The organism is Paraplanobispora takensis, from assembly GCF_016863195.1.
Classification (GTDB): domain Bacteria; phylum Actinomycetota; class Actinomycetes; order Streptosporangiales; family Streptosporangiaceae; genus Planobispora; species Planobispora takensis.
Map to the genome: position 1 here is coordinate 1 of NZ_BOOK01000047.1, position 57,671 is coordinate 57,671.

A 57,671-nucleotide genomic window follows, 5' to 3' on the forward strand; every position below is an offset into this window, starting at 1 on the left:
GCGCACCGGCCTTCACACGCGTGCCCGCACCGGCCTTCACACGCGTGCCCGCACCGGCCTTCGCATGTACGCGTACCGTCTCCGTGCCCTTCATCGGGCCTGCCTCAGCAGTAGGTTTATCCGCCCGGTGCCCCCGCATGACGAGCACTGCCTCTCGTCGGCGGTGACGCCCTCGCCCCAGCACGGGACGCACTCCTGCAGGGCGTCGAACCGGGGATCCCGGTAGATCCTCCGCGTCCCCTTGCGGATGATCTGCCACCCCTGCCTTCTCGCGCGGGCGTCGTCCTCGGCGAAAGCCCGGTCCAGGAGGCCCCCGATGCACTCCTGGACGAGTTCGCGCAGGTGGGAGTAGCTCTTGCTTTGATTCGTGATGTTGTTACCATGCCGCATGAGGGGTTGCTCCTTTCGCCTGTGACCAGCAGCTGGTGATCCCTCTTCAGCTGGACCGATGCCGCGAACATCGGTCCAGCTCGCGTTCGCGCCCCCTCCGCTTCCTTATCGTCACCTCGACGACAGCCCCCTTATCGTCAGTCCGACGCTAGACTGCCTCTAGATGTAGAGTGCGCCTGGAAAGCGCCATTGGCAAGTGCCAATCGAACATGCTCTTGGCGATTGCCGGTAAGGGACACCCAATCCGATAGGTAACCGCCCATCCGCTTTGGGTTCGTGTGTCGAATGACGTAGACAAGCGATGGTTACGTGTTTGCATAGAAGGTGGACCTTCCCTGCCCTCCCGGGGATAAGGTGTGCGGCAGCGGCTGGCAACTGCCAATCGAACCTGCCGTTCGAACATGCCGTCTACGCGCAGCTAGGCCGTACTCGAAGGCAAGGTGAACGATCATGGCTGGGTCCAGCCCCACCCTTCGTCGCCGTCAGCTCGCCGCCCGCCTGCGCGAACTGCGCCTCCAATCGGGGATGAACATCGAGGACGTGGCCAACCGGCTGCTCTGCTCGACCACCAAGATCAGCCGTCTGGAAACGGCACAGCGGGGAGTGAGCCTCCGGGACGTTCGCGACCTGTGCCAGATCTACGGGGTCACCCAGCAGGCCGAGATCGACGAACTGATGCAGATGGCGCGCGAGGCCAAACAGCCCGGACTACTCGAGAACTCCGGCCTTACCGCTGTCGAAAGTACGTTCCGTACCTATATCGACCTGGAGTCGGCAGCCGCCTCGATCACCGAGTTCCAGACCTCATACCTGCCCGGACTTCTGCAGACCCGCGACTACGCTCATGCGCTTATACGCGGAATGCTTCCGAGAATGGCGCAGGAAGTTCTCGAGAGCAGGCTGGAGTTTCGAATGAAGCGCCAGGAACTTCTCCTGAGAAACGACGCCCCCCAATATTGGGCAGTGACCGACGAGGCTGCACTCCGCCGAAGAGTGGGCGACGATCAGATAATGCGCCGGCAGCTCGAGCGTATCATCGAAATCGGCGACCTACCCAATGTCACGATCCAGGTAATACCATTCACGGCGGGTTCGTACATGGGACTGGACAACTCTTTTGTGCTTTTCAAGTTCCCCAACCAGTCAATTCTTGACACGGTGTACATCGAGGGACTTGTCAACAACAGCTACCTTGAAAAGGATTCCGACACGCAGCCCTACAGGGAAGCAATAGAGCATCTGCGCGCCACAGCCCTGAACCCCAGGGGATCGATCGCGCTTATTTCAGAGATCTGCGCATCATACTCCGGGTGACACAGTGACATTGTGCGGGGATTATGGGCGACACCACAGAGAGGACAATGAGCATGACAATGAAGTCTGCCGAATATTCCGATCAGCCGGAGATCGAGTGGCGCATCTCGAGCAAGTGCAACGGCGGTCAATGCATAGAAGTCGCCAAACTTCCCGGAGGGCTGGTCGGAATGCGCGACAACAAGGAACCGAACGGTCCAGTCCTTCAGTTCACACGCGAACAGTGGCAAGACTTCATCAACGACGTCAAGCAAGGATATTGACAGTCTTTTTTGAGACTTCAATCAGCACATCAGCCACCTGACTCACACCAGCCGCTTGCATACCGCCATGACTGCGCGGTGCGTTAATCTTCTGTTGGCGTGCCTTCGATGAGGCTGTCGACCCTGCGGGAGGAAGCGCATCATGCAACGCCCCACCTTTCAGGGATCCTTTTGGCACACCCTCTGCAACAATGGCCAGTGCCCTCAAGTAGCCCGAGAAGGCGAGTGGATCGCGCTGCGTAACAGCGCCGACGGGGAGAACGGGCCCGTGGTCGTCTTCCGTGTCGACGAGTGGGATGAACTCGTGGCGAACATAGGTGACTTCACCAGCGAGAAGCTGGGAGGTTCTTCCAACGCGTGAGGTCCGGGCCGATCATGATGATCGGCCCGGACCTTTTCATATGGCGACCGGCCCGTGACGCCGGTCCGCCGGGGGTCAGTTGCGGCCGGGGGGCGGGGGGTTCCAGCCGGACTGGGGCGGGACGGGGGTTCCGTAGTTGTTCGGCGGGGGGACCGGCGTGCCGTACGGGGACGGCGGCGGGGGCGTGGCCGACGGGGAGCCGGCGTACGGGGCCGAGGGGGTGCCGGGGTACGGCGCCACAGGAGCGGCAGGACCCTGCGGGGCACCGGGGCCGAACGGGACGGCAGGCGTTCCGAAACCCTGAGCGGCGGACGGGAAGGGCGCGGCGAGGGCGGCCTGGCGGCGGCGGAAGCGGCGGTTTCGGGCCATCAGCAGGCCGCCGGACAGGAAGAGCGCAAGCAGGGCGGCGCCGAAGATGCCGAGCGTCATCGGGTTCTTCAGCAGGCTCTTCTCGGTGGAGACCGGCTCGGCCTCGATCGAGGGCTCGGTGGCGGGGGCCGACGACTCGGTTCCGGCATCGACGGCCGGGTTGGCGGAGGCGCTCGCGTCCGGGACCGCCGAGGCCGAAGCAGAAGGGGTGGCGTCGCCGGTGCCGGCGGTCGGGGTGGCCCCCGGGGCGGTGTCGCGGCCGGCGGCGATGGCCTCCTGGGCCTCGGCGATGTATCCGGCGGCGTACGGGTGCAGCGGATACAGGCGCAGCGTCTCCTTGAAGCCCGCCAGCGCGGCGCTGTGGCGGTCGGCGAAGAAGTCGTTCAGCGCGGCGTTGTAGATCCGGGTGGTCTGCGACTCCTGGGGGGTGACCCCCTGGGCCGTCAGGAAGTCGTTGATCTGGCCGACGGGGAAGAACACGCTCTGGTTCTCCTGCCGGTCGGTGCCGCTCTCGTTGAGGTAGGTGGCCGAGACGAGCGCGATGACCTTGCCCTCGGCGTTGAAGACCGGGCCACCGGAGTTGCCGCCGTAGATGGGCGTCTGCGCCTGGATGTAGGGGACGTTCCGGGTGGTCTCGCGCCGCGCGCTGTAGACGCCCTCGGTGATCGCCGGGTACAGCCGGGACTTCTCGGTCAGGCCCGTGTCACGGTTGATCGTGCCGGGGAAGCCGACCGCGTAGAGGCTGTTGCCGACCCGCACGTCGCCGTCGACGCCGAGGGGCACGGTGGGCAGGTTGCGGGCGTCGGCGAGCTTGAGCAGGGCGACGTCCTTGCCCGGGCCGCCGGTGCCGTCCGCCGCGACGAGCTCGATCGGCAGGCGGGTGGAGGTCGCGTTCATGCCCCCGCCCGGCAGGGGCAGGACCACGCTGTAGCCGACCTTCACATCCGTGACCTCGAGGTTCCGGGTGTTGAAGGTGTCGTAGATCTTGGTGACCAGCTCCGTGAGCTCCTTGTCCGGCTCGACCGCGCCCATCAGGGCCTTCAGCTCGGCCTTGACGTCCTTCTCCGTGACGTCGGCCAGGCCGTACGTCGCGAAGCCGGCCTGCACGTCGGCCGGCGCGCTCTGGACGCAGTGCCCGGCGGTGATCATGTGGCCGTCCGGGGTGATCCACCAGCCGGTGCAGGTCCCGGTGAACGTGACGTCGTCGGTGCGCTGCGGCTCGGCGGCGCCGATGTACTTGCCGGGGTCGGCGGCGACCTTGCCGAAGGCCCACTTGGCGATGCTGAGCTGGTCGGAGGGGATCCGTCCCTTGCGGGCCTGTTCCTGCGCCTGCTTGTGCAGGGCCGTGAACGCCTTCTTGGGGGCGGCGCTGGGCACCGTGATCCGGCCCGAGTAGGTCGTCTCGATCAGCTGCACGGCGGGGTTCGCCTGAGCGGCGATTCGCGTCGCCGCCGGGGCCGGATCGGTCTCGGCCACGGCCGCGCCGAGTGATCCCAGCGCCCCCGTCATGGCCAGCGCCGCCACCACGGCCATCCGCCGCGTCGAATTTCCGCTCACTTCTGCCACCCCGTCGTTGCCCGCCCCTTTCCTTGCACCGGGACGGCTGATGGCGGAAGTCTGCCGAGCCGCGCTTAACCCCCACTTGTAACTCGGTGAAGTCCCAGCTCAGGGCCGGTTTCCCGAGTCGTTTTCCGGTGCCGGCGCACCCTGTAGGACGATGGACGGGTGAGTTTCGAACTGGCCGTATGGCACGAGCCCAAGCCGATCACCAAGGAGTACGCCGAGAACGTCTTCCGGGCGCTGCGCCGGGGGGAGCCCGCATCCGCCGGGGCGCATCCCGGGGTGGCGGCGTTCGCCGGTCAGCTGGCCGAGGCCGAGCAGATCTCCCCCGAGTACGCTCTCGTCACCGTCGAACTGGAGCGCTCGGACGAGGTGGCGGGCGCGGCCTTCCGCCTGGCCCGCGCGTGCGGGCTGGTCTGCTACGACCCGCAGCGCCGCCTGGTGCACAACCTCGAGCCCGTCGGCGCCTACCCGGGCATGCAGATGCACACCGGCGACGGCATGATCCTGGTCGACCCCGACCTCCAGCTCGTCGACGACGCGCTCGCCACGATGTCCCCGCAGAACCCCTTCACCGCGCTGGTCGTCTTCGGCCGGCACTTCATCCAGTCGTCCCCGGAGACGGGCGGCTACGAGCTGGAGTACAAGGACAGCGTCCGGAATGAGATGTTCCGCACCCACGTCCCGGATCTGGAGGCCGTGCAGGACGCCTTCACCGAGTACGCCACCGGCGAGTGCGACTTCCTCGACCGCCACGACTGGCAGCGCGTCTGACCCGGCCCGCCGACTAGGCTCCCCGCCATGCCCTCCCGCCCCTCCGGAACCGGCTCCTCCGGAACCCGCTCCGCCCGGTCGAAAGCCCCGGCAGCCCCGAAGGACCCGGTCGCTCCGAAGGTCCCCGCCGCCCTCACCCCCGCGGAGGTCCCCCGGCACGATCTCGACGACGACACCGCGTACCGGTCCGCCGAGTTCAGGAGCGCCGACCTGTCGGACCGCCACGCGGACGGGCTCGACATCAAGGGCTGCCGCCTGCTCGACACGGGGTTCTCCGGTGCGGCGATGCGCCGGGCGAGCCTGTCCGACGTCGAGCTGGAACGCTGCGACCTGTCGAACATGACGGTCAGGGCTTCGACGATGCACCGCGCCCGGGTCTCCGCCAGCCGGCTGACCGGCATGAGCTGGTCCGAGTGCTCGTTCAGGGACGTGGTCTTCGACGGCTGCCGGGCCGACCTGGCGGGCTTCCGGTTCTCGACCTTCAAGAACGCCGTCTTCCGCGACTGCGCGATGCCGGAGGCCAACTTCCAGAACGCCGACCTGCGCGGGGTCCGCTTCGAGCACTGCGACCTGACCGGCGCCCAGTTCTCCGGTGCCCGGATGGAGGGAGCCCGGTTCGCCGACTGCACGCTGTTGCGCATCAACGGGGTGACCAGCCTCAGGGGTGTCATCATCAAGAGCCGCGACGCCCAGGGGCTGGTCTACAGCCTCGCCGGAGCCATGGGCATCACCATCGAGGACTGAGTCACCAGAGCATGATCGCGGTGTTCCCTGAGCTCCAGGCCGAGTAGAGCCTGATCCTGGCCACGTAGCGGTGGCCCTTGCGGAGGTTGAACTCCAGGGTGCTGTTGCGGTCCTGACCGCTGTCGTCGTCGCCCGCGAGATAGCGCAGCTCACCGTCGACGTCCTCGAAGACCACCAGCACGGTGTCGCTGTCCCCGAACGCGCCCAGCCGGTATCTCCGGGTCTCCTCCGGCCTGATCTCGAAGTTCTCCTGCTCTCCGGACCTCAGGCTCAGCGGAGCGGACTGGAACGGGCTCAGCTGCCGGGCCTTGTCGTCCTCCAGCGGCGGATACCACCGCAGGACGTACTCCCTGTCGAGCGCGGACAGCCGCAGCGACGGCCTGATCCCCGCCCGGTACTCCTCCGGCTGGAGGATCAGGTCCGCGGGGAAGCCGTACTCCATGATCGAGTCGGGGTCCCAGGTGGATCCGGAGACCTCCTGCGGCGACAGCTTGCGCAGCACGTTGTGGAACGTGGTCTGCCGGGGCCAGTTGTTGGGCGGCCCCCCGAGATAGCGGTACACCGCCTCCTCGTCCCAGACGATGCCCGCGAACGGGTTCTGGTGCTCGTGGGCGAAGCCGAGGGTGTGGCCGATCTCGTGGAGCGCGGTGGCCATGCCGTACTCGTCGGTCAGGTCCCAGCCGAAGTTCATGGTCCGCTCCTGGATCCCGATGTCCAGCACGTCCCGGCCGACATAGGACCACGAGCCGTCGTCCTGGGCGAACCCGATCCTGATCTCGGCCTCGGACGCGGAGTCGACCTCCTTGAACTCCAGCCCGATCCCGAGTTCCTTCCACGTCCCGAACGCCTGGCGGACCCGGTCGCTCTGCCGCCGGTCGGCGCTCCAGTCCCCGTCGGCGAAGAAGAAGTAGTGCAGGACGGTGCCGTTCACCCACTTGGTGCGGTTCAGCAGGATCGCCCTCTGCCGCTCGAAGCTGAGGTCCGGACTCAGCGGGATCTCCGGCCGCACGGGCTGGGAGCAGTACGGCAGAGCGGTCCGAGGTGTCGTGTCTCCGGTGCCGGTCATGGTCACTCCTCTGCGTTTCCCCGCGGCCGATCCGCTCCCATTCCCCTCCGGACGACCGGGCGCCGCCTCATCCCCGGCGGGTGATCCCCGCGGGATCGGAACCCTCGGCCTTCTACTTTCCCATGAGGAAAGAAGGTGCTACTTTCCTCATAGGAAAGTAGAAGACAGGGAGGGCACATGAACTCTCGCGACGCCCAGCTCGCGCTCGACACCATCCGCAGCTTCCAGGACATCACCCGTGAGGAGATCGTCCGTCAGCTCTTCCCGCTGCCCCACGTGCTCCTCTCGGCGCTCGGGCTCTTCGCCACGCTCATGTCGACCGATCTCCCCCACCCGTGGGACACCGTCACGCTCCTGGCCGGGCTCGGCCTGTACATGGGCGTCTGGATCAGGTGTTCGTACGGGAACTCCGTCTACAGGAGGCCCACCCTCTGGGAGGCGGGGGTCTGGGTGGCGCTGTGCGTCGCCCTCCTGGTCGTCTTCTTCGTCGTCCGGGCCGCGGCCTTCTCCCTGTTCGACGTACCGGCGCACGGGCTGCTGTCCCCGGGCACGGTCGCCGGCGCCGCGGCGACCGTGACCTATGTCGCGCTCACCCCCCTGGCCCGCCGAGCCCTGAGGAAGCTGATCCACCAGAGTGGCGGGCGCGCCTGATGGATCCACTTTTCAATGAGTTCCTGCACGTTCCCGCCCGGCTGTCGATCGTCGCGCTCCTGGCACCTGCCGACTGGGTCGACTTCGCCTTCCTCAGGGACTCGATCGGCACCAGCGACTCGGCCCTGTCCAAACAGGTCTCGGCGCTGGCCGCCGCCGGATACGTCGAGGTGCGCAAGGGACAGGACAAGCGGGCCCGCCGTACCTCCGTGCAGCTCACCCCCACGGGGCGGGACGCCTTCCAGCAACACGCCGCGGCCCTGGAACGCATCGTCGCACTCGCCAAAACCGCGGCGGAACAACCCGCCCGGGACAGCCAGGACCTGATCCCCAACCCCCGGGCCTGACCCCGCACGCCCCCCAGCACCACCACCTACGGCGCCCAGCCCTGCGCCCCTTCCCGCGCCGTGGGCTTCAGCTACGGCGGCCCGCCCCGAACGGCCCCGCCACCGATTGCTTCAGCCACCCAGCGTGCCCTGGGCGTCCGGGAAAAGCCCGCCACTACGGCGGGTCAGGGGTACGGCGGAGCAGAGACGGGCGCGGAGCGGGCGGGTGTGCAGGCCGGCGTATGAAAGGACCGCACCCCGCGCGCCCGGGCAGGCCGGAGGCCTGAATGCACCAGAGCCCCGCTGAGACGGCCGGCCGGAACACCCGCCCGCACAGCGCCCCGAATGTCCCCGCCCCGGTAGTGAAACACCCCGTCCCCGCCACCCCACCTCACCCGCCACACAAAAGCGCCGAAAACCGCCGCCCACCGTCCCGCCGTACCGGCGCCATGAGGGGTCGCACGCATGCACCAGCGGAAGAGGGCGGCAGCAGCGGGACCGGGGCGAGGTGGCGAAGTCCGGCGCCGGCAGGCCGAAGCCGTACCGGCGCCAACCCGGCGCCGACCCGCCGTACCGGCACTCACTCGCCGGGGAAGCGGACCCCGATCTGGGCGCGGACCTCGTCCATGATGCCCATCACGTCAAGAGTCGACTGCCACGGCACGAGCGGGCTTTCGAGCAGGCCCTCGCGCAGGCAGCGCATCGCCTCGGCCGCCTCGTGGTTCATGCCGTTGCCCTCGTAGGGGACATGGAACCTCTCGGGCTCGGCGTCCGCGAGGTACAGGGTGAAGGTGTCGGGGCGGAAGAACAGGTGCGGGAGTTCGATGCGGCCGAGCGGGCCGGAGATCGACGCGGTGACCGGGCTGTGGGTCGTGATCCCGCAGGAGAGCATCGCGGCCGCGCCCCCTGGATAGCCGAGCAGCATGCCGGTGTTCTCGTCCACACCCTCGGGTGTGATCCGGGCCCACGACTGCACCTTCTCCGGCGCGCCGAGGATCATGTGGGCGAACGACACCGGATAGACGCCCAGGTCGAGCAGGGCGCCGCCGCCCAGCTCCGGGTCGCGCAGCCGGTGGCCGGGGCCGACGGAGACGGAGATCCCGAAGTCGGCGTGCACGGTGTTCACCGGGCCGAGCACGCCCTCGCCGACCAGTGAGACGATCTTGCGGATCGCGGGGTTGCACCGCATCCACATGGCCTCCATCAGGAAGAGCCCGCGCTCCCGGGCGAGGTCCACCAGTTCGGCGGCCTGGGCCCGGTTGAGCGTGAAGGCCTTCTCGCAGAGTACGGCCTTGCCGGCGTCGAGGCAGGTCGTCACCGCGTCGTAGTGGGCGTTCTGGGTGTTGGCGACGTAGACGATGTCCACGTCCGGGTCGGCGGCCAGATCGGCCCAGCTGCCGTGGGCGCGGGGGATGCCGTAGCGGTCGGCGAAGGCCTTGGCCGTCTCGGCCGACCGGGACCCCACGGCGACCACCTCGGCGTCCGGCAGCAGCTTCAGGTCCTCGGTGAAGGTCGCGGCGATGCCGCCGGTCGCCAGGATGCCCCACTTAATCGTGCTCATAAGGACATATCTCACCATGCCCAGCCACTCCATGGGAACGCTCCCACGGCGAATCACCCCACCTCACGAGCACCGGCGGCAGCCGTACGGCCCTGCGGAAAGCCTTCCGGGAAGCGAGCCGTACGGCCGGCGGCGGGGAGCCTCAGGCGCGGGTGTCGGCCAGCAGGGCGTTCAGCGTCAGGTTCGGGTGGTCCCGCAGGACGCCGCGCATCCGCCACTCGTCGGTGAACAGCGCCAGCAGCGCACCGTCGAGCGTCCGGGTGAAGACCTCGACGCCGCGCTGGCGGGCCAGGATCAGCGCGGACTCGGCGTCGGTGAGGCGGGCGATGCCGAAGTCGAGGCGGTCCATGGCGATCTCGGTGTTGAACTCCCCCGCCAGCCGGTGCTTGACCACGTCGAACTGCATCGGGCCGACCGCCGCGAGCACCGGCGACTGGTCACCGCGGATCTCGGAGCGGAGCACCTGGACGACGCCCTCCCCCTCCATCTGCTCGATGCCCTTGCGGAACTGCTTGGACCGGCTGGAGTCGCGGACCCGGGCGGTCCAGAAGTGCTCGGGCGCGAAGCTCGGGATCTTCGGGAACTCGACCGGCCGGCCGTCGTAGAGGGTGTCGCCGGGGCGCAGGGCCGTGGCGTTGACCAGGCCGACCACGTCCCCGGGGAACGCCTCGTCGATCGTGGCGCGTTCCTGGCCGAAGACCGACTGGGCGTACTTGGTCGCGAAGGGGCGTCCGGTCGCGGCGTGCGTCAGCACCATGCCGCGCTCGAACCGGCCGGAGCAGACCCGGACGAAGGCGATGCGGTCGCGGTGCGAGGGGTCCATGTTGGCCTGGACCTTGAAGACCAGGCCGGAGAACGGCTCCTCCAGCGGGCGCGGGTCGTCGTTCACGTCGGGACGGGGCGCGGGCGACGGGGCGATGTCCACCATGGCGTCCAGCAGGCGGCCGACGCCGAAGTTGGACAGGGCGGCGCCGAACAGCACCGGGGTCGACTCGTGGGCCTCGAACGCCTTCTGGTCGTGGTCGGCGCCGATCTCCGTGAGGAGGTCGACCTCCTCGGCGGCCCGCTCCCAGTCCTGGCCGATCTCGGCGAGGGCCTGCTCGGGGGTCAGCGCGGTCTCGATGGCCTTGGTCGCGCCGCCCGGGGTCCGGGTGTAGCGGACGGCCTGGTCGGCGATCCGGTCGATCACGCCGTGGAAGAAGCCGCCGGTGCCGATCGGCCAGGTGATCGGGGTGGGCCGCAGACCGGTCCGCTCCTCGATCTCGTCCAGCAGTTCCAGCGCCTCGCGGCCGGGACGGTCCCACTTGTTGACGAACGTGATGACCGGGATGCGGCGGTGGCGACAGACCTCGAACAGCTTCAGGGTCTGCGGCTCCATGCCCTTGGCGGCGTCCAGCAGCATGACCGCGCAGTCGACGGCGGCCAGCACCCGGTAGGTGTCCTCGGAGAAGTCGGCGTGGCCGGGCGTGTCGACGAGGTTGAACATGTGCCCGCGGTACTCGAAGCGCAGGGCGGCGGAGGTGATGGAGATGCCGCGGGCCTTCTCCATGTCCATCCAGTCGGAGGTCACGCCGCGCCGGCCGGCCTTGCCGTGCACGGCGCCGGCCTCGGTGATCGCGGAGGCGTGCAACGCCAGCGCCTCGGTCATCGTGGACTTGCCCGCGTCGGGATGGCTGATCACCGCGAACGTGCGGCGCCGCGCCGCCTCCTGCGCGATCGCGGTCATTCTCGTTCTCCTCGCGTGTCACGGAGCGTGTCCGAGTAGTGTCATGGGTGCCGCAACAGCTTACGCGGCACCACGACCGTCAATTGATGTGGCAACACTTTCTCAGGCCGCTTGCGCCACCACGGCGCACAGTGGATCGTTGGAAGATCTCGGTTCGACCGTGTCCGTATCGACTGTCCGAAAGCGACTCGCTCGTGCAACTCGATGTTCCAGTGGTGTGGGTTACAGTGGAGTGCAGATGATCACACTCCGCTACGCGGCGGGTTCCGACGTGGGCAAAGTCCGCCAGGGCAACGAGGACGCGGCGTATGCCGGCGCCCGGCTACTCGCCATCGCCGACGGGATGGGCGGGCACGTCGGCGGCGAGGTCGCCAGCTCGGCGGCGGTCGCCGCGATCGCACCGCTGGACCACGAGTGCCCCGCCGACCTGGTCGCCGCCGCCGAGGGCGCGGTCCGCCGCGCCAACCAGCGCCTGCGCGAGCTGATCGAGCAGGACCCGAGCCTCACCGGCATGGGCACCACCCTGACGCTGATGCTCTGGGACGGCCCCCGGGTGGCCCTGGCCCACATCGGCGACTCGCGCGCCTATCTGCTCCGCAACGGTGATCTCTACCAGATCACCTACGACCACACGCTGGTGCAGACCCTGATGGACGACGGCCGGATCACCGCCGAGGAGGCCGCCCGGCATCCGCACCGCTCGATCCTGCTCCAGGTCCTGGACGGCAGCGACAACATCGAGATCGACCTGTCGCTGCGGGACGCCGAGGTGGGCGACCGCTACCTGCTGTGCTCGGACGGCCTGTCCGGCGTGGTCGAGGCCGACCAGCTCCGCCACGTGCTCGCCACGGTCGACGACCTCGGCGACGTGGCCGGCAGGCTCATCGAGCTCGCCTGCGAGGGCGGCGGCCCGGACAACATCACCTGCGTCGTGGCCGACGTGGTCGACACCCCCGGCCCCGCCCAGGACACCCCCGTGGTCGTCGGCTCGGCCGACCCCTCCTGAGCGGCTGCCGCTCAATCCTGGCCGGAGCGCTGGTCAGCCGCTATCGTCGGTGATCCGTGCCCCTTGTCGATCACCGCTCCGGAAGGACGCCGTCATGTACAAGGAATTCGCCATCGAGGCGATCGTGTGGCTCATCCCCGTCGTCATCCTGGTGGGTCTCGCCTACATGATCACTGCCACCTGACCTCCCCGGAACCCCCCGCCGGAAGCACGTCCCCGCGATCCCGGCGGAAGTCCTCCCGGCCCCCGACGCCCCCGGCCTCCCCCTGCTCGGCAATCACGCTTTTTTCGAATTTCGGGAACTATCCGCTTTACTCCCGCTTTATCTCTATATAGTCAGGCACACGCTTCGGGGGAAGCGCTCTTCGTCACTTCACAGGGGGATCCCGCACGCCGATGACCCGGTTCGTCGACGCCGCACTGGCCTTTCCCACCGTCCTGTTCAGCTTTCTCCTCGTCGTGGTCGTCGCCTACTGGGTGCTCGTCCTCATCGGGGTGGCCGGGCTCGACGGTGACGAGGCGGTCGACGCCACCGAGGTGACGGGGTTCGCCGGAGTCCTGGCCGGGCTCGGGCTCGGCGGGGTTCCGGTCAGCGTGACCGTCTCGCTGCTGATCGTCATCGCGTGGTTCGTCAGCCTCGCGGGTTCCACCCTGGTCAGCGGTACCCCCGCCCTGACCGCCGTGCTGGCCGCAGCGCTCGCCTGCGCCTGGCTCGGCACCCGTCTCGTGGTGCTGCCGCTGCGGCGCACCGTCCCGAAGGAGCGCGTCCCCTCCCGCGCCGACTTCGTGGGCCGTACGTGCGTCATCCGGACCGGCCGGGTCTCGCGGGACTTCGGCCAGGCCGAGGCCACCGCCGCCGACGGCTCGTCCGCTCTCATCCAAGTCCGGCAGACCGGCGACGAGACCTTCCTCGCCGGCGGCACCGCCCTGATCTTCGCCTACGACGACGCCGGCGAATTCTTCTGGGTGATGCCCTACGACGCGGAACTCGATCCTGATCGTCCTATTTAACGAGGGGCTCCATGGACGTCATCTCCACCGGCCTCGGCGTGCTGCTCGCCGTGGTCCTGCTCGTCGCGATCGGGCTGATATTCATGATCAGCCGGCTGTTCCACAAGGTGGAGCAGGGCAAGGCGCTCATCGTCTCGAAGGTCAACAAGGTGGACGTCACCTTCACCGGGGCGATCGTGCTGCCCGTGCTCCACAAGGCCGAGGTCATGGACATCTCGGTGAAGACCATCGAGATCGAGCGCTCCGGCCGCGAGGGCCTGATCTGCCGGGACAACATCCGCGCGGACATCAAGATCACCTTTTTCGTCCGGGTCAACAAGACCGTCGAGGACGTGGTGAAGGTCGCCCAGGCCATCGGCACCGCCCGGGCCAGCGACCAGGACACGCTGCAGGAGCTGTTCAACGCCAAGTTCTCCGAGGCGCTCAAGACCGTCGGCAAGCAGCTCGACTTCGTCGACCTCTACACCCAGCGCGACCACTTCCGCGACCAGATCATCCAGGTCATCGGCACCGACCTGAACGGCTACAGCCTGGAGGACGCGGCGATCGACTATCTGGAGCAGACCTCGCTGCTCTCCCTGGACAAGAACAACATCCTCGACGCCCAGGGCATCCGCAAGATCACCGAGCTGACCGCGATCGAGCACGTGCGGACCAACGAGTTCCAGCGCCAGGAGGAGAAGGAGATCACCCGCCAGAACGTGGACGCCCGCGAGGCGATCCTCGAACTGGAGCGCCGCCAGGCCGACGCGGAGATCAAGCAGAAGCGCGAGGTCGAGACCATGCGGGCCCGCGAGGAGGCGGAGATCGCCCGGGTCCAGGCCGAGGAGCGGCTCAAGGCTCACGCCGCCGACCTGCGCACCCAGGAGCAGCTCGGCATCCAGCATGAGAACCAGGCTCGCGAGATCGCCGTGGCGGCCAAGAACCGCGAGCGGGTCATCGCCATCGAGACCGAGCGCATCGAGAAGGACCGGATGCTGGAGGTCATCGCCCGCGAGCGCGAGACCGAGCTGTCGCGCATCTCCAAGGACAAGGAGGTCGAGGGCGAGAAGCGCTCGATCGCCGAGGTGGTCCGCGAGCGGATCGCGGTCGAGAAGACCGTCGCCGAGCAGGAGGAGAGCATCAAGCGCCTGCGGGTGGTCGAGGAGGCCGAGCGGACCCGCCAGGCCGTGATCATCCAGGCCGAGGCCGAGGCCCAGGAGAACCTGGTCAAGGACATCAAGGCCGCCGAGGCCGCCGAGGCCGCGTCCAAGTACAGGGCGCGCGAGGCGCTGGTGCTGGCCGAGTCGCGCCAGCAGGCCGCCGAGCTCGACGCCCGCGCCAAGATCCGGCTGGCCGAGGGCGTGCAGGCCGAGGCCGCCGCGACCGGCCTGGCCGAGGTGCAGGTGGCCGAGCGCAACGCCGCCGCGATCGAGAAGGTGGGCCGGGCCGAGGCCGCCGTCGAGCGCGAGAAGGCGCTGGCCGCCGCCGAGGGCGAGCAGGCCCGGGCGCACGCCGTCGCCACCGCGGTGCGCGAGAAGCTCAAGGCCGAGGCCGAGGGCGAGCGGGAGAAGGCGCTGGCCGCGGCCGCGATGGTCGGCGAGAAGCTCAAGGCCGAGGCCGAGGGTCTGACCGAGAAGGCGGCGGCGATGGCGGCCCTGGACGACGCGAGCCGCGTCCACGAGGAGTACCGCCTGCGGCTGGAGGCGGAGAAGGAGATCCGGCTCGCCGGCGTCACCTCCCAGGTCAAGGTGGCCGAGGCGCAGGCCATGGTGCTCGCGGCCGGCCTGGAGAAGGCCAACATCGACATCGTCGGCGGCGACAGCGTGTTCCTCGACAAGCTGGTCGGCTCCGTCACGCTGGGCAAGAGCGTGGACGGCTTCGTCGACAGCTCCGACGTCGCCCGCACGCTCGCCGGGCCGTACCTGGACGGGTCGCAGAGCCTGCCCGCCGACCTGACGCGGGCCCTGGGCTCGCTGGGCGCCGGTGACGTGCGGGACCTGTCGCTGTCGGCGCTGCTGGTCAAGCTGATGGGCGAGAACGGTGCCGACGGGCAGCGGCTGCGCGAGCTGCTGGGCACCGGGGCGTCCGCGGGGACCGCGCCGAAGGCCACCGTGACGACCACGGTGCCCCCGGCCGTGGCGGCCGTGACCGCCACGACCGTCACCGGCCCCGCCGGTAACGGCGGCCCCGTCATCGACACGGTCCAGGAGTGACCGCGGACGTGACCGTCACCGAAGGCACGACCCCGGGGGTCCCGGGGACCGCTGAGACCACGGCGCTGGACGCGGGCACCTACGAGGTGCTCCGCGCCCGGCTCGCCGAGCAGGCGGCGGAGCTGGCCCGGCGGGCCGAGGCGCTCAACGCCCGCCGCCTGGAGGTCTTCGGCGGGACCGAGCTGCGCCTGGTCGGCACCGAGCGGATCCGCACCGAGAACAACTGCGTGCCGCGCGACATCGTCTCCATCGGCGGGCTCATGTTGTTCGGCTACAACGTGTTCATCGGCCTGAAGCCGGAGACGACGATCGACGACGTCTTCTCCGCGCACCGCTTCACCCGGGACGGCGAAGCCTTCCGGTTCGACCCCGGACCGGTGCCGAAGGACCCGCGCTTCGAGCGGGACTTCGCCGAGCTCTACCGCTACTACCGCGAGACCCGGCTGACGCAGCTGCGCCGGGTCGAGGGCAAGATGCTGGCCGTCTTCCGGACCGGCCCGAGCGACATCCGGGTGCTGCGCTGGCAGGTCGGCGCGGACGGCTCGCTGTCCTACGTCGACGACCGGGGCGAGCGCGACCACGTGTTCCCGCCGTCCCACGACTTCGAGTGGACCCCGGCCACCCGCGACGACCACGTGCTCGGCCGCCACCCGCACATCTCGATCCAGGGCGAGGTGTTCGTCGAGACCGTCGGCGGCGACCTCACCATCAAGATCGAGAACAACACCGAGACCGGTGAGGGCGTCTACCGCGAGCCGGTGGACGAGCCGCTGCAGAGCCTGGCCGACGCCGACGTCCTGCACGCCAGGGTCGGCCCGCTGATCCTGCTGCGCATCCGGCCCTACAACGAGACCGAGTGGCGGCACCTGGTCTTCAACACCCGGACCAGGGACGTGGTGCGGCTGGACGGCATCGGCCAGGCCTGCCAGCGGCTCCCCGAGGACCAGGGGATCATCTTCCCCGGCGGCTACCACCTGTCCACCGGCGTGGGCAAGACCTTCGACACCGACGTCACCGACCTGGAGTTCGAGCGGGTCATCCGCTCGGCCAACGGTGAGGACGTGCTCTACGTCTTCCACGCCCGCGCCGAGGGCCGCTCGCTGCTGCTGCCGTACAACGTGATCCGCAAGCAGGTGGCCACGCCGATCCCCTGCCACGGGTACTCGCTGTTCGACGACGGGACGATGGTGGTCTTCCGGGCCGTCTCGGAGGAGCCCACCCGGGTCCACCCGATGCAGGTGTGGCAGACGCCGTTCACCTCCGACCTGTACGCCGCCGCCCAGCCGGTCGGGACCGGCCCGCTGGAGCGGATCGGCAACGCCGAGCTGGTGCGCGGGATCTCCGACTGCCTGTCGGTGGCCCGCATGATCGAGGAGATGGCGCCGTCGGCGGGCGTCTTCGAGGCGCTGATCGCGGCCTGCACCCGCGTGTTCGACCACTACCACTGGCTCGGCGACCACGAGCTGCGCGGGCCGGTGGCCGACGTCCGGGCCACGGCCGAGCAGGTGCTCGACGAGTTCGAGAACGTCCGCTCGCTCACCGCCCAGGCCGAGGCCGCCCTGGAGGAGGCCGCGGGGGACGTGGCAGCCCTCGTACGGCGGGCGCGGGCCGAGGCGCCCCGCTCCGCCCGGGAGTGGGTGACCCTGCTCGCCGATCTCCGCCGGGCGCGGGGGCACCTGGTGACCCTGCGCGAGCTGCGTTACGCCGACCCCGGCCGCATCGGCCGGCTCGACGCCGAGCTGGAGGCCGAGCTCGCGGGGGTCGCGCAGCGGGCGGTGGCCTTCCTCAGCGGGGACGGGGCCTTCGCCGCCTACCACGAGGAGGTGGAGCGGCTGGCCGCCGGGGCGGAGGCGATCGCGACCACGGCCGAGGCGGGCCCGGTCGGCGAGCGGCTGGCCGGCCAGGCTCAGGGCCTGGAGGTGGTGATCGAGGTGGTCGGCACGCTCGACATCGCCGACGCGACCGTGCGCACCGCGATCCTGGAGCGGATCGGCGAGGTGCTCGGCGGGGTCAACCGGGCCCGCGCCGCCCTGGAGGCGCGGCGGCGCGAGCTGCTGGGCTCGGAGGGACGGGCCGCCTTCGCCGCCGAGTTCGCCCTGCTGGGACAGGCGATCACCGGGGCCCTGGCGATGGCCGACACCCCCGAGCGGTGCGAGGAGCAGCTCGGCCGGCTGATGCTCCAGCTGGAGACGCTGGAGTCGCGCTTCTCCGAGTTCGACGACTTCCTCGCCCGGCTCGGCTCCAAGCGGGAGGACGTCTACGAGGCGTTCTCCTCGCGCCGGCAGGCCCTGATGGACGAGCGGGCCCGCCGGGCCGACCGGCTGGCCGGATCGGCCGACCGCATCCTGTCGAGCGTGCGCAGGAGGCTGGCCTCGTTCGGCTCGCTCGACGAGGTCAACACCTACTTCGCCGCGGACCCGATGGTGGCCAAGCTGCACGCCGTGGCCGGGGAACTGCGCGACCTGGGCGACCAGGTCCGCGCCGAGGAACTGGAGGGCCGGGTCAAGTCGGCCCGCCAGGAGGCCGGGCGGGCTCTTCGCGACCGGCTCGACCTGTACGCCGACGGCGGCGAGACGATCCGGCTGGGCCGGCACCGGTTCGCGGTCACCACCCAGTCCGCCGACCTGACGCTGGTCCCGCACGGCGACGGGATGGCCTTCGCCGTCACCGGCACCGACTACCGCTCCCCCGTCCGGGACCCGGCCTTCGCCGAGACCCGGCCCCTGTGGAACCAGCTGCTGGCCTCGGAGTCGCCCGAGGTCTACCGCGCCGAGCACCTGGCCGCGCTGATCCTGTCGGCCGCCGAGGCCGGGACCCCGGTCCTGGGCGAGCAGGTGATCTCGCTGGACGCGCTCCACGAGGCCGCGGTGGCCGAGGGGGAGCTGGCGGCGATCGTCCGCCGGGTGGCGGAGAGCCGCTACGACGAGGGGTACGAGCGCGGCGTGCACGACCACGACGCCACGCTGGTCCTCGACGTCCTGCTGCGCCTGCACACGGGGGCGGGCCTGCTGCGCTATCCCCCCTCGGCCCGCGCGGCCGCCCAGCTGTTCTGGGCGCACGGGACCGACGAGGCCGCCCGCGCCGCATGGAGCACGAAGGCGGCGTCGCTGGCCCGGGCGCGCGCCCTGTTCGGGCACGTGGAGGCGGTGGAGGAGATCTGCCGCACCCTGTCCGGCGCCGTCGGGTCCTTCGTGTCCTCGCTCGCCGTACCCGTCGATCCTGACGGCGGGGACGACGTCGCCCTCGCCGGGGAGTACCTGTTCGAGGAGTTGGCCGGCGGGCCGCCCGGGTTCGTGACGAGCGCCGGGGCCAGGAACCTGCTCGACCGGTTCGAGCGGGCGCTGGGCACCTCGCGCAAGGAGTTCGAGGACGACCTGCGGGCCCTGGAGGACGACCTGCCGGGCCGGTACCGGCTGGCCTGGGCGTGGCTGGAGGCCTTCGAGCGCTCCGCCGAGCTGCCGGAGGCGGTGGCCGTACTGCTGTGCGCGCTGCCCCGTCACGACTCCTCGGCGGCGCTGACCGCGACCGTCGAGGGCCTGCTCGGCACGCACCCGCGCCTGACCGGGCGCGCCCTCGCGCTGCGGCTGGAGGAGTTCCTCGCCAGGACCCGGGACTTCAGGACCCGCCGCGTCCCGGCCTACCGGGCCTACCTGCGGCGGCGCGACGCCCTGGTCGCCGCCGAGCGTGAGCGCCTGCGCCTGGAGGAGTACCGGCCGAAGGTGATGAGCGCCTTCGTCCGCAACCAGCTGCTGGACGAGGTCTACCTCCCGCTCATCGGCGACAACCTGGCCAAGCAGCTCGGCGCGGCCGGTGACGCCAAGCGGACCGACCAGATGGGCATGCTGCTGCTCATCTCGCCGCCGGGGTACGGCAAGACGACGCTGATGGAGTACGTCGCCGACCGCCTGGGCCTGGTCTTCGTCAAGGTGAACGGCCCCGCGCTCGGCCACGTCACCTCGGTGGACCCGGCCGACGCCCCGGACGCGACCGCGCGCCAGGAGGTCGAGAAGATCAACTTCGCGCTGGAGATGGGCTCCAACGTCCTGCTGTACCTCGACGACATCCAGCACACCTCACCGGAGCTGCTGCAGAAGTTCATCTCGCTGTGCGACGCCCAGCGCCGCATGGAGGGCGTCTGGGAGGGCCGCAGCCGCACCTACGACCTGCGCGGCAAGCGCTTCGCGGTCTGCATGGCGGGCAACCCGTACACCGAGTCCGGCGGGCGTTTCCGCATCCCGGACATGCTGGCCAACCGGGCCGACGTCTGGAACCTCGGTGACGTCCTGTCGGGCAGGGACGAGCTGTTCGCGCTGAGCTACGTGGACAACGCGCTCACCTCCAACCCTGTCCTCGCCCCGCTGGCCTCCCGCGACCGCGGCGACGTCCGCCTGCTGGTACGGCTGGCGCAGAACGACCCCGCCGTCCGCGCCGACCGGCTCTCCCACCCCTACTCCCCGGTCGAGCTGGAGCAGGTCCTGGCGGTCCTGCGCAAGCTGCTGCACGTCCAGAAGGTGGTGCTGGAGGTCAACAGGGCCTACATCGCCTCGGCCGCCCAGGCCGACGCCTCCAGGACCGAACCGCCGTTCCAGCTGCAGGGTTCCTACCGGAACATGAACAAGCTCGCGGCCAGGATCGTCCCGGTGATGAACGACGGGGAGCTGGAGGCCGTCATCGACGACCACTATCTCGGCGAGGCCCAGACCCTCACCTCCGGCGCCGAGGCCAACCTGCTCAAGCTGGCCGAGCTGCGCGGCAGGCTCACCCCCGGGCAGGCCGGGCGGTGGGCCGAGGTGAAGGCCGCCTACATGCGGTCCCAGAGCCTCGGCGGCGCCGACGACGATCCGATGACCCGGGCCGTCGGCGCGGTCGGCCTGCTCGCCGACCGCGTCAGCACCGCCATCGGGCAGGCCGCCGACCGCCTGTCGGCCGAGCGGTGAGCCCGGCGGCTCCCCGGGTGCCCCGGGCGCCCGGGGAGCCTCAGGTGGTGAGCTTGCGCTCGGTCGCGGCGCCCACGACGAGCCGCTCTCCGGAGCCGGGGTGGGCGCCGAAGTCGGCCACGACGCAGGTGATGTTGTCGGGCCCGCCGCCCCGGTTGGCCAGGTCGATGAGCCAGCGCACGGCCTCGTCGGGGTCCTCGATCTCGCTCAGGGTGTTGAAGAGGGTCTCCGGGCCGACCACGGCGGTCAGGCCGTCGGAGCAGATGAGATAGCGGTCTCCGGCCTGGGCCTCGCGCAGGGTCAGGTCGAGCTCGCCGTCCCCGGTGCCCTCCAGCACCCGCAGGACCATCGACCGGCGCGGGTGCTCGGCCGCCTGCTCGGGGGTGATGCGCCCGTCGTCGACGAGCGACTGCACCAGGGTGTGGTCATGGGTGATCTGGTACAGCGCGCCGTCGCGCAGCATGTAGGCACGGGAGTCGCCGACGTGCGCCAGGGCGAACATGTCGCCGTCCCACAACATCGCGGTGAGCGTGGTGCCCATGCCGCGCAGCGCGGGCTCCTGCTCGCTCATCTCGCGGATCATGTGGTTGACGTCCTTGGCGACGGACTTGAGCGCCGCCTTCAGATCGTCGACGTCGGACGGCAGAGTGTCGTCCAGCGCCGCTATGGCGTTCACGGCGATCGAGCTGGCGACCTCGCCGCCGGCGTGGCCTCCCATGCCGTCGGCGATGGCGAGCAGGCGCGTACTCGCATAGCCCGAGTCCTCGTTCGCCTCGCGGCGGACGCCGACGTCGGAGCGGGCGGCGTAGCGCAGTGCCAGTCCTTCGTTTTGTGCCATGAAGGCAGTAAAGCACTGGTTGAAGCACTTCACAAGCAAAGATGCTGTAGACCGTTTCAGCACAGTCAACTACTGTGGCTGAGTATGGAGGAGAGTCAGGAGATCACCGTGAACGCGGGCGACATCGCCCGGTTCGCCGACGTCGGCCGAGCCGCGGTGAGCAACTGGCGCCGTCGTCACGAGGACTTCCCCCAGCCGATCGGAGGAACCGCCTCCAGCCCGCTTTTCTCCCTGTCCGAGGTCACCGCGTGGCTGCGCGGCAACGGCAAGTCCTTCGAGGTCTCCCTGGGCGACCTGGTCTGGCAGCGGATGCGCACCACGGTCGACGACCTGCGCCTGGGCGAGCTGGTCGGCCGGATCGGGGCCTTCCTGCTGTTCCTGCAGCGCGACCCCGCGGGCTGGCGCAGGCACGGCGCGCGCCTGCGCGCCGGCGACTACGACATCACGGCCGTCACGGCCCTGGCCGGGCCGGTGGCGGCCGCCACGGCCGACCTGCCCGGCTCGCCCGGCCTCGCCCCGGACGACGACCCCGCCCTGCTGCGGCTCACCGCCCGGCTGGCCACGGAGAACGGGCCCCTGGCGGCGTTCGAGTTCCTGTGCGCACGCTATGTCGAGGCGCACTCCCGGCAGCTCTCCGTCACCAGGGACGACGTCGCCGCCCTCATGGCGCGGCTGGTCGATCCCGGCGGGGGCACCGTGCTCGACCCGGCCTGCGGGGTCGGCACCCTCCTGCTGCACGCGGCCGGCCCGCTCGGCCAGGAGATCAACGAGACCAACGCCCTGCTGACCGCGGTACGGCTGCTGCTGCGCGGGACGCGGGCCCGGGTGGTGGCCGGCGACTCGCTCCGCGAGGACGGGCTGGCCGGCGAGCTGGCCGACGCGGTGGTCTGCGACCCGCCGTTCAACGAGCGGGCCTGGGGCTACGAGGAGCTGGCCGGCGACCCCCGCTGGGAGTACGGCCTGCCGCCCCGCGGCGAGCCGGAGCTGGCCTGGGTGCAGCACTGCCTGTCCCACGTCAGGCCCGGCGGCCTGGTGGCCGTCCTGATGCCGTCCGCCGCGGCCAGCCGCCGCCCCGGCAAGCGGATCCGCGGCAACCTGCTGCGGGCGGGGGCGCTGCGGGCCGTGATCGCCCTGGCCCCCGGCGGACCGGACCTGTGGGTGCTGCGCCGTCCCAACGGCGAGCGGCCCTCCTCGCGGCTGCTGATCGTGGACGCCGCCGAGGACCTGTCGATCGTGGAGCCCGCCTGGCGCGCCTACACGGCCGACCCCGAGGCCGAGCCGCCGGGGGCCCGCACGGTGCGCATCATCGACCTGCTCGACGACGAGGTGGACCTCGCGCCGGGGCGGCACCGCCCGCCGCAGGGCGGGGTCGACTTCGTCCGCGACTTCAGCGACGCGCTCCACCGCTTCAGGGAGGCCTCGGCCCCACTGCCCGAGGCGCCCCCGGCGCTGGAGATGCTCGCCGAGCGGCAGGAGCTGCCGACCACGACGATCGGCGATCTGGTCAAGGCGGGCCTGGTGACCATCCTGCAGGCCCCCGCCAAGATGACCGCCGACGAGGGCACGGTCCCGGTGCTGACCGCCGACGACGTCGCCGCGGGTACGGCCCCCTCCGGCGGGACCCTGCTCGATCCGGGCCTGGTCATGGTCGAGGCCGGCGACGTGGTGACCACCGCCCTGGGAGCGGTGCGGGTGGTCGAGCTGCCGGGCACGGCGCTCGGGCCGCAGCTCACGCTCTACCGGGTGGACCCGGCCCGGCTCGACCCGTACTTCCTGGCGGGCTTCCTGCGCTCCGCCGACTCCTCCCGCGTGCACCCCAGCTCCAGCCGGCTCGACGTGCGCCGGGCCCGGGTGCCGGTGCTGCCGCTGGCCGAGCAGCGGCGCTACGGCGTCGCCTTCCGCGAACTGGCCGCCCTGGAAGATCGATTGCGTGAGACGGCGGCACTGGGGAAGACGTTGATCCGGCTAGGCTTTGATGGACTGGTCGACGGCCATCTGAGGCCGTGTGGCCAAGGGGTGTAGTGCCCGCAGGTCCATGGGAGGGTCGATGGTCATCGGCGACCGCTACATTCTCGACGACCTCCCTCTGGGACAGGGCGGGATGGGCGCCGTCTACGCCGGTCACGACAAGCACCTCGACCGCAGGGTCGCCGTCAAGTTCCTGCGCCTGCTTCCCGGGCCGGACGCCGAGCTGGAGCGGCGCTTCCTGCGGGAGGCCAGGATCCTGGCCAGGCTGGAGCACCCCGGCGCCCCCGTCCTGTACGACTTCGGCGCCTTCGAGCAGCGGCTGTTCCAGGTGATGCAGTTCATCGAGGGCGTCACCGTGGCCGACCTGGTCAGCGAGCACGGCCCGCTGCCCGTCCCGTGGGCCGCCGCGATCGCCGCCCAGGCCTGCGCGGTGCTGTCGGCCGCCCACGCGCTGTCCATCTATCACCGCGACCTCAAGCCGACCAACCTGATGCTCTGCCCCGACGGCAGCGTCAAGGTCCTGGACTTCGGCCTCGCCATGCTCCGGGAGACCGACTCCACCAGCTTCACCCGGGTCGGCCAGATCCTGGGCACCCCGTCCTACATGGCCCCCGAGCAGATCCAGCGCGGCCTGGCCGGCCCGCGCAGCGACCTGTACGCCCTGGGCTGCGTGATCCACGAGATGCTGACGGGCAGGCAGCTGTTCACCGGCCCCACCGAGTACGCCGTCTTCGAGCGCCAGGTCAAGGAGCGCCCGCCGCCGGTCCCGGGGATCCCCGCGGAGCTGGACCGGCTCCTGGCCGAACTGCTGGAGAAGGACCCCGACAGGAGACCGGCCGACGTCGACGTCCTGTACGACCGCCTCCAGGCCTTCGCCGTCGACCTGCCCATGCTGCCCGGCTTCCTCACCCCGCCGTCGGTGTCCAGCCCCGGCCGGATGTACGCCCGCGTGGTCGGCCGGGTCCTGGCCTGACCCGGCCCGCCGCCCTCCTCCACGCGCCGGTCCCGGCCGGCGCCGTCCTCACGCGCCGGTCCCGCCCGGTGGCGCTCTCACACGCCGGTCCCGGACGGCGTGCGGGAGGTGTGGGCCTCGATCTCCCGGGCGGCCCACTCGGCCCACTCCTGCTGCATGCGGGTGAAGCGCAGCCCCCACTCCAGGGCGATGCGCCCGTAGACCGAAAGATCGTGATCGTCGTCGGCGACTATCGGGCGGATCGTCTCGAGGTGCTCGTGGGAGCGGGTCGCGACGGCACCCTGTTCCTTCAGGTAGGCGCGGGCCTGCTCGGCGCCGACCGCGCCGAGGAAGAACACCCTCAGCAGCATGTCGCTGCGGCGCAACTGCTCCGGCGGGACCTCGACCAGCCAGTGGCGCAGCTCGGCCATGCCCGCCTCGGTCGGCCCGTAGGCCTTGCGCCCCCTGGGCCCCTCGGCGACGACCTCGATCAGCCCGGCGTCCGCGAGGCGGCCGAGCTCGCCGTAGAGCTGGCTCTGGGTGGCGGGCCAGACGTTGGCGAGGGAGATCTCGAAGATCTTCAGCAGGTCGTAGCCGCTGGCGGAACCCTGGGACAACAGGCCGAGCAGTGCGTGGCGGAGGCTCATGGCGGCGATTCTATATTCCAGGATTGACATGTCACAACAGGAGGTTCTAGTTTTGACATGTCACTACAGGAACGTCATGAGGAGCCGATCGTGGTTCAGAGCTTTGCCGGTTTTCTTCCGTGGATCGTGTACGGGATCATCGCCACCGGAGACAACTGGCGCTACGGAGCCCTGGCCGGACTCGTGATCGCCCTGGCAGTGATCGTGATCGACCGCCGGTCGCACAAGGCCTGGGACGAGATGGTGATCGAGACCAGCGGGGCGGTCTTCTTCGCGCTGTCGGCCGTGTTCTCCTACGCCGCTCCCGACTCCCCCCTCACCCCGTACGGCCCGGCCCTCGTCAACGTCTGGCTCGCCGCCACCGCCTGGGGTTCACTGGCCATCGGCCGGCCCTTCACCCTGGGCATCGCCCGCCGGATGGCCGACCCGAAGGTGTGGGAGTCGCCGATGTTCTACCGGGTGAACGCCGTCATCACCGGCGTGTGGGCCGCGAGCTTCACCGTCGCCGCGGCCGGGCTGGCCGTGCTGATCAGCCAGAACCCGCACGCCACGGCCGCCGTCATCACCGTCAAGGTCGTCACCTTCGTGGCCCCCGCCCTGTTCACCGCCCGCTACCCCAAGCTCGTGGCCGCCAGGGCGCAGCGCCTCGCCGCCTGATCCCCGTCCGTCCGTCACACCCGTCGCTCCCGCCGAGGAGGAAACCGTGACCACTCCCGCCGTCTCTCCCACGACCCCCGCCTACCTGCGAGGCCACCTCGCCCCCGTCCCCGACGAGATCAGCGCCGTCGACCTGGCGGTGACCGGCGAGATCCCCGCCGAGCTGGCCGGCCGTTACTTCCGCAACGGCCCCAACCCGCTGCCCGGCCAGGACCCGGGCCACTGGTTCGCCGGGCACGGCATGATCCACGGCATCCGGCTGCGCGAGGGCCGCGCCGAGTGGTACCGCAACCGGTGGACGAAGACCGCCGCCTTCACCGAGGGCGCGCAGTTCGTCAGCGACACCGGCGTCGTCGACCGGGCCGCGGTCACCGCCAACACCCACGTCATCCGGCACTCCGGGCGCATCCTCGCCCTGGTCGAGAGCGGCCTGCCGTACGAGATCAGCCCCGAGCTGGAGACCCTGGGCCCGCGCGACTTCGGCGGCAGGCTGACCACCGCCATGACCGCGCACCCCAAGGAGGACCCGGCGACCGGGGAGCTGCTGTTCTTCGGGTACGGCTTCGCCCCGCCGTACCTCACCTACCACCGCCTGTCGGCGGACGGCGAGCTGGTCGAGAGCCGGGAGATCGAGGTCCCGGGCCCGACGATGATGCACGACTTCGCGATCACCGCCAACCACGTGGTGTGGCTGGACCTGCCGGTGGTCTTCGACATGGAGTGGGTGGGCCGCGGCCTGCCCTACCGGTGGAACGACGCCTACGGCGCGCGGCTCGGCGTCATGCGCAGGGACGGCGGCGACGGCGGGAAGGTGCGCTGGTACGAGATCGACCCGTGCTACGTCTTCCACGTCGGCAACGCCCACGAGGACGCCGAGGGGCGGGTCGTCCTGGACGCGGTCCGCTATGCCCCCGGCTCGTTCCGGCGGATCTGGGGGGAGATCAGCGGGGACTCCGACCCGGCCGCCTCCGCCGCCGTGGTCGGCGAGGCGACGCTGCACCGCTGGACCCTCGGCGCGACCGCCCGGGAGGAGCAGCTCGACGACCGCGGGGTCGAGTTCCCCAGCATCAACGGGGACCGCACCGGGCTGGCCGGCCGCTATCTCTACGCGGTGGCCGGTGACGCGGTCGTCAAGTACGACACGGCCACCGGCTCCAGCCAGGTCGAGGAGACCGGCGGCGCGACCGGGGAGGCCGTGTTCGTGCCCGCCGAGAGCGCGCGGGCCGAGGACGACGGCTGGCTGATGTCGGTCGTCAGCGCCGGGGACGGCTCGGAGCTGCAGGTGCTGGACGCCGGCTCCCTGGAGCGGGTGGCGGCGGTACGGCTGCCGCGCCGGGTGCCCGCCGGCTTCCACGGCAACTGGTTCGGCGACGAGGGCTGAGCGGACCGCCGGGAGTCAGGGGCGGGCCGCCGACAGGCCCGCGATGATGAGGTCCACGGCGACCTCGAAGGTGTCGTCGGCGTCGGCGACACCTCCGGGGCCGTCCTGCTCGGCGAGGATCCCGGTGCACTCGGCGAAGACGAAGCCGGAGACGAAGGTGAACAGCGCCTTGCGGGTCTGCGCCAGCCGCTCCTGCGGGACCCCGGCGGCGACCAGGATCCGGTTGAGCACGTCCCACAGCGGATAGTCGTGCTTGAGCGCCTCCGGGTGCGACTGCACGTACAGCCAGAGCGAGGGGTGCCGCTGCGCGATCGAGCGGTAGGCGTGCCCCAGGGCGCGCAGCTGGTCCTGCCACGGGGTGCCGTCGTCGGCGGGCAGCCTCAGCCGGAGCGTCACCGTGGAGCAGACCTGCTGCAGGAGCGCGGTCTTGTTGTCCACGTGGTGATAGAGCGACATCGGGTTGACGTCGAGCTCGGCCGCGAGCCTGCGCATGGACAGGCTCTCCACCCCGCCCGCGTCGATCATTCGCAGCGCGGTCGTGCAGATCTCTTCGAGCGTCAGGGGCTCCCCCCTGCGCGCACTCACGGCCATACACCGTATGGTAGCTATTGCCATACGGTGTATGGCCGGTGCCGTCAGGGGATCACCGGCCGAGGGAGGAGTTCCCATGTCCGCGACTCGTGCCGTGCCCGCCCCGCGGGGCCTGCCCGTCCTCGGCAACACCCTGCAGATACCGGCCCACTCCCCCAACGCGTTCCTCGACGCCCTCGCCGCCGAGCACGAGGAGGGCATCTACCGGCTGGAGATCCTCGGCCGCCGGGTGCTGTTCGTCTACGATCCCGACCTGGTCGCCGAGGCGTGCGACGAGAGGCGCTTCTACAAGGGCATCGACCCGCCGCTGTCCATCGTCCGCGACTTCGGCGGCGACGGGCTGTTCACCGCCCGCGGCAACGAGCCGGTCTGGGGCCAGGCGCACCGCATCCTGATGCCCGCCTTCAGCCAGCGTTCCATGAAGGCCTACTTCCCGCAGATGCTCCAGGTGGCCCGGCAGCTCGTCGCCTCCTGGGAGCGCAGGCAGGGCGAGGACCTGCCCGTCTCCGACGACATGACCCGGCTCACCCTGGACACGATCTCGCTGACCGGCTTCGACCACCGGTTCGACTCCTTCTCCTCGCCCGAGCTCCACCCGTTCCTGCAGGCGATGGGGCGCGCGCTGACCGAGGCGATGCTCCGCAACCGGCGGCTCCCGCTGGTGACCAGGATGATGAAGAGGCGGGAGGCGGCCTACCGAGCCGACATCCGGGCCATGCAGGACCTGGTGGACGACGTCATCCGGCGGCGGCGCGCGGCGGGCGACACCTCGACCGGGGACCTGCTCGGCCTGATGCTGGGGGCCGCCGACCCGAGGACCGGGCGGCGGCTGCCGGATGAGAACATCCGCAACCAGGTCCTGACCTTCCTGATCGCCGGGCACGAGACCACCAGCGGGCTGCTCTCCTTCGCCCTGTACAACCTGCTGCGCAACCCCCACGTGCTGGCCCGCGCCTACGCCGAGGTGGACCGGCTGCTGCCCGGGGACGCGGCGCCCTCCTACGAGACGATCATGAAGCTGGACGTGATCCCCCGCGTCCTGGAGGAGACGCTGCGGATCTGGTCGCCCATCCCGGCCTTCGCGGTCAAGCCGTTCGCGGCCACCGAGATCGGCGGCTATCCGGTGGCCAAGGGGCAGACGACCGTCGTGCTCCTGCCCCCGCTGCACCGCCACCCCAAGGCGTGGGACCGGCCGGAGGAGTTCGACATCGACCGCTGGCTCCCCGAGCGGAGGAAGGAGCACCACCCGGCGGCCTACAAGCCGTTCGGCAACGGCGAGCGCGCCTGCATCGGGCGGCAGTTCGCGCTGACCGAGGCGCGGCTGGCCCTGGCGCTCGTCCTCCAGAAGTTCGCGATCTCCGACCCGGACGCCTACCGGATCCAGGTCAAGCAGACCCTCACCCTCAAGCCGGAGGGGTTCACGCTCCGGGTCCGGGAGCGCCTGCCGCACGAGAGGAACACCGCCGGAGGGGCCGACGCAGAGCGGGCCTCCGACGAGCGGCCGGTCGAGATGGCCGTCACCGGGACCGGGCTCACCGTCGCCTACGGCTCCAACCTCGGCACCTGCGCCGACATCGCCGAGCGGCTGGCCGGGCGGGCCGGCCGGGCCGGGTTCGCCGTCACCCTGACCACCCTGGACGAGCTGGCCGCCGCCCCGCCCGCGGCCGGAGCCCTGGTCGTCGTCGCCTCCAGCTACAACGGCAGGGCCCCCGACAACGCGCAGGCGTTCGACGCCCTGGAGGGGCTGGCGCCGCTGGAGGGAGTACGGCTGGCGCTGCTGGGCTGCGGCGACACCCAGTGGCCCAGCTACCAGGAGTTCCCCCGGCGGGCCTTCGCCAAGCTCGTCGCGGCGGGGGCCGTACCGCTGGTGGAGCGCGGCGAGGCCGACGCCGACGGGGACTTCGACGGCGACGTCACCGCGTGGACCTCGGCCCTGTGGGCGGCGCTGGCCGCCGAGTACGGCGCGGCCTCCGGAGACGACGGGCCGCGCTACGAGATGGAGGTCCTGACCGAGGCCGAGGTCCGGCCCGCCGTCGTCTCCTCCCGCGCCGTCCCGCTGACCGTCCTCGCCAACGAGGAGCTGACCGGCGACCCGGCCGGACTCTGGGACTTCTCGCTGGAGGCGCCCCGGCCGGGCGTGCGCTCGATCACCGCGAGGCTGCCCGAGGGCGTCTCCTACACCGCGGGCGACCACCTGGCGGTCTTCGCCAAGAACGACCCGGAGCTGGTGGAGTGGGCGCTGCGCTGCCTGCGCGTCCCCCGCGACCGGGTGGTACGGCTGCGCGCCCGGGGCGCCACCCACCTGCCGACGGACACCCCGGTCACGGCCGGGCTGCTGCTGGCCGAGTTCGCCGAGCTGCAGGAGACGGCCGCCCGCGCCGATCTGGACACGCTCGCCGCGCACACCGAGTGCCCGTGGACGCGCGGGCAGCTGGCCGCGCTCGACTACGCCGAGGAGATCCTGGCCAAGCGGGTCTCCGTGCTCGCCCTGCTGGAGCGCTTCCCCGCGATCACACTGCCGCTCCCTGCCTTCCTGGAGATGACGGGGCCGATCCGGCCGCGCTACTACTCGATCTCCTCCTCGCCGCTGGCCGACCCGGGGACGGTGCGGATCACCGTCGGGCTGGTGGAGGGCCCCGCCTGGTCCGGCGCGGGCGAGTACCGCGGCACGTGCTCGGCCTACCTGGCGGGCCTGGCGCCCGGCGAGGTGTTCTACGGCTACGTCCGGGTGCCCGCTCCCCCGTTCCGGCTGCCCGCCGACCCGGCCGTCCCGGTGATCCTCATCGGCCCCGGCACCGGCTTCGCCCCGCTGCGCGGCTTCCTGCAGGAGCGGGCGCTGACGGGGGCGGGCGGCCCGGCCGAGGTCTTCACCGGCTGCCGCCACCCCGGGCACGACTGGCTGTACCGGGCGGAGCTGGAGGGCTGGGAGCGCGACGGGGTCGCCCGGGTGCACACCGCGTTCTCGGCGCTCCCGGGGCACCGGTTCCGGTTCGTGCAGGACGCGCTGGCCGCCGAGGCGGACCGGGTGTGGGAGCTGCTGGAGCGCGGGGCGCACGTGTACGTGTGCGGGGACGGGCTGCGGATGGCGCCGGCCGTACGGCGGGCCCTGGCCGGGATCTACGAGGCCAGGACCGGCGGGGACGGGCAGGAGTGGCTGCGCGGGCTGGAGGCCGCGGGCCGCTATCAGCAGGACGTCTTCGCCTGAACGCCGGAGTGCCCGGGCGTCGGAGTGTCTGAGTGCCCGGGCACCGGAGCGCCGGGAGTCGCGGCCCGCGGGCCGTCATGAAGGCCGTTCTTGGCGCACTTTAAGATGATTCTCACGCTCCCTCCGTAGTTTCCCGCTGTGCGGTCACGTGACCGTACGGGCAGGCGCCGAAGGGACGGATCACATGGCAGACGACCACGAAGGACAGCGGGTCAGCCGCCGCACCGCGCTGGCCGGGATCGGCTCGATCGGGCTGGGCGCGCTCCTTGCGGCGTGCGGCGACGACGCCGGCACCCCCACGGCGGTCACGACCACCTCGGGGTCGACCGCCACCATCACCCCGCAGAGCACGGCCACCTCGGGCCTGGAGGACCTCTTCGCCGGGGCGAACACGTGCACGCTGACCGAGACCACGACGCAGGGACCGTACTACTTCGACGCGGACAAGGTCCGCAGCGACATCCGCGAGGACCGGGAGGGCACCCCGCTGCGGGTCGCCGTCAAGGTCCAGGACAGCGAGACGTGCAAGCCGCTGTCCGGCGCGGTGGTCGAGATCTGGCACTGCGACGCCGGGGGCATCTACTCCGGCGCCGAGGCGCTGTCGTCGGGCCAGGGCGGCCCGGGCGGCGGGGGACCCGGCGGGGGCACCCCGCCCAGCGGCGGCCCGGGCATGGGGACTCCGCCGAGCGGCGGGCCCGGCGGGCCGGGAGGCGGCACCCCGCCCAGCGGCGGGCCGGGTGGCGGGGGCGGTGACATGGGCGACCTCGAACCGGCCGACGACAAGCGCTACCTGCGCGGCGCCCAGGTCACCGGCGCCGATGGGATCGTGCAGTTCGTCACGATCTGGCCGGGGTGGTACCGGGGCCGGACCGTGCACATCCACGCCATGGTGCACGTCGGCGACGCCCGCGTGCTGACCACGCAGATGATGTTCGACGAGGACCTCAACACGACGGTGTTCGAGGGCCGGCCGTACGCCCGGCACACCGGCCGGGACACCTTCAACGACGGCGACAACATCTACGAGCCGAGCATGCTGATGAAGGTCACCCGGCAGGGCGGGGGCTACGTGGGCGCCATCGTCTTCGCGGCCGACTCCGACCAGGACAAGACCTGACCGGCGTGCCGGCCGGGCCGCGGGCTCCGTCCCCCGGCCCGGCCGGCGCGTTCGTCACGGTTGCATAACGGGTGCACTCTCCGAGCGCCTCAGATATCGCCCCGGGCGGCCGATGGAACCCCTGGAAGAAACACGTCCGGCCGCATGGGCCGATCGAGGGGCGACATGAACCAGACCTTCTCTCCGCTGCTTGAGGCGCTGAAGCAGCTGGGCATCGACCCGCAGGCGCTCGATCGGGCGGCCGGGGAGGCCGAGCGCACCGGCCGGTCCCTGCGCGCGGTGCTCATCAACGACAACGTCGTCACCGAGGAGCAGCTCACCCAGGCCTCCGCGGACGCCTTCGGGATCAAGACCGTCGACCTGGTCGGCTACCCGATCGACCCGGTCGCGGTGGCCAAGATCCCGTTCGCCCTCATGCTCCGGCACCGCGTCCTGGGCCTCTCTCTCGACGAGAACGAGATCACCGTCGGCATCACCGACCCGGGCGACGTCCTGGCGCTCGACGACGTGCGCGCGGCGACCGGCCTGACGGTCCGCCCCGTCGTGGTGGCCCGAAGCGAGCTGCGCCGCATCATCGACCGGCTCAAGCGCGAGGAGAACGACCTCGCCGGCATCGCCGAGACGCTGCGCGCCGAGCAGGCCGCCGCCGAGACGGTGTCGAACCTGAACTCCGTCGAGGAGGACGCGCCGATCGTCCGGTACGTCAACTCGCTGCTAGAGCAGGGCATCCAGAACCGCGCCTCGGACCTGCACCTGGAGCCGACCGAGCACGACATGCGGGTGCGCTATCGCATCGACGGCGTGCTGCACGAGGTCGACACCGTGCCCAAGCACGTGCAGTCGGCCCTCATCTCCCGCCTGAAGATCATGTCGAACGTCGACATCACCGAGCGCCGGATCCCGCAGAACGGCCGCATCACCGTCATGGTCAACGGGCGCAAGGTCGACCTGCGTACCGCCACCCTGCCCACGGTGTGGGGCGAGAAGATCGTGCTGCGTGTCCTCGACACCGGCGGCGTCAACTTCGCCATCGGCAACCTCGGCTTCACCGAGCAGAACTACGAGCGCTTCTCCGCCTCCTTCACCAAGCCGCACGGCATGGTGCTGGTCACCGGGCCGACCGGTTCGGGGAAGTCCACCACGCTGTACGGCACGCTCACGGCGGTCAGCAAGCCCACCGTCAACATCATCACCGTCGAGGACCCGGTCGAGTACCGCCTGCCCGGCATCAACCAGGTGCAGGTGGACCACAAGGCCGGGCTGACCTTCGCCGCCGTCCTGCCGGCGATCCTGCGTTCGGACCCCGACGTCGTGCTGATCGGTGAGATCCGCGACCGCGCCACCGCGCAGCTCGCCGTCGAGGCCGCCCTCACCGGTCACCTCGTGCTGTCCACCCTGCACACCAACGACGCGCCCAGCGCGGTCGTGCGACTGACCGAGATGGGCATCGAGCCCTTCCTCGTCGGCTCGTCGGTCGACTGCGTGCTGGCCCAGCGGCTCGCGCGGCGGCTGTGCGACTGGTGCAAGGAGGAGTACGCCCCGACGGAGGCCGAGCTGATCGGCGCCCGGTGGCCCATCAACGACCTGCCGGTGCCCGAGCGGTTCTGGCGGCCGGTCGGCTGCCGCTCCTGCTCCAACACCGGCTACCGCGGCCGGATCGCGCTGCACGAGGTCATGCCGATGACCCCGGAGATCGAGGGCCTGACCATCCAGCGCGCCTCCGCCACCGAGGTGCAGCGGGTCGCCGAGGCCCAGGGCATGCTCTCGCTGCGCACGGACGGCCTGGCCAAGGCCGCCGACGGCCAGACCTCGATCCAGGAGGTCCTGCGCGTCGCGATCTGATCCGGTCTGATCCGGATCATGCGGGGCGTCCCCTCATATGTGGGTTTCGCCGGCCGAAGGGGCCGGCATGAGTGAGAACCGGCCGTGACGACACACGGCCGGCGACCAATGACGGCAAGGAGATCTCCGATGGAGGCAGTGCAGGCCCTCGGCCATCCGAGGGACGACCTCGGCGAGGCCCGCAGGGCCCTCGACGGGATGCTCGTGGCCCTGGTACAGGACGGCGGCTCGGACCTCCACCTGACCGCGGGCGCGCCGCCCACGATCCGGGTGAACGGGCAGATGCGGTCCCTGCCGGGCTACGACCGCCTCGCCCCCGGCGACACGCAGTGGCTGCTGCGCGCCACGGTGAGCGAGCTGCAGTGGGACCACTTCGAGCGGCACCAGGAGTTCGACGTCGGCTACAGCATCGAGGGCGTCTCCCGTTTCCGCGCCAACCTCTACCGGCAGCGCGGTTCCTACGGCGCGGTCTTCCGGGCCGTGCCGCACACGATCAAGCCGCTGGAGGAGCTGGGTCTGCCGGAGGCGGTGAGCCGCTTCTCCCAGCTGCCGCGCGGCCTGGTGCTGGTGACGGGACCGACCGGCTCGGGCAAGACCTCCACGCTCGCCGCGCTGGTCGACCTGGCCAACCGCACCCGCTCGGGGCACATCGTCACCATCGAGGACCCGATCGAGTTCCTCCACCAGCACAAGCGCTGCATCGTCAACCAGCGCGAGGTCGGCGCGGACACCGCGTCGTTCTCCGAGGCCCTCAAGCACGCGCTGCGCCAGGACCCGGACATCATCCTCGTCGGCGAGCTGCGCGACCTGGAGACCACCTCCACCGCGCTGTCCGCGGCCGAGACCGGTCACCTCGTCCTGGCCACCCTGCACACGCAGAGCGCCGCCCAGACGATCGACCGCGTCATCGACATCTTCCCGCCGCACCAGCAGCAGCAGGTCCGCTCGCAGCTGTCCTCGGCGCTGCAGGGCATCGTCACCCAGGCGCTGCTCCCGCGGGCGGACGGCTTCGGCCGTACGGTCGTCGCGGAGATCATGGTGGCCACCCCGGCCATCCGCAACCTCATCCGTGAGGGCAAGAACCACCAGATCCCCTCCTTCATGCAGTCCGGCGGCGGCAACGGGATGCTGGCCTTCGACCAGCACCTGGCCGAACGGGTCCGCGAGGGGATCGTCACCTTCGAGCAGGCGCTCGACATCTGCCACTCGGCCGATGAGCTGCGGCGCCTCGCGGGACGGGCGTGAGCATGCCGGCGACCAAGACCTTCGAGTACCAGACCGTCGACCGCGACGGCAAGCACGCCAAGGGCCTGCTGGAGGCCCCCAACGAGGCGGCGGCGATCCAGCAGCTGCGCCAGCAGGGCCTCGTCCCGGTGTCGATCACCGAGGGCGGCTCGCTGCTGCGGCGCGAGATCACCGTCCCCGGCTTCGGCAGCCGCACCACGCTCAAGGACCTGGCGGTCTTCGCCCGGCAGTTCGCGACCATGACGGCCTCCGGCATGACCCTGCTGCGCTCGCTGTCGGTCCTGGAGGACCAGGCGGCCAAGCCGTCGCTGAAGAAGGCGATCAGCGAGGTGCGGGCCGACATCGAGGGGGGCATGTCGCTGTCGGCGGCCCTGGGCAAGCATCCCAAGGTCTTCCCGACGCTCATGGTCGCGATGGTGCGGGCCGGTGAGACCGGCGGCTTCCTCGACGGCGCCCTGGAGCGCATCGCCATCACCATGGAGAAGGACGCCAACCTCCGCGGCAAGATCAAGGGAGCGATGACCTATCCGGTCATCGTCCTGATCTTCACCGGAGTGCTCGTCGCGGGCGTGCTGGCCTTCATCGTCCCGGTCTTCGAGGGGATGTTCAAACAGTTCGGCGGGGAGCTTCCGCTGCCGACGCAGATCCTCGTCACCGGCAGCCGAAACCTGGCGTGGGCGGGACCGCTGTTCGTCGCGATGGTCGCCGGCCTGAGCATCGCGTTCCGGCGGCAGCTGCGGCACAACCCGTCGCTGCGGTTGAGCTTCGACAGGCTCAAGCTGCGCCTGCCGGTCTTCGGCAAGCTGTTCGCGAAGATCGCGATCAGCCGGTTCGCCCGCAACTTCGGCACCCTGCTGGGCGTCGGCGTGCCGGTGATGCAGGCCCTGGACGTCGTGGGCGCCACCACCGGCAACGCGGTCATCACCGAGGCCATGAAGGACCTGCAGATCGCCGTGCGCGACGGCCTTCCCATGTCCGCGCAGCTCGGCAAGCACCCGATCTTCCCCCGCATGGTCGCCCAGATGATTGAAGTCGGCGAGGAATCTGGCCAAATCAGTCAGATGCTCGACAAGGTTGCCGATTTCTATGACAGAGAGGTCGACACCGCGGCGGACTCGCTGACCGCGGCGATCGAACCGCTCATGGTCATCGTCATGGGCGTCGTGGTCGGAGGCATGGTCCTGTGCCTCTATCTCCCGATGTTCACGATCTACCAGAACATCCAGGGCTAGTACGGCCCTCCACAAGCTTTCCGTGCGCGCCACGGAAGAACCGGCCGCGAGGCCGGACCGGCACCCGGGCGACCGCCCGGAGGCCGTCTCCACCCTAACGAATCATAGGAGTATCACCATGAAGGCAGCGCTCCAGCGCCTGCAGAAGCGCGCGCACGGCGACCGCGGCTTCACCCTGATCGAGCTGCTGGTGGTCGTCGTGATCATCGGCGTCCTCGTCGCCATCGCGATCCCGGTCTACATGAACTACACCAAGGGCGCGGCCGACAAGAAGGCCCAGTCCGACGCGCGCGGTGCCATCACCGCCGTGGAGAGCTACTACACGGTGAACGGCAACGCGTACCCGGCGAGCGCGTCGAAGCAGACGACGAGCTTCAACCTCGGGACCGGTACCGCCGCGCAGAACGTGGTCGTTTCGGCCGGTACCACGCTGACCTACATCAAGGACGCCACGAAGGCCGCCTACCTGATCTGCGCCACGAACACCGACGGCTCGGGTGCGGTGTACGTGTACGACAGCACCGCGGGCGGCTCTGTCGCGGCAGTGTCCAACGCCAAGATCGACACCTGCAAGCCGTGATCTCATCCGGTGGGGCGGCACCCGTAGCGCCGTCCCACCGGACTCCTCTGAACAACTCATCACGAAGGAAGGAGAGACTCCGATGGACGCGCTCATGCTCACTCTGGCCACCGTGCTCGGCCTCGTGGTCGGCTCCTTCCTCAACGTGGTCATCCACCGGGTCCCGCGGGCCGAGTCGCTGGTGCGGCCCGGCTCGCACTGCCCGCACTGCCGGGCACCCGTCCGGCCCTGGCAGAACGTGCCGGTGGTCAGCTGGCTCGCGCTGCGCGGCCGCTGCGCCTCCTGCCGGGAGCCGATCAGCATCCGCTACCCGCTGGTCGAGCTGACCACCGCACTGCTGTTCGCCGCCGTGACCGCTCGGTTCGGGCTGACGCCGGAACTGCCGGCCTACCTCTACCTCGCAGCCGTCGCGGTGGCCCTCTCCATGATCGACTTCGATGTGCACCGGCTGCCCGACGCGATCGTCAAGCCGTCGTACGTCATCGGCGCCCTGTTGCTGACCCCCGCGGTGGTCGCCGGCGCCGACTGGAACGCGGCCCTGCGCTGTCTCATCGCCATGGCCGTCCTGTTCCTCTTCTACCTCGCGCTCGTCCTGATCCACCCCGCGGGGATGGGCTTCGGCGACGTCAAGCTCGCCGGTCTGCTCGGCCTCTATCTCGGCTGGCTCGGCTGGGGCGCGGTCGCCGTCGGAACCTTCGCCGCCTTCCTGCTCGGCGGGCTGGCCGGCGTGGTGCTGATGGCCGCCGGACGAGCCGGCCGCAAGACCGCCATGCCCTTCGGCCCGGCCATGCTGGCCGGCGCCCTGCTCGCCCTGTTCGCGGCAGGACCCATCGTCTCCTGGTACGGCGGCCTCCTGCTGCCGGCCGCCTGATCCGCCCGACCCGACTTCCACGATGAGGAGTACCTGATGGCCAGCGTCAACCCGATCGGACTCGACATCGGCTCGATGTCGATCCGCGCGGTGGAGACCACGCGCGGCAAGGAGGGTCCGGTGATCACGAACTTCGGGATGTCCTTCCTGCCGCCGGGCGCCGTGCAGGGCGGCGTCGTCAACGACGCCAAGGTGGTCGCCGCCGAGCTGAAGCGCCTGTGGTCGACCAGGAAGTTCCGCAGCCGCAAGGTCGTGCTCGGCGTGACCAACCCCCAGATCGTGGTCCGCGAGATGTCGGTGACCAACCTGCCCGCCCGCGAGCTGCGTCAGTCGCTGCCCTTCCAGGTGCGCGACGCGCTGCCGCTGGCGGTCGAGCGGTCCCTGCTCGACTTCTTCCCCCTGGAGGAGCCGGGCGATAAGGAGACCGTGCGCGGGCTGCTCGTCGCCGCCCCCAAGGACGTCATCCTGAGCGCCGTGCACACCGTCGAGCAGGCCGGCCTGCACGTCGCCCGCGTGGACATCGCCTCCTTCGCCCTGCTGCGCGCGGTGTCCCGGCTGGACGCACAGGTGGAGGCCATCGTCGACATCGGCGCGCGCTCGACGACCGTCATCGTCCACAACGACGGAGCGCCGCTGATCTTCCGCACGCTCCCCCGGGGCGGCGCCGAGATCACCGAGGCCATCGCCTCCCGGCTCGGCATCGACGTGGCCGCCGCCGAGGAGCTCAAGTGCCGCGTCGGCGTCCTGGACAACCCCGACGCCGACAGCGCCGAGGCGATCCGCGACGCCGTACGCCCCCTCGTCACCGAGATCCGCAACTCCTTCGCCTACCTCGGCTCCGGCGACCGGCCGACCCGGGTCACCCGGATGGTCCTGTCCGGGGGCGGCGCCCTGCTGCCCGGTCTCCCCGAGACCCTGCGAACCCAGCTCGGCATCGAGGTGATGCTCACCGACCCGACCGTGCGCACCCGGCCCGGCCGCAGCCGCAGCGGCGACGACCTCGACCGGTTCCGCACGGCCGCCGCCATCTCCATCGGCCTCACCCTGGGAGCGGCAGCCTGATGACCGCCACAACCGTGCAGCCCGGGCCCGCCGTACCGGCGCAGGACCCGTTCCGTACGCTGCCCATCGCCGCGGACCTGCTCCCCCCGGAGATCGTGGCCGCCCGGCGGGGCCGCAGGGTCCGTGCCATCGTCCTGTCCGCGCTGAGCGTGTTCGTCCTGGCACTGGCCGGCTGGTACGTCTTCGCCGGCTATCAGACGGCGGCCAAGGAGGAGGAACTGGTCAGCGCCGAGGCCGAAGTGCAGCGCCTGACACACGACCAGAACGAGTTCTCCGAGCTCGTCACCACCCAGTCCGAGGCCGAAACGATCAACGGGCAGTTGTCCGCGCTGCTGGCCACCGACACGCAGTGGGCCGACCTGCTGTCCGCCACCCGCAAGGCGGCGCCCGACGGCGTGGCGGTCACCGGCATCACCGGCAAGGTCGACGACCCGGCCGCCGGCGAAACCACCGCGAGCGAGGACGCCCTGCCCAACACCTCCGGCAAGGAGCTGGTCGGCGAGCTGACCATCACGGGCACGGGCGAGGACAAGAAGACCGTGGCCGCCTACGTCGACGCCCTCGGCAAGGTGACCGGGCTGGGCAACCCGCTGCTCACCGACGCGCACGAGATGGATCCCGGCGTGGACTTCACCGTGCACGTCGACATCACCGGTTCCGCGCTCGGCGGCCGGTTCTCCGCCGACGCGAAGAAGGGAAGCTGATGTTCACCGGACGTGTGGACCGCATCTGGGCGCTCGGCGGCGTCCTCGTCGCCGCGATCCTGCTCGTCGTGAGCTGGTTCTTCCTCATCAGCCCGCAGCTCGCCGAGACCGACCGCCTGCAGGAGGAGACCGAGACCGCGCACGTGCGGGCGGCGACCCTGCAGACCAGGCTCTCCCAGCTGAGGCAGGAGAACGCCGACCTGCCGCGTTACCGGGCCGAGCTCGATGAGGCCCGCCAGGCACTGCCGACGGCGGCGGAGTCGGAGCAGTTCCTGCGCCAGCTGCAGACCGCGGGCGAGACCGCCGGTGTCGGCGTCGGCACGATCACCGTCGGCGCGCCCGCCGTGGTCGAGGCCGCGGGCGTCAAGATGCACTCCCTGCCCATCGCCCTGACGGCCACCGGCGGCACCCCCGCCCTGGACGAGTTCTTGGACCAGCTCCAGCAGGTGCAGCCCCGGGCCGCGCTGATCCGCGACGTCAACGTCCAGGAGAGCGGCGAGGGAGCGGACGCGGAGACGAGCCTCACCGTCAACCTGAAGATCTTCGTCGCCCCGCCCGCGGCGAAGTGACCCGCCCGCCGCGGGCCGGATCCCGGCCCGCGGTACGGACGTTTCCGTAAGCCCCAAGCGACGGCAAGCCCTAAACGACGGCGCGAACCCGCCGATCTGTATGACATCCGCGCAGTGCACTGTGAAGCAACTGCCATGAACCCGTGACGAGAACGAGGAGGAGCGATGCCGGTCGGCCGACCCGCCCGCTGCGCCTCCGCGCGGCCGTACCCCGGCCCACGTACCCGTCGCGCCCTCGCGCGGCCGCTCACCCGGCTGCACGCCGGTGACGACTCCGGGTTCACCCTGATCGAGGTCCTGATCGCCATGGCGGTGATCGGCACCGTCATGGCCGCGCTGGCCGTGTTCTTCACCAACTCGCTGCACTTCTCCGGCCAGCAGCGCGACAAGCAGGTGGCCGTCCAGCTGGCCGGTGACGCCGTCGAGCGGGCCCGTGCCCTCAAGGGAACCGCTCTGTCCGCCGGTCGCAGCCAGGCCAGGACGATGGCGCAGTGGAACAGCGCTCCCGCCGCCGTGCGCTCCTACCTGAACACGACGCAGCCGGCCTGGGACCTGTTGCTGAACGCCTCCTCCGGTGAGGGCGACACCGCGCCGCTGCCGACCGCGCCCAACGTCGTCAAGGTCAACGGGGTGGAGTACAAGCAGTACTGGTACGTCGGCCGCTGCCGTCAGCAGGGCCGGCCCACGACCGCGGCCGAGCGCGCCTGCACCAGCCCCGAAGTCCCCGATCCCGCCCCCGCCAGCGTGGACGTGCCGTTCTTCCGGGTCGTGGTCGCGGTGACGTGGAAGGACACCGACTGCGACGGCGGCGAGTGCGTGTACGTCACCTCCACCCTGATGAGCGCGGCCGGCGACGCCCTGTTCAAGATCAAGCGTCCCGCGCCCATGGTGACCAGCCCTGGCACCCAGTACGGCTACCGCACGGTGGAGCCGAACCTCCAGCTCCTGGCGAGCGGCGGGCGGCTGCCGCTGACCTGGAAGGCCACCGGCCTGCCCCCGGGTCTGACGATGACGTCCGGCGGACTGGTCGAGGACACCCCGACGCAGCTCGGGACCTACACCGTGACCGTCACCATCACCGACCGGGACAAGGACACCGACACCGCCACCTTCACCTGGGCCGTCGCGGACCCGCTGGAGCTGACCGGGCCCGGCGACCAGGCGACCCGGGCCGGCACGGCGGTCTCGCTGCCGATCGCCTCGGCCGGCGGGCACGCCCCGCTGAGCTGGACGGCCACCGGCCTGCCCACGGGCCTGTCGATCAACGCCACCACCGGTGTCGTCACCGGCACCCCGACGACCTACGAGACGAAGACCGTCACCGTGAAGGCCACCGACAAGGCCGGCAAGAGCGACTCGGTCACCTTCACCTGGAAGGTCCTGACGCTGGCGCTGTCCGACCCGGGCACCCGGACCAACACCGTCGGCAACGCCGTCAGCGGGCTCTACCTGACCGCGACCGGCGGCAAGGCGCCCTACGCCTGGAGCGCCGAGAACCTCCCGGCCGGACTGCAGATCAACGCCTCGACGGGCGAGATCCGCGGCACCGTGACGGCGGGCACCCGTTACCTGGCGGAGGTCACCGTCCGGGACAGCGCGGGCGACGAGGTCACCAGGAGGTTCCAGTGGAACGTCTCGGTGCCCGCGGGCACCCTGGCCGTGACGGCTCCGACCGCCACGAGCCAGACCGGCACCGTCGGCACGGCGGTCTCGCTCACCGCCACGGCGGGGGGCGGCAGCGGCAGCGGCTACGTCTGGACGGCCGCCGAGCTGCCGCCGGGGCTGACCATCACCGGCTCCGGACGGAACGCGCAGGTCAGCGGGACTCCCACGACCGCGGGCACCTACGTCGTCGCCCTGAAGGTGACCGACAGCGCCCAGAAGTCGGCGACGATGATGTTCACCTGGACGGTGAAGTGATGCGCGGGCGGCGGCTCTCCCCCCGGCTCGCCGCGCGCCTGCGGGGCGTCCGGTCCTCCGGGGACGCCGGGATCTCGCTGGTCGAGGTCATGGTGACCGTCGGCATCATGGGCGTCCTGATGGCGATCTTCACGGCCGGCATCCTGCAGGTCTACCGCTCGGTCAACGTCACCGAGTCGGTGGCGGCCGCCCAGTCCCAGCTGAACATCATGTTCCAGCGGCTGGACAAGGAGGTCCGCTACGCGTCCTGGGTCGCCGAGCCCGGCCTGGTCCGCAACCGCTGGTACGTGGAGTACGCCTACATGGAGTACGACAAGACGAATGCGCAGACCGGCGCGCAGACCGGCAAGGCGCAGTGCGGGCAGCTGCGCCTTGACCTCGGCACGGGCGTCATGCAGCGGGTCCAATGGACGCCCGGCTCACCGCCCGCGGAGGGCCGGCCGGGACAGACGCTGGCCTCGCAGATCGTGACCACCGGTCTGGGCTCCGGCACGGCGACCCCGCCGTTCGAGCTGCAGAAGGCGGGCTCCTTCCCGTACGGCGGAATGAACAGCTCCGCCGTCGGCGCCCGCTTCGCCCCCGACTTCCAGCGGCTGCGCCTGCACATGACCACCCGCGTGAGCAGCTCGCCGGACGCCGCCCCCGTGGAGACCGACATCACCTTCACCGCCCTGAACACCTCCAGAGACACCTCCGCCGACAACGTCTGCGACGAAGGGAGACCGCAGTGACCACCTCTCCGGCCCGGCGCCGGCCGCGGGGCCTGCCGTGCCTGCGCGACGATCGGGGCTCCATGCCGATGGCCCTGCTGCTCACCATGGTCGGCCTGTCGCTGAGCGCGCTGCTGGTGCCGGTGGTCCTGGGCCAGATGGCCACCACCCGCAGCAGCTCGGAGCGCATCCGCACCCTGCACGCCGCCGAGGCCGGCGTCGACACCGCGGTCGGGCAGATCCGCGCCGCCGTCGACGACGAGGGCAACGGCGTGGTGGAGCAGCTGCCGCCGTGCGAGCTGACCGGCACCTTGGAGTCGGACAGCGCGCTGGGCTCCCCCCGCTACCGGGTGAAGATCACTTACCAGGACGTCGACCGCAACGACATGGGCTGCTCCCCGACGGAGGTGCCGGCCTACGCGGCCCTGGTCTCCACCGGGATCGAGAAGCCCAATGTCGCCTTCACCGCCGGCACCGCGGGCACGCGCACGATCGAGGCGATCTACTCCTTCAAGACCACCAACATCAACATCTTCGGCGGGGCGATCCGCATCGCGCAGGCCTCCGGTGCCGGCCTGTGCATGGACGCCGGCCAGAACAACGAATCGCCCCCGGCGGGCACCAGGCTGCGGATGCAGACGTGCAAGCCCGGCACCAGCGAGCAGCAGTTCGCCTACACCGAGGACCTCAGCCTCAAGCTGGTGGGCTCCGAGACCTCGACCGCGCCGATGGGCATGTGCCTGGACGCGGGTGAAACCCCGCAGGCGGTCGGCGCCTACGTGACCTTCGAGCCGTGCCGGAACCGCACCCCCCGGCAGCAGTGGAGCGTGAACAGCAGCTCCAACTTCCAGGGGACCAGCGACGGCGTCACCCTGAACAGCCGCTGCTTCAACATGCAGTCCCCGGGCGTGGCCTCCAGCTACGTCGTGCTGGGCGGCTGCGGCGGCGGCAACACCCAGCGCGTCTTCCGGTCCGACCCCGGCGTGGGCGCCGGGATGGCGAACGCCGCCACCGGGCAGCTGGTCAACTTCAAGCAGTTCAGCCGGTGCCTGGACGTCACCGACCTCAAGGTGACCTCGTCGTACATGATCGCCTGGTTCTGCAAGCAGGCGCCCGACGGCAACGTGCCCTGGAACCAGAAGTGGAGCTTCCCCGCGGTGCCCACCTCCACCGACGGCGCCTCCGTCGCCGCCAAGGTCACCGGCCGCATCCGCGTCGTCGAGAACGGCAAGGGATACTGCCTGCGCAGCCCGGGGTCGACCGCGGCGAAGAAGTACACCACGGTGACCTCCTGCGCCGAGACCGGCACGCTGGCGACCGACCTGCAGTGGACCCTGTACGGCGACACCGGCGACTACACCACCAGCTACCGCATCATCGACGCCTACGGGTACTGCCTGGCGCCCTCGGACCTGGAGTCGGCCGGTCCCGACGTCCACAGCGACGGCACCAGCAAGGTCAAGGTGGAGGTCTGCAGCGGTTCCGAGCTGCAGAAGTGGAACGCCCCGGCGAACCTCGTCAAGCCCACGCCCCTGACGAACGTCATCGAGCAGTAGCCCGCCCGGGCGGTCCGAGATTCCGGACCGCCCGGATCCTCCCCGTTCCCGGACCACCTGAGCCTCTCCCCTTCCCTGCCGTCCGGGGTTCTCCCGGCCCCTTCCGAGCTGCCGTGTGCTATCGAATGACAAATATTGAAATCTGTCATTCGATATGCCATAGTCGTCATGTCGGCGGAACCCGTTCCGCCCCCGACCACGAACCCCCGGCAACGAAGGAGCACATCGTGCGCAGCCGTACCCTCGGAACCACCGGACCCGCCGTCTCCGCCCTCGGCCTGGGATGCATGGGCATGTCGGCCCTCTACGGGGAGGCCGACCGCGCCGAGTCCGTCGCCACGATCCACGCCGCGCTGGAGGCCGGCATCACCCTGCTGGACACCGGCGACTTCTACGGCATGGGCCACAACGAGCTGCTCATCGGCGAGGCCCTGCGCGAGGCCGGTCCCGGCGCCCGCGACAACGCGGTCATCAGCGTCAAGTTCGGCGCCCTGCGCGACGCGGCGGGCGGCTGGCACGGCTACGACGGCCGGCCCTCCGCCGTGAAGAACTTCCTGGCCTACTCGCTGCAGCGGCTCGGCACCGACCACGTCGACGTCTACCGTCTGTCCCGCCTCGACCCCGAGGTCCCGATCGAGGAGACCGTCGGCGCCATCGCCGAGGAGGTGCAGGCCGGCCGGGTGCGCCACATCGGCCTGTCGGAGGTCGGCGCCGAGACCATCCGCAGGGCGGCCGCCACGGCGCCCGTCTGCGATCTGCAGATCGAGTACTCCCTGTTCTCCCGCGGCGTCGAGGAGGAGATCCTGCCGGTCTGCCGGGAGCTGGGCATCGGCGTCACCGCCTACGGCGTGCTCTCCCGCGGCCTGCTCAGCGGGCACTGGACCCGCGACCGCGAGCTCGGCGCCGGCGACTTCCGCGGCGCGAGCCCCCGCTTCTCCGGGGAGAACCTGGAGCGCAACCTCGACCTGGTCGACGCCCTGCGGAAGGTCGCCGGGCAGAAGGATGTTACGGTGGCGCAGGCCGCCATCGCCTGGGTGCTCTCCCGCGGTGAGGACGTCGTCCCCCTGGTCGGCGCCCGCCGCCGCGACCGGCTCGCCGAGGCGCTGGGCGCCCTGGACGTCACGCTCGGCCCGGCCGACCTGGCCGCGATCGAGGAGGCCGTCCCGGCGGACGCGGTCGCCGGTGAGCGCTATCCTGCGGCGCAGCTGGCCCACATGGACAGCGAGCGCGGCTGAGAGGACACCATGTCTGCGGGGACACTGACCGCCGAGGCCATCCTGGCCGCCACCGAGGAGGTGCTGCGCCGCTACGGCCCGGCCAAGGCCACCGTGGTCGACGTGGCCAGGGTCCTCGGCGTCAGTCACGGCAGCGTCTACCGGCACTTCCCGACCAAGGCCGCGCTGCGCGCCGCGGTCACGCGGCGCTGGCTGGAGCGCACGCACGCGGGACTGGCCGAGCTCGCCGCCGGGGACGCCCCCGCCCCCGCCAGACTGCGGGACTGGCTGACCACCCTGTTCGCGGCCAAGCGCCGCAAGGCCCTGGACGACCCGGAGCTGTTCGCCACCTACTCCGTCCTCGTCGGCGAGGACGACGGCGTGATCGCCGAACACGTGGGGCACCTGGTCGACCAGCTCACCCGGATCGTCGCCGACGGGATCGCGGAGGGGACGTTCGCCGCCGCCGAGCCGCGGATCACCGCGCGGGCGGTGTTCGACGCGACCGGCCGCTTCCACGACCCCGCCTACGCCGCCGAATGGTCCGCCCCGGACATCGAGACCGCCTTCGAGGCCGTCTGCTCCCTGGTGATCGCGGGTCTGCGGGCACGCGACTGACCCGGCGCGACCTGCCCGCCGCGGAGGCGCCCCGCAGAAGGCGCGCCGTCCCCATCCGTTGAATGTCGATCGCTCTGCGTAGTCACCGGGGCATGATGGTGCTCAGGGAGCATCCCGAGGCGGTGATCTCGGGGACGAGGAGGCGGTCCGTGCCGTACGCGGAACAGGAGAAGGCGCTGGTGGCGTTGCTCGACAGCGTCACGGGCGTCGTCAACACGGCCGACAGCCTTGAGCCCGCGGCGCGGGCGGTGATGGCGGCGGTGTGCGAGCTGACCGGCTGGCCGCTGGGCCACCTGTGCGTGCCCGACGACTCGGGTGAGGGATTCGTCTCCTCGGGGGCGTGGGTGGGGGCCGTCGAACGGTTCACGACGCTGCGGGAGGTGACGGCCCGCACCCGTTTCACCTCCGGCAGGGGGATCGTCGGCAAGGCCGTCGCCACCGGAGAACCGGTGTGGTCGCACGACGTCGCCCACGACCCGCTGTTCATTCGCGCCAAAGAGGAACCCGACCTCGGGGTGGGGGCGGCACTCGCGTTCCCGATCGTGGCCGCCCACGGCGTGGTGGCCGTGCTGGAGTTCTTCCGTCCCGAGCCCGCGCCCCCCGACACGCCGCTGCTGCGGGTGGTGGCCAACCTCGGCCACCAGCTCGGCCGGGTGGTCGACCGGGAGCGGAGCAGGCGGGCGCTGGAGGCCGGCCGCCGGCGGCTGGAGGAGATGGTCGAGACGTCGGTGGAGGCGTTCGTGGCGATGGACGCCTCCGGACGCATCATCGGGTGGAACGCCGCGGCCGAGCGGATGTTCTCCCTGCCGCGGGAGCAGGCGCTGGGGCGGCCGCTGGCCGAGACGATCATCCCGCCCGCCTACCGTGAGAGTCACCGCGAGGGCCTCGGGCGCTTCCTGACCACCGGCCGGGCGCGCATCCTCGGCCAGCGGATCGAGGTCCCCGCCCACCGGCCCGACGGCAGCGAGTTCCCGGTCCAGCTGGCGATCTGGGCCTTCCAGGACGAGGGCCAGTGGGTGTTCAACGCCTTCCTGAACGACATCACCGAATACCGCCGCGCCCAGGAGGTGCTGCGCGCGGCCTACGAGCGGGAGCTGGCCACCGTGACCCGGCTGAAGGAGCTCGACGAGGCCAAGAGCGGTTTCATCGCCACCGTCTCCCACGAGCTCCGCACCCCGCTGACCACCCTCGTCGGCTATCTGGAAGTGCTCATCGACGGCGACGCCGGGCCGGTGAACGACCGGCAGGACCGGATGCTGCAGGCCATGAACCACAACGCCATACGGCTGCAGCACCTGGTCGAGGACCTCCTGGCCGTCAACACCGCCGACGCCGGGCTCCTGACCGTCAACCCCGTCCTGGTCATGGCGGAAGACGTCCTCGAGACGGCGCTGGAGGGCATGGCGAAGATCTCCCGCACCCGCGACCGCCCCATCGAGGTCGACATCGACGAGAGCATGGGCCCCATCGAGGCCGACCCCGTCCAGCTCTCCCGCGCCCTGCGGGCCCTGCTGTCCAACGCGGTCAAGTTCTCCGCGCCCGGCGGCCCGGTCACCGTCCGCGTGTCCTCCGCCGGCGACACGGTGTCGATCGCGGTCACCGACACCGGGATCGGGATCCCCGCCGACGAGCTGCCCCACGTCTTCGACCGCTTCTACCGCACGCGCCTGGCCGCCGACCACGCCGTCCAGGGCATCGGCATCGGCCTGACCATCGCCAAGGACATCGTCGAGGCCCACGGCGGCACCCTCACCGCGGTCAGCTCCCCGGACCACGGCTCCACCTTCACCATCACCCTCCCCCTCTCCGGGCCGGTCCTTCCGAAGAAGCCCGGAAACAGTCACGACCCGAGCACATAAGCCGGCCTCCACGGGGCAGCGGGGCGGTGCGGGGGCTCCACTGTCGAGTGAGGGGAGTGTCCGTTCGTGACGAGCGACGACCGCGTCCCGCCCGGGCCGGGACACCGCCTGCCCGCCCGCCGCGCGGCGATCACGGGACACGCGGCCCTGCTTCTCACCGGAGTCCTCCTATCGGGCGCCTGCGGTTCGCAGGAGTCCGCCGGCTCCCGGGTCACCCTGGAGTTCTTCCAGTTCAAGCCCGAGGCGATCGAGACCTTCGACAGGATCATCGCGGACTTCGAGGCCGCCCACCCCGGCATCGACGTGGTCCAGAACCACTCGCCGACCGCCGAGAGCGCCATCAGGGCCCGGCTGGTCAAGGACGACGTCCCCGACGTCATCAGCCTCAACGGCAACGGCGTCTTCGGGGAGCTCGCCTCCGCCGGCGTCTTCCACGACTTCTCCGCCGCCCCCGCCGCCAAGAGCGTGAACCCGCCCATCCAGCGCATCCTCGACGACCTCGGCGTGCACCGGCCGGGCGAGATCAACGGCCTGCCGTTCGCCTCCAACGTCAGCGGCGTCATCTACAACAAGGACCTCTTCCGGCGGCACGGGGTGGAGCCGCCCGCCACCTGGACGGAACTGGTCGCCGCGGCGAAGAGGTTCCAGGCGGCCGGGGTCACCCCGTTCTATCTCACTCTGAAGGACTCCTGGACGGCCCTGCCCGCCTTCAACGCCCTGGCGGCGAACCTCGCCCCGCAGGACTTCTTCGACGCGCGCGAGGCCGGGCGCACGAGCTTCGCCTCGGCCTATCCGCAGGTCGTCGGCAAGCTGAGCGAGCTGTTCGGGTACGGGCAGCGCGACAGGTTCTCCCGCGACTACGACGACGGCAACCAGGCCTTCGCCCAGGGCAAGGCGGCCATGTATCTGCAGGGCAGCTTCGCCATCCCGGCCATCGACCAGTTCGAGCCGGACTTCGAGATCGGCACCTTCGCCCTGCCCGCCACCGACGACGCCTCGGCCACCCGCCTGGTGTCCGGCGTCGACGTGGCCCTGACCATGCCCCGCGAGCCCGAACACCCGAAGGAGGCGATGGCCTTCATCGACTATCTCATGCGTCCCGAGGTGACCAGGGCCTACGCCGACGAGCAGCGGGCCGTACCGCCGACCGAGGACGCCGCCTCGCAGGACCCCGTGCTGGCCGGGCTCATGCCGTACTTCTCGCAGGGCCGGCTGACCGGATACGCCGACCACCACATCCCGCTGACCATCCAGCTCGACGCACACGTGCAGCAGTTCCTGATCGACGGCGACCGGGAGCGGCTGCTGCGCACCCTCGACGACGAGTGGGACAAGGTCGCCGCCCGCCGATCCTGACGCAGCCGCCCGCCGATCCAGACACGAGGGAATCCCCATGACGACAGCCGCCCCGCCCGGCAGGCGGACCCGCAAACCGGTCGGCCGCACGTTCTACTGGATGGTCATCCCGGCGCTCGTCCTGTTCGTGCTCTTCCACACGGTCCCGGTCCTGCAGGGCTTCTACTACAGCCTCACCGACTATCCGGGGTACGGGAGCCACGAGTTCATCGGCTTGCAGAACTACGCGAACCTCTTCAAGGACGACAGGATCCTGGACGCCTACCTGTTCACCTTCCAGTTCGCGATCGTCGCCACCATCCTGACCAACGTCATCGCACTGGCCATCCCCATGGGGCTGAACGCGAAGATCCGTTTCCGCACGACGCTGCGCGGGATCTTCTTCATCCCCAACGTGCTGGCCATCCTCATCGTCGGCTACATCTTCAACTATCTGTTCTCCAACTCGCTGCCCGTCGTCGCCGAAGCGCTCGGCATCGAGGCGCTGAGCACGAACATCCTGGTCAACCCCGACCTCGCCTGGCTCGGCATCGTCATCGTCGCCACCTGGCAGGCCGTGGCCTTCAACATCATCATCTATCTCGCCGGCCTGCAGACCATCCCGGGCGACGTGGTCGAGGCCGCCACCATCGACGGCGCGGGCCGGTGGCGGCAGTTCGCGTCGATCACCTTCCCGCTGATCGCACCGTTCTTCACGATCAACATGGTGCTGTCGCTGAAGAACTTCCTGCAGGTCTTCGACCACATCATCGCCCTCACCAACGGCGGCCCCGGCACGGCGACCACGTCGGTCTCCGTGCTGATCTACACCGGCGGCCTGGAAGGCGGCGAGTACGCCTACCAGACGGCCAACGCCATCGTGTACTTCCTCGTCATCGTCGCGGTCTCCGTCTTCCAGATGCGCCTGCTGCAGCGTCGTGAAATGAGCGCCTGATGTCCATCCGATCCGCCGCTCCCGCCACCGGCACCGGTACCGCGCCGGCCGGTCCGGCCGAGGCGCCCCCGCGCTCCCCCTCCCGGCCCCGCCGCCGGCCGCGCGTCAACTGGTGGCTCACCGCCCTGCTCGCGGCCTGCTCGCTGACCGTGCTCGTCCCGCTGTACTTCACCGTCGTCACCGCGCTGAAGAAACCCGCCGAGCTCGCCGGAGCGGGCTTCGACCTGCCGCAGGACCCCCAGTGGGGCAACTTCGCCGAGGCCTGGCGCCTGACCGGCTATCCCCAGGCGGCGCTGAACAGCGCCCTGATCACCGTCGGGGCCGTCCTGCTGACGTTGCTGACGAACTCGATGGTGGCCTACGCCATCGCCCGCAACATGGACCGACGGCTGTTCAAAGGCCTGTACTTCTTCTTCGTCTCGGCGCTGTTCATCCCGTTCCCGATCATCATGCTGCCGGTCATCAAGCAGACCTCGATGCTGGGCCTGGACAACCAGGCCGGGCTGATCTTCCTCTACGTCGTGTACGGCCTGGCCTTCAACATCTTCCTGTACGTCGGGTACATCAAGTCGATCCCCCGGGCGCTGGAGGAGGCCGCCCGCACGGACGGGGCGGGCACGTGGACGGTGTTCTGGAAGGTGATCTTCCCGCTGCTCACCCCCATGAACGCCACGGTGGGCATCCTCACCTTCCTGTGGGCCTGGAACGACTTCCTGCTGCCCCTGGTGATCCTGTCCAGCCCCTCGGCGCGAACCCTTCCCCTGGCGCAGTACGTCTTCCAGAACCAGTTCAGCTCCGACTACACCACCGCCTTCGCCTCCTACCTCATGGCGCTGGCCCCGGTCCTGCTCGTCTATCTCTTCGCCCAGCGCTGGATCATCTCCGGCGTCCTGCGGGGAGCCGTCAAGTGACCCGGGCGATCACCGGGCCGACATATTCATCTGCACAGGGCCGAACACCTGGAAGCCGCCCCTCAACCGAATGAAGATGGAGACATGCTCCCCCTCGCCCCCCGCCCGGTCGCGGCCGTCAAGACGCTGGAGACCTTGCAGGAGCAGGAACGCTCAGGCGCCGGCCTGTCCCCGGTCGAGACCGACCACGCGGGCGCCCTGAAGGCGGCCCTCACCCGCGCCCGGACCTACGACCGCCTGCCCGCCTCCGACAAGGACAAGGGGCCCGACGACTTCACCGTGTGGGCCGCCTCCGTGCCCGACTTCGTCTCGCCCGAGGCCGAGCACGACATCGACGCCCGTGTCGCCGAGGCCGTCCGCGCCGCCCTGCTGGATCAGCCCGGCCAGTGGTCGAGGTACGAGCTGCCGCCCGAGGCCTGGCGGCTGGCGGACACCTGCGGCAGGATCGAGGCGGCCATCGCGCGCCTGGCGGCACGGCGCGCCTCGCGGGACTTCACGGCCCTGGTCGTGGCCGGCGACGAGGAGGGCTGGACCCTGGCCGAACCGCCCGCCGTCGGCACGCTCGGCACCGGGCGGATCTCCGCCACGACCCGGCGCGCCCCCTCGGGCGAGCCGGTCGTCCTGCTCGACAACGGGATCTTCGCCTTCGCCCGCATGCTGGCCCAGCTCGGCGTCACGGCGATGCACGAGCAGCGGGAGGCGGGCCGTCCCGGCCGCGCGACGGCGGAGCTGGTCTCCGACCTCGTGGCGGCGCAGGTCGTCATGGGCACCTGCGACGGAACGTACGCCCGCCTGATCCCGCCGCCCCGCGCCGCCACGGCACGGGCGGTGCAGGACTCCGTCGTCACGTTCGTCGTCGCCCACGAGTACGCCCACCTCCTCAACGGCGACCTCGACGCCCACCCGCCGGCGGGCCCGCCCGGCGGCGGCCTGCGCGAGCGGGAGTCCGCCGCCGACGGCAAGGCGCTGCGCATCACGCTGTCGGCCGCCGCGACGCCCGGAGCCGACGACGCCCCGGTGCTCGGCCCCGTGCTCTTCCTGGCCGGCCTCGATCTCCTGGGCCGGGCCCGGGCCGCCTACGAGGACCGCGCCGCCGACCGGCTCGCCGACGATCCCCGTCCGGACCCGCGTGAGCGCATGACCGAGATGCTGGCGACGGTCCGCGGCTCGCAGCTCGGCGCCGTGTACGCCGACTCGATCGCGGCGGCGTCGCGGGCCTACGACCTCGTCCTGACCGCCTGGGACACCGTACGGCCCGCCGTACGGGAGGCCGCCGGTGAGCTGGCGCGCCACGCCCGGGCCGGCGCCGGCCCTTCGTATCTGCCCGAGGGCGCCCACCACGTGGCGACGACCACCCTCTGGCGCCACGTCGAGCCCTATCTCGACTGAGGCCGTCCGGGCATGGAGGGCGCCCATCGGGGAACTGGCAGACGCAACCGTTCGGTAGATCGAGTGCCAAGGAGGCGTTCCGTGTCAGCCCGATACGTCGTGAAGAAGACCTCGGCCGGATTCCGTTTCAACCTGGTCGCCGGCAACGGCGAGATCATCGCGACCAGCGAGTCCTACAAGACCAAGGCGGGCGCCCTGAAGGGCATCGAGTCCGTCAAGACCAACGCCGGGGCCCCGGTCGACGACCAGACCGGCGACTGACCCCCGATCGGCTTCCCGGCGGTGCCGGGCTCCGCTCCATCCGTGGTGCCGGAGCCCGGCACCGCCGGTTTCTGCGGGAGAACGCGTGTTCCTCGGGGAGACGCATGCGCGCCCCGTACCCCGCCTGAGGCGTCTGTCACCTCGGGCGCACGGTGAGGCTCTTGTCACCTCAGGGTGAGGAGAGACGGAGAATTCCCTGGTCAGAGCGTTATCGCTCATCTTCCCTCCCGAGCCGGGACGGTCGCCGGACGGGCGCCGGTTTTTCCCGCGCGAACTGGGGACGGAGGGCCGTTCCGGCGCGATCGGCGCCTCACTCGTAGTGATCATCGCAGCCGGAAGACGTTTCGGCTCGCAGGTTTTCATCGCCCCTCCCCGGTTATTGCCATCAACCGAACGAAGCCTGAGAAACGCACCAATGAGGGAGGAAACGCATGATCGCCCACGATCAGATCCGTACGGTCATCGACCAGGACGTTTACGACACCAACGGTGAGAAGATCGGCGAGGTCAAGCACGTCTACCTCGACGAGGCCACCGGACGGCCCGAGTGGCTGTGCATCAAGACCGGCCTGTTCGGCATGCGGGAGACCTTCGTGCCCATCCAGGCCGCCGACGTGGTCGCCGACCACGTGGAGGTCGCCTACGACAAGGAGCTGGTCAAGGACGCCCCCAACGTCGACGTCGACGCCGGTGGCCACCTGTCGGCCGAGGAGGAGCGCGAGCTGTACCGCTACTACGACATCGACTGGGAGACCTCCTGGCAGGAGGCCAACCGGTCCGGTGAGGGCGGGACGGCCGGGTGGGCGCACACCGGCGGTCAGGCCGAGCGCGAGCGGCTGGGCCGCACCGACGACGCGATGACCCGCTCCGAGGAGCAGCTGGAGGTGGGCACCGAGACCCACGAGACGGGCCGCGCGCGGCTGCGCAAGTACGTGGTCACCGAGGAGCAGCAGGTCAGCGTGCCGGTGACCCGTGAGGAGGTGCGCATCGAGCGCGAGCCGATCACCGGCGCCAACCGGGACGCCGCCCTGTCCGGGCCCGAGATCAGCGAGGGTGAGTACGAGGTCACCCTGCACGAGGAGCGGCCGGTGGTGGACAAGCACGCCGTCCCGGTCGAGCGGGTCCGGCTGAACAAGGAGCAGGTCACCGACCAGGAGACCGTCTCCGGCCGGGTCCGCAAGGAGCGCATCGAGATGGAGGGCGACGAGGACGGGCGGCGCTACGGCGACTCCGGCCGCGGCTTCTGACCCCGCACCCGACGAGCGCCTCGCCGCCCCGGTCACCGGGACGGCGAGGCGTTCGCCTTTCCGGGGCATCCGCTTCCCGGGGCGTCTTCCGAGGCGTCGCGTTCCGGGGCGTCCGCCTTCAGCCGCGTACGGCGACGCCTCACAGGCCCGCCCACGCGGTGGTGGCCAGCAGGGCCCGAAGCCGCGCGGCGCGGGTGCGGACCATCTCCAGCAGCCGTTCCCGCTCGGTCCCCGAGTCCGGCGCGCCGATGTCGGAGAGGATCTCGCAGGCGGCGTAGATCACGGTGACGGCGTCGCGCAGCTGCAGGGAGACGGAGCGCCGCCGGTCCTCCTGCCGCTGCAGCCACCACTCGTCCAGGTCGCTCCAGAGCGGGTGCTCCTGCGACCCGGGACCGGCGGGAAGGGCCGCGAACCCGGAGCCCGCCGCGGCCGTGCCGGCGACGGGAGGGGCGCAGACCGCCGGGTCGGCGGTGGCCAGCTCGGCGGCGGCCTGCCGGCACGGGGCGCACCGGCGCTGGATCAGCCCGCTGACGGCGTCGGTCTCGACGGTCTCGGCCCGCCGCAGGCAGCAGGTGCGGTCGGCCAGGTTGACGGTCATGCAGGTGAAGTGATCGGCCAGCCCGAATTCGGGCAGCGTCAGGCCGTGATAGGCCGCGGTCGCGGGCAGGGCGTCCAGGCTGTGGTCGCCCAGCCATTTCCCACCGCGGCACAGCCGGTAGATCTCGCCGCGGTCGGGGTGGCGTCCCAGCCACATGACCCGCCCTCCATGGCGGTCGTGCAGTTCCATGTCGCATCCTTGCGAGCTAGAGGAAGCGGCACAGTTGTGCCTTTGGCCATCTCATCGGCAGCCACGTCGGCGAGTCGCTGATTTCCTGCCAGATCACGGCACACCGCTCACTGCTCGGTCAGTCGCGGAAGGCGCGGCGGTGATCGGTCGGCGTGATCCCGCGGCGGGCCGCGAAGTGGTGCCGCAGGGTGTCCGGGCTGCCGAGACCGGTGCGGGCGGCGACGGCGTCGACGGGCAGGCCGGTGGTCTCCAGCAGCTGCTCGGCCAGGCGCAGGCGCTGGTCCAGCAGCCAGCGGTGCGGCGTGGTGCCGGTGACGTCCTTGAACCGGCGGGCGAAGGTCCGGGGGGACATCAGTGCGCGGGCCGCCAGTGCCTCCACGGTCAGCGGCCGGTCCAGGTGGGCCTGGATCCAGTCGAGCAGCTCGGCCAGGCCGTAGCCGTCCCCGGTCGCGGGGACGGGCGTCTCCACGTACTGGGCCTGGTCCCCGGACCGGTGCGGCGGGACGACCATGCGCCGGGCCAGGGCGTTGGCCGTCGCCGCGCCGAACTCGCGCCGCACGACGTGCAGGCAGGCGTCGATCCCCGCGGAGGCGCCGGCGCTGGTGACGATCGGCCCGTCCTCGACGTACAGAGCGCCGGGGTCGACCCGCACGCGCGGATACCTCTCGGCCAGGCGGGGGGCGACCTGCCAGTGCGTCGCGGCCCGCCGGCCGTCCAGCAGGCCCGCCTCGGCCAGCGCGAACGCGCCCGTGCACACCGAGAGCAGCATCGCGCCCCGCGCGACCGCCGCGCGCAGCGCCTCGGCGACCCCCTCCGGCAGCGGCAGCTCCTCCGCCCAGGCCGGCACGATCACCAGGTCGGCGGTGCGAGTCCGATCGAGGCCGTGCCGTACCTCGATCGCGAAGCCGGAGGTCGTGGGGACCATCCCGGGCCGCGACGCGCAGACCGCGAAGTCGTAGGAGGGCAGCCCGTCCGCGGACCGGTCGAGCCCGAACACCTGGCAGACCAGGCCGAGCTCGAACACGGCCGCCTGCCGGCCGACCACTGCCACCACGTCACGGATCACGGCTTCAGTATGGCAGGAACACCGATATAACCATCATTTCTGCCGCTCCCGGAGCCAGCCCGGTCGCCTCACCACGGCAATCAAACCACCGATCATTTCGCCACAATGGCAGAAATTTCCTGACATATGGCATTCCTGCCACTCCCGGTCCCCGCTCACGCGGACGATCCTGGGGCGCATGACCTCCCACCTGCCCCTCCCCGGTGCCCGCCCGTCCACGGTCGTCGTCCCCGCGCCGGGACCGGGCCCGCATCAGTGGGCCGGCGCGCCCAGCGCGGCCCTCGACACCGACGGCTCTGTCGTCCTCGCCTACCGCGTGCGCGGCGACGGCGACCACAACGTCATCGCCCGCTCCGCGGACGGCGAGCGCTTCACCACGGTCGCCGTCCTCGACCGGGAGCGGTTCGGCGCCTCCATGGTCGAACGCCCGGCCCTGGTCCGCACGGACACCGGCGCCTGGCGCCTGTACGTCTGCTGCGCCACCCCCGGCACGCACCGCTGGTGGATCGGCGCCGTCGAGGCCCCCACGCCGGAGGCGCTGTCCGAGGCCCCGGTCGTCCGGGTCTTCGAGGGCGACGAGAAGACCGCCGTGAAGGACCCCGTCATCCGCCGCGACGGCGACCGCTGGCGGGCCTGGATCTGCTGCCACCATCTGGAGGTCCCCGGCCAGGAGGACCGCATGAGCACCGCCTACGCCACCAGCGCCGACGGCCTCGACTGGACCTGGCACGGCACCGTCCTGTCCGGCCGCCCCGGCGCCTGGGACGCGCGCGGCGCCCGGCTGACCGCCGTCCTGCCCGACGGCCGCGCCTTCTACGACGGCCGCGCCACCCCCGAGGAGAACTGGTTCGAGCGCACCGGCGTGGCCGCCCCCGCCGACGGCGCCCTCGCCGCCGTCCCGGACTCCCCCGTCGTCGACGTCCGCTACGTCGAGGTCCTGCCCCTGCCCGGCGGCGCCCACCGGCTCTACTACGAGGCCCGCCTGCCCGACGAGAGCCACGAGCTGCGCACCGAGCTCCACCCCTGAGGGCGGCGTACGGCCGGGCCGCGCGTGAAGGGCCGTCAGAAGGGCCGGGCCAGCAGGACGAGCGGGACGGCGTCGCCCGGCGTCCAGTCCGGCGGCACGGCGGCCAGCGCGTCGCCCGCGGCCGCCCCGTTGAGGAACGCGGAGCCGCGCTCGGCCAGCACGCGGGCCACGGGGCCGTCCCAGGTGGCCGGGAGCACCCGGGTGCGCCCCACGGCCACCCGGACGTCACCGGCCAGCGGCACCCGCGGCAGGACCGGCAGGCCCCGCCCGGACAGCCCCGCCAGCAGCGGGCCGAGCAGCGTGTGGGCGGCGACCAGGGCGGCGTACGGGTTGCCGGGCAGGCCCACCACCCACGGCCCGCCGTCGAGCCCGGCCAGCAGCTGCGGATGGCCGGGGCGGCACGCCACGGTGTCGACGACCCACCGGGCCGCGCGGCCGTCGAGCAGCGACCGCAGCTGGTCGGTGACGCCGACCGAGGTGGAGCCGGTCACCACGACGACCTCCGCCTCGCCCGCGGCCCCGACGGCGGCCGCCAGCGAGCCCTCGGGCCGGTCGGGCACGTGAAGGACCTCCTGCACCCGCCCGCCCATGCTCTCCACCAGCGACGGCAGCATCGGGCCCAGCGCGTCGCGCACCTGGCCGGGACCGGGCAGCCCGTGGCGGACGAGCTCGTCACCGGTGACCAGGATCCGCACCCGCGGCCGCGGCCGGACCCGCAGCGTGTCATAGCCGCAGGCGGCGGCCAGGCCGAGCAGCGCGGGGCCGGCCCAGCCGCCGGCCGCGGCCAGGCGGGTCCCGGCCGGCGCGTCCTCGCCGGTCAGTCGGATGTGCCGGCCCTTCGAGGGCTGCGGGCCGCTCACCCGGTCGGCGTGCCGTACGGCCAGCTCCACCGGGAGCACGGCGTCGGCTCCGGGCGGCACCGGGGCTCCCGTGGAGATCTCCACCGCCTGTCCCGCCTCCAGCGCCTCGCGGGTCCAGACCGTCCCGGCCCGTACCGCGCCGCACACCTGCCAGGGCCCGGGCCCTGCCACCGCGAACCCGTCCATCGCCGAGGTGTCGAAGGCGGGGGCCGGCGTCCGGGCGGTGATCTCCTCGGCGAGG

The 57,671-nt window shown here is 71.1% G+C and carries 49 protein-coding genes (1 of these 49 running past the window's edge); 38 read left to right on the forward strand and 11 right to left on the reverse strand.

All coding sequences use genetic code 11. The annotated features are described in order from the left end of the window. Positions 1-90 precede the first annotated feature (90 nt). Complete coding sequence (locus Pta02_RS30305) at positions 91-390, reverse strand: hypothetical protein (RefSeq protein ID WP_203878397.1); 300 nt, start codon at positions 388-390, stop codon at positions 91-93. A 450-nt stretch (positions 391-840) separates the two neighbouring features. Here Pta02_RS30305 and Pta02_RS30310 point away from each other — a divergent pair, with 450 nt between their 5' ends. From Pta02_RS30310 to Pta02_RS30320, 3 genes are all read left to right on the forward strand, one after another. Beyond that, the gene (locus Pta02_RS30310) at positions 841-1,704 is read left to right on the forward strand and encodes a helix-turn-helix domain-containing protein (RefSeq protein ID WP_203878398.1); all 864 of its coding nucleotides are present in this window, start codon (positions 841-843) and stop codon (positions 1,702-1,704) included. A gap of 59 nt (positions 1,705-1,763) precedes the next feature. Continuing rightward, entirely contained in the window at positions 1,764-1,967 is a 204-nt protein-coding gene (locus Pta02_RS30315; RefSeq protein ID WP_203878399.1) for a DUF397 domain-containing protein, read from the forward strand. Between the two features lie 142 nt (positions 1,968-2,109). Further along, positions 2,110-2,328, forward strand: coding sequence for a DUF397 domain-containing protein (locus Pta02_RS30320; RefSeq protein ID WP_203878400.1), 219 nt, complete (start codon positions 2,110-2,112; stop codon positions 2,326-2,328). Between the two features lie 75 nt (positions 2,329-2,403). Here Pta02_RS30320 and Pta02_RS30325 read toward each other — a convergent pair whose 3' ends face one another. After that, positions 2,404-4,254, reverse strand: a complete 1,851-nt coding sequence (locus Pta02_RS30325; RefSeq protein WP_203878401.1) for a S1 family peptidase — start codon at positions 4,252-4,254, stop codon at positions 2,404-2,406. Positions 4,255-4,422: 168 nt separating this feature from the next. Here Pta02_RS30325 and Pta02_RS30330 point away from each other — a divergent pair, with 168 nt between their 5' ends. Both Pta02_RS30330 and Pta02_RS30335 read left to right on the forward strand, forming a co-directional pair. Beyond that, the gene (locus Pta02_RS30330) at positions 4,423-5,031 is read left to right on the forward strand and encodes a hypothetical protein (protein WP_203878402.1); all 609 of its coding nucleotides are present in this window, start codon (positions 4,423-4,425) and stop codon (positions 5,029-5,031) included. Positions 5,032-5,058: 27 nt separating this feature from the next. Beyond that, positions 5,059-5,775 (forward strand): pentapeptide repeat-containing protein, encoded by a 717-nt coding sequence (locus tag Pta02_RS30335; protein ID WP_203878403.1) that lies wholly within the window; start codon positions 5,059-5,061, stop codon positions 5,773-5,775. A gap of 1 nt (position 5,776) precedes the next feature. Here the strand turns inward: Pta02_RS30335 and Pta02_RS30340 are convergent, their stop codons facing one another. After that, positions 5,777-6,841: a M12 family metallopeptidase gene (locus Pta02_RS30340; RefSeq protein WP_203878404.1), complete on the reverse strand. Its 1,065-nt coding sequence runs from the start codon at positions 6,839-6,841 to the stop codon at positions 5,777-5,779. Positions 6,842-7,018: 177 nt separating this feature from the next. On the opposite strand from Pta02_RS30340, the gene Pta02_RS30345 reads away from it, so the two are divergent. Together Pta02_RS30345 and Pta02_RS30350 are read left to right on the forward strand one after the other, a co-directional pair. Further along, a complete protein-coding gene (locus tag Pta02_RS30345; protein WP_203878405.1) occupies positions 7,019-7,492 on the forward strand; it encodes a hypothetical protein in 474 nt (157 codons plus the stop codon). Beyond that, complete coding sequence (locus Pta02_RS30350) at positions 7,492-7,839, forward strand: winged helix-turn-helix domain-containing protein (protein WP_203878406.1); 348 nt, start codon at positions 7,492-7,494, stop codon at positions 7,837-7,839. Before Pta02_RS30345 ends, Pta02_RS30350 begins: the two co-directional genes overlap by 1 nt. A gap of 559 nt (positions 7,840-8,398) precedes the next feature. Here Pta02_RS30350 and Pta02_RS30355 read toward each other — a convergent pair. Continuing rightward, the gene (locus Pta02_RS30355) at positions 8,399-9,379 is read right to left on the reverse strand and encodes a Gfo/Idh/MocA family protein (RefSeq protein WP_239131341.1); all 981 of its coding nucleotides are present in this window, start codon (positions 9,377-9,379) and stop codon (positions 8,399-8,401) included. A 142-nt stretch (positions 9,380-9,521) separates the two neighbouring features. Beyond that, positions 9,522-11,105, reverse strand: coding sequence for a peptide chain release factor 3 (locus Pta02_RS30360; protein WP_203878408.1), 1,584 nt, complete (start codon positions 11,103-11,105; stop codon positions 9,522-9,524). Positions 11,106-11,343: 238 nt separating this feature from the next. Between Pta02_RS30360 and Pta02_RS30365 the strand changes: the two genes are divergently transcribed. From Pta02_RS30365 to Pta02_RS30380, 4 genes are all read left to right on the forward strand, one after another. Continuing rightward, positions 11,344-12,111: a PP2C family protein-serine/threonine phosphatase gene (locus Pta02_RS30365; protein WP_203878409.1), complete on the forward strand. Its 768-nt coding sequence runs from the start codon at positions 11,344-11,346 to the stop codon at positions 12,109-12,111. A gap of 396 nt (positions 12,112-12,507) precedes the next feature. Continuing rightward, positions 12,508-13,122: a hypothetical protein gene (locus Pta02_RS30370; RefSeq protein ID WP_203878410.1), complete on the forward strand. Its 615-nt coding sequence runs from the start codon at positions 12,508-12,510 to the stop codon at positions 13,120-13,122. Positions 13,123-13,133: 11 nt separating this feature from the next. Next, on the forward strand, positions 13,134-15,317 hold the full coding sequence (locus Pta02_RS30375) for a flotillin family protein (protein WP_239131342.1): 2,184 nt from the start codon (positions 13,134-13,136) through the stop codon (positions 15,315-15,317). An 8-nt stretch (positions 15,318-15,325) separates the two neighbouring features. After that, a complete protein-coding gene (locus tag Pta02_RS30380; RefSeq protein ID WP_203878411.1) occupies positions 15,326-20,254 on the forward strand; it encodes a DNA repair ATPase in 4,929 nt (1,642 codons plus the stop codon). Positions 20,255-20,294: 40 nt separating this feature from the next. Here the strand turns inward: Pta02_RS30380 and Pta02_RS30385 are convergent, their stop codons facing one another. After that, complete coding sequence (locus tag Pta02_RS30385) at positions 20,295-21,092, reverse strand: PP2C family protein-serine/threonine phosphatase (RefSeq protein WP_203878412.1); 798 nt, start codon at positions 21,090-21,092, stop codon at positions 20,295-20,297. Positions 21,093-21,176: 84 nt separating this feature from the next. Between Pta02_RS30385 and Pta02_RS30390 the strand changes: the two genes are divergently transcribed. Further along, a complete protein-coding gene (locus tag Pta02_RS30390) occupies positions 21,177-23,114 on the forward strand; it encodes an N-6 DNA methylase (RefSeq protein ID WP_203878413.1) in 1,938 nt (645 codons plus the stop codon). Positions 23,115-23,139: 25 nt separating this feature from the next. After that, complete coding sequence (locus Pta02_RS30395; RefSeq protein ID WP_203878414.1) at positions 23,140-24,033, forward strand: serine/threonine-protein kinase; 894 nt, start codon at positions 23,140-23,142, stop codon at positions 24,031-24,033. Between the two features lie 77 nt (positions 24,034-24,110). On the opposite strand, the gene Pta02_RS30400 is transcribed toward Pta02_RS30395, so the two are convergent. Continuing rightward, positions 24,111-24,659, reverse strand: coding sequence for a PadR family transcriptional regulator (locus tag Pta02_RS30400; RefSeq protein WP_203878415.1), 549 nt, complete (start codon positions 24,657-24,659; stop codon positions 24,111-24,113). Between the two features lie 90 nt (positions 24,660-24,749). On the opposite strand from Pta02_RS30400, the gene Pta02_RS30405 reads away from it, so the two are divergent. Both Pta02_RS30405 and Pta02_RS30410 read left to right on the forward strand, forming a co-directional pair. After that, on the forward strand, positions 24,750-25,316 hold the full coding sequence (locus Pta02_RS30405) for a hypothetical protein (RefSeq protein ID WP_203878416.1): 567 nt from the start codon (positions 24,750-24,752) through the stop codon (positions 25,314-25,316). A gap of 46 nt (positions 25,317-25,362) precedes the next feature. Beyond that, positions 25,363-26,697: a carotenoid oxygenase family protein gene (locus Pta02_RS30410; RefSeq protein WP_203878417.1), complete on the forward strand. Its 1,335-nt coding sequence runs from the start codon at positions 25,363-25,365 to the stop codon at positions 26,695-26,697. Between the two features lie 15 nt (positions 26,698-26,712). Here the strand turns inward: Pta02_RS30410 and Pta02_RS30415 are convergent, their stop codons facing one another. Continuing rightward, a complete protein-coding gene (locus tag Pta02_RS30415) occupies positions 26,713-27,288 on the reverse strand; it encodes a TetR/AcrR family transcriptional regulator (protein ID WP_203878418.1) in 576 nt (191 codons plus the stop codon). Positions 27,289-27,364: 76 nt separating this feature from the next. Between Pta02_RS30415 and Pta02_RS30420 the strand changes: the two genes are divergently transcribed. The 22 genes from Pta02_RS30420 to Pta02_RS30525 all read left to right on the forward strand — a co-directional run bounded on the left by Pta02_RS30420 (position 27,365) and on the right by Pta02_RS30525 (position 53,690). Further along, positions 27,365-30,493, forward strand: coding sequence for a bifunctional cytochrome P450/NADPH--P450 reductase (locus tag Pta02_RS30420; RefSeq protein WP_203878419.1), 3,129 nt, complete (start codon positions 27,365-27,367; stop codon positions 30,491-30,493). 184 nt (positions 30,494-30,677) lie between these two features. After that, a complete protein-coding gene (locus Pta02_RS30425; protein ID WP_203878420.1) occupies positions 30,678-31,610 on the forward strand; it encodes a peptidase associated/transthyretin-like domain-containing protein in 933 nt (310 codons plus the stop codon). A 165-nt stretch (positions 31,611-31,775) separates the two neighbouring features. Next, positions 31,776-33,452, forward strand: coding sequence for a GspE/PulE family protein (locus Pta02_RS30430; RefSeq protein ID WP_203878421.1), 1,677 nt, complete (start codon positions 31,776-31,778; stop codon positions 33,450-33,452). 129 nt (positions 33,453-33,581) lie between these two features. Beyond that, positions 33,582-34,697, forward strand: a complete 1,116-nt coding sequence (locus Pta02_RS30435) for a type IV pilus twitching motility protein PilT (protein ID WP_239131343.1) — start codon at positions 33,582-33,584, stop codon at positions 34,695-34,697. Between the two features lie 2 nt (positions 34,698-34,699). Then, positions 34,700-35,929 (forward strand): type II secretion system F family protein, encoded by a 1,230-nt coding sequence (locus Pta02_RS30440; RefSeq protein WP_203878422.1) that lies wholly within the window; start codon positions 34,700-34,702, stop codon positions 35,927-35,929. Positions 35,930-36,047: 118 nt separating this feature from the next. Then, on the forward strand, positions 36,048-36,509 hold the full coding sequence (locus Pta02_RS42215; RefSeq protein WP_203878423.1) for a type II secretion system protein: 462 nt from the start codon (positions 36,048-36,050) through the stop codon (positions 36,507-36,509). A gap of 82 nt (positions 36,510-36,591) precedes the next feature. Continuing rightward, on the forward strand, positions 36,592-37,380 hold the full coding sequence (locus Pta02_RS30450) for a prepilin peptidase (protein WP_203878424.1): 789 nt from the start codon (positions 36,592-36,594) through the stop codon (positions 37,378-37,380). Positions 37,381-37,416: 36 nt separating this feature from the next. Further along, complete coding sequence (gene pilM / locus Pta02_RS30455) at positions 37,417-38,442, forward strand: type IV pilus assembly protein PilM (protein ID WP_203878425.1); 1,026 nt, start codon at positions 37,417-37,419, stop codon at positions 38,440-38,442. Further along, complete coding sequence (locus tag Pta02_RS30460) at positions 38,442-39,146, forward strand: PilN domain-containing protein (RefSeq protein WP_203878426.1); 705 nt, start codon at positions 38,442-38,444, stop codon at positions 39,144-39,146. Before pilM ends, Pta02_RS30460 begins: the two co-directional genes overlap by 1 nt. Next, positions 39,146-39,715, forward strand: coding sequence for a type IV pilus inner membrane component PilO (locus Pta02_RS30465; protein WP_203878427.1), 570 nt, complete (start codon positions 39,146-39,148; stop codon positions 39,713-39,715). The genes Pta02_RS30460 and Pta02_RS30465 overlap by 1 nt, the downstream gene beginning before the upstream one ends. Before the next feature lie 165 nt (positions 39,716-39,880). Next, the gene (locus Pta02_RS30470) at positions 39,881-41,635 is read left to right on the forward strand and encodes a putative Ig domain-containing protein (protein ID WP_203878428.1); all 1,755 of its coding nucleotides are present in this window, start codon (positions 39,881-39,883) and stop codon (positions 41,633-41,635) included. Continuing rightward, the gene (locus Pta02_RS30475) at positions 41,635-42,366 is read left to right on the forward strand and encodes a PulJ/GspJ family protein (RefSeq protein WP_203878429.1); all 732 of its coding nucleotides are present in this window, start codon (positions 41,635-41,637) and stop codon (positions 42,364-42,366) included. The genes Pta02_RS30470 and Pta02_RS30475 overlap by 1 nt, the downstream gene beginning before the upstream one ends. After that, on the forward strand, positions 42,363-43,901 hold the full coding sequence (locus Pta02_RS30480; protein WP_203878430.1) for an RICIN domain-containing protein: 1,539 nt from the start codon (positions 42,363-42,365) through the stop codon (positions 43,899-43,901). The genes Pta02_RS30475 and Pta02_RS30480 overlap by 4 nt, the downstream gene beginning before the upstream one ends. Positions 43,902-44,128: 227 nt before the next feature. Then, on the forward strand, positions 44,129-45,136 hold the full coding sequence (locus tag Pta02_RS30485) for an aldo/keto reductase (RefSeq protein ID WP_239131344.1): 1,008 nt from the start codon (positions 44,129-44,131) through the stop codon (positions 45,134-45,136). Between the two features lie 9 nt (positions 45,137-45,145). Continuing rightward, the gene (locus Pta02_RS30490) at positions 45,146-45,733 is read left to right on the forward strand and encodes a TetR/AcrR family transcriptional regulator (RefSeq protein WP_203878432.1); all 588 of its coding nucleotides are present in this window, start codon (positions 45,146-45,148) and stop codon (positions 45,731-45,733) included. Positions 45,734-45,882: 149 nt separating this feature from the next. Next, complete coding sequence (locus Pta02_RS30495) at positions 45,883-47,592, forward strand: ATP-binding protein (RefSeq protein ID WP_203878433.1); 1,710 nt, start codon at positions 45,883-45,885, stop codon at positions 47,590-47,592. 66 nt (positions 47,593-47,658) lie between these two features. Then, positions 47,659-48,948 (forward strand): ABC transporter substrate-binding protein, encoded by a 1,290-nt coding sequence (locus Pta02_RS30500; protein ID WP_203878434.1) that lies wholly within the window; start codon positions 47,659-47,661, stop codon positions 48,946-48,948. A 37-nt stretch (positions 48,949-48,985) separates the two neighbouring features. After that, positions 48,986-49,882 (forward strand): carbohydrate ABC transporter permease, encoded by an 897-nt coding sequence (locus Pta02_RS30505; protein WP_203878435.1) that lies wholly within the window; start codon positions 48,986-48,988, stop codon positions 49,880-49,882. Beyond that, entirely contained in the window at positions 49,882-50,793 is a 912-nt protein-coding gene (locus Pta02_RS30510; protein ID WP_203878436.1) for a carbohydrate ABC transporter permease, read from the forward strand. The genes Pta02_RS30505 and Pta02_RS30510 overlap by 1 nt, the downstream gene beginning before the upstream one ends. An 84-nt stretch (positions 50,794-50,877) precedes the next feature. Beyond that, positions 50,878-52,182 carry a hypothetical protein gene (locus tag Pta02_RS30515; protein WP_203878437.1) on the forward strand — a complete coding sequence of 435 codons (1,305 nt, stop codon included), beginning with the start codon at positions 50,878-50,880 and terminating at the stop codon, positions 52,180-52,182. An 81-nt stretch (positions 52,183-52,263) separates the two neighbouring features. Continuing rightward, the gene (locus Pta02_RS30520; protein WP_203878438.1) at positions 52,264-52,443 is read left to right on the forward strand and encodes a YegP family protein; all 180 of its coding nucleotides are present in this window, start codon (positions 52,264-52,266) and stop codon (positions 52,441-52,443) included. A gap of 431 nt (positions 52,444-52,874) precedes the next feature. Continuing rightward, a complete protein-coding gene (locus tag Pta02_RS30525) occupies positions 52,875-53,690 on the forward strand; it encodes a DUF2382 domain-containing protein (protein WP_203878439.1) in 816 nt (271 codons plus the stop codon). A gap of 139 nt (positions 53,691-53,829) precedes the next feature. Here the strand turns inward: Pta02_RS30525 and Pta02_RS30530 are convergent, their stop codons facing one another. Continuing rightward, on the reverse strand, positions 53,830-54,477 hold the full coding sequence (locus Pta02_RS30530) for a hypothetical protein (RefSeq protein ID WP_203878440.1): 648 nt from the start codon (positions 54,475-54,477) through the stop codon (positions 53,830-53,832). 118 nt (positions 54,478-54,595) lie between these two features. Continuing rightward, the gene (locus Pta02_RS30535; protein WP_203878441.1) at positions 54,596-55,543 is read right to left on the reverse strand and encodes a GlxA family transcriptional regulator; all 948 of its coding nucleotides are present in this window, start codon (positions 55,541-55,543) and stop codon (positions 54,596-54,598) included. A 178-nt stretch (positions 55,544-55,721) separates the two neighbouring features. Between Pta02_RS30535 and Pta02_RS30540 the strand changes: the two genes are divergently transcribed. Then, positions 55,722-56,570: a glycoside hydrolase family protein gene (locus Pta02_RS30540; RefSeq protein ID WP_203878442.1), complete on the forward strand. Its 849-nt coding sequence runs from the start codon at positions 55,722-55,724 to the stop codon at positions 56,568-56,570. Between the two features lie 35 nt (positions 56,571-56,605). Here the strand turns inward: Pta02_RS30540 and Pta02_RS30545 are convergent, their stop codons facing one another. After that, positions 56,606-57,671, reverse strand: the 3' portion of a protein-coding gene (locus Pta02_RS30545) for a molybdopterin molybdotransferase MoeA (RefSeq protein WP_203878443.1). 146 nt of this gene lie beyond the right edge of the window; the window shows 1,066 of its 1,212 coding nt (coding positions 147-1,212); the start codon falls outside the window, past its right edge — the gene reads right to left on this strand; it ends in the stop codon at positions 56,606-56,608.

Excerpts from the sequence above, each read along its gene's own strand:
- Pta02_RS30315 (WP_203878399.1), top strand. The coding sequence starts at position 1,764 with ATGAAGTCTGCCGAATATTCCGATCAGCCGGAGATCGAGTGGCGCATC.
- Pta02_RS30415 (WP_203878418.1), bottom strand. The coding sequence starts at position 27,288 with ATGGCCGTGAGTGCGCGCAGGGGGGAGCCCCTGACGCTCGAAGAGATC.
- Pta02_RS30320 (WP_203878400.1), top strand. The coding sequence starts at position 2,110 with ATGCAACGCCCCACCTTTCAGGGATCCTTTTGGCACACCCTCTGCAAC.
- Pta02_RS30525 (WP_203878439.1), top strand. The coding sequence starts at position 52,875 with ATGATCGCCCACGATCAGATCCGTACGGTCATCGACCAGGACGTTTAC.
- Pta02_RS30430 (WP_203878421.1), top strand. The coding sequence starts at position 31,776 with ATGAACCAGACCTTCTCTCCGCTGCTTGAGGCGCTGAAGCAGCTGGGC.
- Pta02_RS30335 (WP_203878403.1), top strand. The coding sequence starts at position 5,059 with ATGCCCTCCCGCCCCTCCGGAACCGGCTCCTCCGGAACCCGCTCCGCC.
- Pta02_RS30350 (WP_203878406.1), top strand. The coding sequence starts at position 7,492 with ATGGATCCACTTTTCAATGAGTTCCTGCACGTTCCCGCCCGGCTGTCG.
- Pta02_RS30390 (WP_203878413.1), top strand. The coding sequence starts at position 21,177 with ATGGAGGAGAGTCAGGAGATCACCGTGAACGCGGGCGACATCGCCCGG.
- Pta02_RS30340 (WP_203878404.1), bottom strand. The coding sequence starts at position 6,841 with ATGACCGGCACCGGAGACACGACACCTCGGACCGCTCTGCCGTACTGC.
- Pta02_RS30310 (WP_203878398.1), top strand. The coding sequence starts at position 841 with ATGGCTGGGTCCAGCCCCACCCTTCGTCGCCGTCAGCTCGCCGCCCGC.
- Pta02_RS30395 (WP_203878414.1), top strand. The coding sequence starts at position 23,140 with ATGGTCATCGGCGACCGCTACATTCTCGACGACCTCCCTCTGGGACAG.
- Pta02_RS30360 (WP_203878408.1), bottom strand. The coding sequence starts at position 11,105 with ATGACCGCGATCGCGCAGGAGGCGGCGCGGCGCCGCACGTTCGCGGTG.
- Pta02_RS30385 (WP_203878412.1), bottom strand. The coding sequence starts at position 21,092 with ATGGCACAAAACGAAGGACTGGCACTGCGCTACGCCGCCCGCTCCGAC.
- Pta02_RS30305 (WP_203878397.1), bottom strand. The coding sequence starts at position 390 with ATGCGGCATGGTAACAACATCACGAATCAAAGCAAGAGCTACTCCCAC.
- Pta02_RS30475 (WP_203878429.1), top strand. The coding sequence starts at position 41,635 with ATGCGCGGGCGGCGGCTCTCCCCCCGGCTCGCCGCGCGCCTGCGGGGC.
- Pta02_RS42215 (WP_203878423.1), top strand. The coding sequence starts at position 36,048 with ATGAAGGCAGCGCTCCAGCGCCTGCAGAAGCGCGCGCACGGCGACCGC.
- Pta02_RS30440 (WP_203878422.1), top strand. The coding sequence starts at position 34,700 with ATGCCGGCGACCAAGACCTTCGAGTACCAGACCGTCGACCGCGACGGC.
- Pta02_RS30365 (WP_203878409.1), top strand. The coding sequence starts at position 11,344 with ATGATCACACTCCGCTACGCGGCGGGTTCCGACGTGGGCAAAGTCCGC.
- Pta02_RS30420 (WP_203878419.1), top strand. The coding sequence starts at position 27,365 with ATGTCCGCGACTCGTGCCGTGCCCGCCCCGCGGGGCCTGCCCGTCCTC.
- Pta02_RS30355 (WP_239131341.1), bottom strand. The coding sequence starts at position 9,379 with ATGAGCACGATTAAGTGGGGCATCCTGGCGACCGGCGGCATCGCCGCG.
- pilM (WP_203878425.1), top strand. The coding sequence starts at position 37,417 with ATGGCCAGCGTCAACCCGATCGGACTCGACATCGGCTCGATGTCGATC.
- Pta02_RS30465 (WP_203878427.1), top strand. The coding sequence starts at position 39,146 with ATGTTCACCGGACGTGTGGACCGCATCTGGGCGCTCGGCGGCGTCCTC.
- Pta02_RS30460 (WP_203878426.1), top strand. The coding sequence starts at position 38,442 with ATGACCGCCACAACCGTGCAGCCCGGGCCCGCCGTACCGGCGCAGGAC.
- Pta02_RS30425 (WP_203878420.1), top strand. The coding sequence starts at position 30,678 with ATGGCAGACGACCACGAAGGACAGCGGGTCAGCCGCCGCACCGCGCTG.
- Pta02_RS30540 (WP_203878442.1), top strand. The coding sequence starts at position 55,722 with ATGACCTCCCACCTGCCCCTCCCCGGTGCCCGCCCGTCCACGGTCGTC.
- Pta02_RS30375 (WP_239131342.1), top strand. The coding sequence starts at position 13,134 with ATGGACGTCATCTCCACCGGCCTCGGCGTGCTGCTCGCCGTGGTCCTG.
- Pta02_RS30435 (WP_239131343.1), top strand. The coding sequence starts at position 33,582 with ATGGAGGCAGTGCAGGCCCTCGGCCATCCGAGGGACGACCTCGGCGAG.
- Pta02_RS30515 (WP_203878437.1), top strand. The coding sequence starts at position 50,878 with ATGCTCCCCCTCGCCCCCCGCCCGGTCGCGGCCGTCAAGACGCTGGAG.
- Pta02_RS30370 (WP_203878410.1), top strand. The coding sequence starts at position 12,508 with ATGACCCGGTTCGTCGACGCCGCACTGGCCTTTCCCACCGTCCTGTTC.
- Pta02_RS30470 (WP_203878428.1), top strand. The coding sequence starts at position 39,881 with ATGCCGGTCGGCCGACCCGCCCGCTGCGCCTCCGCGCGGCCGTACCCC.
- Pta02_RS30345 (WP_203878405.1), top strand. The coding sequence starts at position 7,019 with ATGAACTCTCGCGACGCCCAGCTCGCGCTCGACACCATCCGCAGCTTC.
- Pta02_RS30510 (WP_203878436.1), top strand. The coding sequence starts at position 49,882 with ATGTCCATCCGATCCGCCGCTCCCGCCACCGGCACCGGTACCGCGCCG.
- Pta02_RS30450 (WP_203878424.1), top strand. The coding sequence starts at position 36,592 with ATGGACGCGCTCATGCTCACTCTGGCCACCGTGCTCGGCCTCGTGGTC.
- Pta02_RS30530 (WP_203878440.1), bottom strand. The coding sequence starts at position 54,477 with ATGGAACTGCACGACCGCCATGGAGGGCGGGTCATGTGGCTGGGACGC.
- Pta02_RS30490 (WP_203878432.1), top strand. The coding sequence starts at position 45,146 with ATGTCTGCGGGGACACTGACCGCCGAGGCCATCCTGGCCGCCACCGAG.
- Pta02_RS30400 (WP_203878415.1), bottom strand. The coding sequence starts at position 24,659 with ATGAGCCTCCGCCACGCACTGCTCGGCCTGTTGTCCCAGGGTTCCGCC.
- Pta02_RS30505 (WP_203878435.1), top strand. The coding sequence starts at position 48,986 with ATGACGACAGCCGCCCCGCCCGGCAGGCGGACCCGCAAACCGGTCGGC.